Source organism: Streptomyces sp. CBMA123, assembly GCF_014596465.1.
In the GTDB taxonomy this organism is placed as follows: Bacteria; Actinomycetota; Actinomycetes; order Streptomycetales; family Streptomycetaceae; genus Kitasatospora.
Genome location: NZ_MECK01000434.1, coordinates 1 through 45,956, shown reverse-complemented (window position 1 = coordinate 45,956; position 45,956 = coordinate 1). Strand labels below are relative to the sequence as shown.

The window sequence follows — 45,956 nt, the reverse complement described above, 5'->3', positions numbered from 1 at the left end:
GTTGAGACGCCCGGCACGGACGGTGCGGCGGGCTGGGCTGCGACGCCGTCCTGGCCGCCGGACGTCGGCTGGTCACCGCCGCCCGGGGAGGCCCGGGTGATCAGGGCCGGGATGCCGGGACGGGTGACCAGGGCGCGCCCGCGGTCGCCGCCGGCGTTCGTGTCCTCGCCGAAGCGGAACTTCGTCGGCGTGCTCGGCGCGCCGGCGTCGATGCCCTCCTTGCTGATCCGGCCGGTCGGGTCGATGCCGGAGGAGGCACCGCCACCGCCCATGCCCGGGACCTGGGCCGGGCCCTGCGGCGCCGGGACGCCGGTGCTCATCTGCATGGCCAGCGAACCGGCGGTCTTCGCCGCGCCGGCCGCGACCGCCATGCCGGCCATGCCGGTGCGGTGCGTGTCGTCGTGGCCGCTGCCGTCCGTCGCCCAGTGGACGAACTTGTAGACGGCGTACGGGCACAACAGCACCATGACCATGATCACGACTCCGGCCATGGCGTCGGACAGGGCGGCCATGCCGTCCTTGGCGTCGGTCTTGCCGAGCGCGGAGACGCCGACGAGGAAGACCACGGTCATCAGCAGCTTGGAGACGATCAGGGTGGCGGTGGCCTCGATCCAGCCGCGCCGCCACCGCTGGGCGACCTCCCAGCCGCCGCCGGCCCCGGCGAACGCGGCGAGCGCCACCAGGATCAGCACGCCGACCTTGCGGGCGACCATCACACACCAGTAGAGGAACGCCCCGATCGCGCTGCCGACCGCGACCAGGGAGGGGATCGCCCAGCCGAGCGGGAACATGGCGCCGAACTGGGACACCTTGATCATGCGCCTGACCGCGTCGGCGACGCTGGTGTGCGCGGCTTGGAACAGCCCGGCCGACAAAGCGTCGACCACGGTCACCGCCACCGCCGTGAAGCTGATCGCGCCGAACGCGAACAGCACGCCGGTCATCGTGCCCCAGCCGGCCTTGGCCAGCGCCCGCTCGTCCCGCCGCCAGGCGGCCAGGACCAACTGCGCGCAGAACGTGCCCACGGTCAGGATCAGCCCGATTGGCAGGATCAGCTGGTAGTTGTCCCTGAACCACGGCGCCGACAGATCGATGGCCGTGGTCTCGTCGACCGCCTTCGCGCACAGGTCGACGGCGCTGGCCGCAAGCTCCCCCATGCTCTTGGCGATCCACGCGCCGATGCCATCGGTGATCGACTTGCCCGGGTCACTGACGAAGTTGATGCCGTCGACGACGTCGCAGACCTGGGCGACCATCGGGAGGTTGCAGATATCCACGAAGACCTCCCGGCTCAGGGCGCCACGGCCGGCAGCACACCGGCCAGGGCACACGGGCGGTCAGGACGGCACTGCACGGCCAGGGTGGCCGAACGGTCCTCGGCACCACCGGCCGGGGAGCCGTTCCAGGAGAGCGACTGCTTCCCGGAGACGGTCACCGCGTAGACGTACGCCTGCGTGATCGCCCCCGGATCGGCCTGCAGCGCCTTGGTGAACCGGTCCGGGAAGTGCGCCTCGTCCGCGGTCGCGGTGGCGAACTGCCCGGAGTCGGCCATCCGCCCCCACAGCACCGGCGAGGGCACCAGGCGATCGACCGAGTCGGCGTCGACGTACTGCCCCTCGCTGGTCAGCCACCGGTGGAGGGATGCCACCAGCTCCGGCTGCGAGGACGAGCGGGTGTCGTAGGACCACAGTGCCACCGCCGCCGCCTTCGCGAACGCGATCGGATCGTGCGTCGAGGGCGGACCCGCCAGCGCCTTCGGATGCCCGCCCGGCGTCGCCGAGGCCACCGGGCCGGAGGCCGCGGGCGAACTCGCAGCCGTGGAAGCCGGGTTGGCGGCATCGCGGCCGTCCCGGGTGAGGTAGGCGAGAAGGCCGGCGCAGGTAATGAGCAGCATCAGGACGATCGAGCCCAGCAGCGCCCGGCGGCGCACCACCGGGCCGCCGAAGTCGCCAGAACGGGCAGGGGGGTTGAGGGAACGTTTCTGCGTCACTTGATCTGGCCGCCGAGTCCGGAGAAGAAGCTGACGACGCCGTTTGCGGCGCCCAGCAGCAGGGCGGCGCCCGCGCTGACGAGGACGCCCTTCTTGCCGTTGGCCTCGGCCTGGTGGCCGCCGGAGTGGTGGCCCCAGGCCCACACCCCGGCGCTGACCGCGAGGGCTCCGACGACCGCGACGATCCCGAACAGATTCAGGCTGCCCATCACCTGCTTGAGGACCGAGAGGCCGGGCAGACCGCCCTCGGCGGGGGCGATGCCGGGGTCGTAGGCGAGCTGTACGACTGCGTCCGCGAGATACAAGGGAAGCTCCAGAGCAATTCAGGGCGCGCGAAGGCAGCCCGAAGAAAGGGGAGAAGAGGGGGAGGCGGGAGCGCGGGGGTCAGGCGACCCGGCGGACGGCGAGGATCTCCGGCCGCCACGAGGCCAGGGTCGAGATCTTGACCACGTCGCCGGTCTTCGGCGCGTGCACGATCAGCCCGCTGCCGATGAACATCCCGACGTGCTCCGGCACGGCGGCGGTGCCGCGCGTGAACAGCAGGTCGCCCGGCTTGAGCGCGTCCGCCGAGGCGGTACTGCCCTGCTTGACCTGCTCGTACGTGGTCCGCTCCAGCGAGACGCCGGCTGAGCGGTAGGCCATCTGCATCAGCGAGGAGCAGTCACACCTGCCCATCGGGTCCGCACCGTGCGAGTTCGCGCAGGTGCCGCCCCACTGGTAGGCGGTGCCGAGCTGGCCGAGCGCCCACCGGATCGCGGTCTGCACTGGCTGCGGTGCGTCGGCCGGGATCGTGTACCCGTTGGGCAACGAGCCCGCGGGGATCGTGCCGAAGTCGCTGCCGTCGCCGCCCGCCGTGGGCGTCCCGCAGCCGCCACCCGCGGTCGGGCTGGCGCTCGCGCTGGCCGTTGGCGTCGGTGCCGGTGTCGGCGCGGGCGAGGCACCGGCGGTGGGGGCGAGCAGCGGGGCGAGGGCCTTCTGGAGCGCCTCCGCCAAGGGCTGCCACTTGGCGTATGCGTCAGGGAATCCGGAGCGCTGTACCGCCTGGGCGGCCTGGGTGACGGTCATCGACTCCCAGCCGTTCACCTTCTGCAGCGCCTCGTAGAACTTCGTCGAGGCGTACACCGGCTGCATGATCTGCTCCGGCGTGCCCCAGCCCTGGCTCGGCCGCTGCTGGAACAGGCCCAGCGAGTCCCGGTCACCGCCGTTGACGTTGCGAAGTTCGCTCTCCTGCAGCGCCGTTGCCAGGGCGACGACCTGCCCGCGCACCGGGATGTGCATCGCGACGCCGGTGGCCTGGATCGTCTTCGCGTTGGGGATCTGCTCGGACGGCTTGCTCAGCCCGGCCACGGCCGGCGCCGACAGTGGACTGGAGCCCTTGAGGATCGCCTCGACCTGCGCCGCCACCGCCGAGGAATCCACACCCTGTGGATTCCCGCCGGGAGGGCAGGAACTGGACGCGGCGGCCGAGGCGTTGCCCGCGCCGACGATCGCCACGGGCAGGGCCAGCACCAGCGGACCGCAGGCGACGACGCCGACGAGCGCGCCGACCGTCTTCTTCACGACGGTCCCCGGTCACCGGGCAGTGGCCGACTGGCTGGGGTAAATGGATGAGGGCACAGGTGTGCCAGGGCATGCTGCATCGCAGCGACTCCTCGGGGATGCGTAGGAGAACGCGGTGCCGGCCTCTCGTGCGAAGAAGTCGCCGGCACCGCGCCGGTGGTGAAACCGCCCCCGTTCAGGGCGGGCCCGGCTCACGGGAGTTGGTAGCTCCAGGACGCCGGTCTCGGGTCACGCGCGGCAGCCAGCCGCGCTCGTAATCTCAGCCGGAACACGACGGCGCTCCTCGGGGCTCAGGGGAAAGGGATGCCGCCCGCACGTGGTCACGCCTGCACTGGGCAGCACGGACCAACACACGCCGGGTCAGGGCCGTTTGGCCTGCTGCCCGATCGGCATGGCGAGACAGTAGACGCGAAAGTCGGCCGCACCAAACGACCTGCGGCCGACCCCGAACCCTCGTCGCGCTCATTAGGTACGGCCGCCGATCGCGGCTACCTTCCCCGGCATCCCCGCTCCCGGCGGCTGCCGCTGGGCGCCGCCCGGAGCGGGTCCAAGCACCATGCGAAAGGAAGACCCGTGAGCTACCAGCTCCACCGAGGCGACGCCCTCACCGTGATGAAGACCCTCCCGGACGAATCCGTCGACGCCGTCATCACCGACCCGCCGTACAGCAGCGACGGGCCCACCAGCCGCGACGCCCCCGGTAAGTCGGCTACCAGCAGCGGCGTCCACGACCCCAAGACCTTCCCCGGGGAGAAGCGCGACCACCTCGTCTGGCTCACCGAACTACTCACTGAGGCATACCGGGCAAGCACCGAGCACTCGGTCGCGATGATCTTCTCCGACTGGCGTCAAAAGCCCGACATCAGCGAAGCGCTCAGGATGGCGGGTTGGACCTGGCAAGGCACCATCCCCTGGATCAAGGCTGCCAGCCAGCCCCGCAAGGGCGGCTTCGAGCAGTCCGCCGACTTCATCACCTGGGGGGTCAAGGGCACCCTCGACACGCGCCGCGACCTTTACCTGCCCGGCCACTTCACAGCCACGCACCCGGGCAAGGACCAGGACCACACCACTCAGGAGCCGCTGGAGGTCATGCAGCAGCTCGTCCAGATCTGCCCCGCGGGCGGTACGGTCCTCGATCCCTTCACCGGCACTGGCTCCACCGGCGTCGCTGCCCTGCGCGAAGGCCGGCGCTTCCTCGGCATCGAACTCAACCCGCACTACGCCGACATCGCCGAACAGCGACTGCGCGCCGAACTCACCCAGCACGACTTCGTCCTCGCCGGACCGGAGGCGTGACCGCGAGAGCCCTCATCGGGCCGATCGGCCGAAGACGCTAAAGGGCGGCTGGAGCGTAAGGCTCCAGCCGCCCTTGGCGTTCCTCGGTCCTCGACTTCTCTCCGTCTGCCAGCCGCCTATCACCCGATGGCGGCCATACCAAATCCCCGAATCTCCAGATCCTGGGCTCGCCCGAAAACGGGCCCGCACCGCTTGCTGAGGCGGCGTGAAACGAGGCGCCGTAACGTCGGCGGCCAGTGAGATCGGATCAGTGAGCTGATGACTAAGGAAGAGTGGCTCGCGCGCGAGTTGGAGAAGGCGCCGGATCTGACTGCCGATGACATCGAATGGGTGCGTCGGCGGTTCCGACTCGAAGGGCCCGGCGACGCACCAGTTCAGCAGTGATCACTTCCAGATGATCTCGATGAGTTCTGGTCGGAATTCATGGTTTCCGCCCTTCCCCTGCTTCTTGATCACGACGGCTTCGATAAAGCGCTGAATCACTGAGCGCTGCATGGACATGGTGTAGCTTCCCCATTCTCGCAGTATTCGCTCGGCAGCTGATCCGCCCGTCTGAGGGCCCATGGCATTCATGGTGGAGACGGTCGCTGACAGTTCATCCCGCAGGGTCTCCAGTCGGGTGATTTCTCGAACGAACTCGCTTAGCGAGAATTCGCCGGACTCTCGAAGCTGGCGAGCTTCGACCATATCGGTCTTGACCTGTTCCAGTTTCTTCCGAGCCTTGACTAGTTCTGGGTCGTCCTTTGTGTCCTTAGGCGTAGACCCCTTAGCAGCTTGCTGGAGCCGAGCCAGGAGAGCCGAATCCACCAGATCCTCGACCGGCGGCCCAACTCGGGCGACCTTTCCGCATCCGCCATCGGCCTTTTTGCAGTGGTAGAAGTATCCCCACTTCTCGAAGCTCTGGGTGCCAGCCGTGTACTGGCCAGAGGTCACCCCGTGTCCGCAGTCGCCGCACCGCCCTGTGCCCGTCAACTTCCGGACCGTCACGGTGGAGCCCTTCTTACGTCCCCGTCCCTTGGGCTTCCGCGATTTAGGACATCCACAACGGCCCTGACCTGGTCAGGCGAGCAGACCTTGTCCCAGTCGCCTACGACTGGACTTCCATCGGTGCGCTCAAGGATGTGGTCCCACGGGTCAATCCGGCCTTGCTTCTCGCGCACGGCCACCGGTATGTAAGCGCGGTATCCGCATAGCCGGGGGTTTGTGAGGATGTATCGCACGCTTGTGTACGAGAGGGATTTGCCTTCCGGAGTCTGCGGCCCCTGGATAGCCTTTTCTGCCCACTCGTTGTGCACTTCGGCTACAAGTTTTCCATTGAGGATGTCGAGTTGGGCCCTATTTATGAGCTCCGCTTCCCAATCCTCCAGAGTTCCATCCTGCTTCCAGCCGAAGGCGCGCTGGCCTTGGTGGGTCTTTCCCGAGGTGGCGTGAGACTTCTTCTGGCGCGCGACACGCCGGGCAGCATCGGCGGAGAACTTGTTTGCGATCATGACGTAGAGGCGAGCGTTGAATCGCCCGTCCTCTGTGGCCAGGTCGTAGTCGCCGGCAGTCGTCGCGAAGACCATGGGCCGCCGCGCTGTCTCGTAGATGTCGATGATGTGCTCAAGCTCACGCGGCTGGCGCGTGATCCTGTCGATGTTGTACGCCGCGATCCCGGAGATGGCCCCGACCTCTAGGTCGTGAATCAAATCCTGATAGTCGGGTCGAAAGACTCGGCGCTTGAACGCGCTCAGGTCGTTGTCGACGTACATCCGACCCAGAGTCAAACCTCGACCTTTGAGCAGCACATGGACGTCATCCTGCTGCCGGACGACTCCTTCCTTGCCGTCTCGGCCGTCGCCCAGTTCTCCAACATCGCTGATACGGGCGTACCCGCCAACCACTATGCCCATGGTCACTCTTTCGGTTGCGCTGGAGTCAGGGTACGCGAACTATGTTTTATTCGTTCGGGGTGAGACCCGCACCTACTCCTTCGAGGCGCTCACCAAGGCGATCCGCCTGATCAACCAGGGCTCCCGGTTCATCTGCACCAACCCGGACGAGACCGGCCCCTCCCCCGAGGGCGTGCTGCCGGCCACCGGCTCGGTCGCGGCGCTGATCACCAAGGCCACCGGCGTCGAGCCGTACTTCGTCGGCAAGCCCAACCCGCTGATGATGCGCGAGGCGCTGAACACCGCCGGCGCCCACTCCGAGACCGCCGTGATGATCGGCGACCGGATGGACACCGACATCGTCGCGGGCATGGAGGCCGGCATGGAGACCATCCTGGTCCTCACCGGCCTGACCTCCGCCGCCGACGTGGAGCGCTTCCCGTACCGGCCGACCCGGGTGGTCAAGTCCATCGCGGACCTGGTCGAGCTGGTCTAGCCTCTGCCGTGCAGTCGCGAGCCCCGTCCCGGCCGAGCGCCGGGGCGGGGCTCGTTCCGTACGCGTGGGGAGGGCCGGGCCGATGAGCACGACGGGGGAAGCGGCGAGTGGGGCCGCGGGGGAGGCGGAGAAGCGGGTCACCTGGGCGGAGCTCTACTTCGACCTGGTCTTCGTCTTCGCGATCACCCAGGTCTCCGGGCTGCTGCACCACCAGCACGACCTCACCGGCCTGTTCCGGGCGCTGGTGGTGTTCGTGCCGGTGTACTGGTGCTGGGTCGGCACCACCGTGCAGGCCAACATCCGCGACGTCGACAACCTGCGCGACCGCCTGGGCATCCTGCTGGTCGGGCTGACCGGCCTGTTCATGGCGCTCGCCATCCCGGCCGCGTACGGCAGCCGGGGCGTGCTGCTCGGCGCCGCCTACTGGTCGGCCCGGGTGGTGCTGCTGCTCCTGCTGGCGCGCGTCCCGGGCGTCTGGCGCGGACCGTACGGCGCGGGCGTCCTGGTCAGCGGGCCGCTGCTGCTGGTCGGCGGACTGCTGCCGGACGGACCGCGGCTGGCGCTCTGGGCGGCGGCCGCACTCTGCGACCTGTCCGCGCCACTGGTGTTCCGGCGGCGGCTCGCGAACGTGGCGTACCACCCCTCGCACATGCCGGAGCGGTTCGCGCTGTTCCTGCTGGTCGCGATCGGCGAGTCGATCGTCGGGATCGGCGGACCGGCCGCCGCGGCCCGGCTGGACGTGCCCGAACTCATCGCCGTGGCCGCCGCGTTCACCATCTCGGCCGGGCTGTGGTGGCAGTACTTCGTCTACGCGGCGGACGCCATGCGGCACGCCGTGGAGGTCGCCGACTCGCGGCGGGACGTGGTCCGGCGGATCTTCCAGTACGGGCACCTGGCGCTGGCCGCCGGGGTGATCGGGGTGGCGGTCGGCTTCGAGGAGACGGTCGCCGACCCGTGGCGGACGCTCGGCGCCGGATCGGTCGCGCTGCTGTACGGCGGGTGCGGGCTGTACCTGCTGACCTTCGGGTACACCCGCTGGATGATGTTCCGCCGGGTGTCGACGACCCGGATCGTGGCGGCGGTGGTCGTGCTGGGGCTGGTGCCCGCGATGGTGCGGCTGCCGGCGCTGGTGGTGCTGGTGACCCTGGCGCTGCTGCTGGTGGTGCTCAACGGGGTGGAGCAGTTGCGGGTGGCGCGGGCCGCTGCGGGAGCGTCGGGGGCCGGGGCCGCTCCCGTGGAGTGAGTTGTCGGTGGGGCTGTGTAGCGTTCGGGGTGTAAGAGGGCGGGCGGCGCAGCAGCCGCGGTGTGGGAGGTAGATGTCGTGACGGACACGGTCGAGGCGGGCGTGGTCGAGGCCGGCGCGGGCGGCGGGCTGGAGCTGCCCGAGTCCTGGCGCGCGGTGCTCGGCGCCGAGGTGGAGAAGCCGTACTTCGCGGAGCTGGCGGCCTTCGTGGCGGCCCAGCGCGCGGAGCACGAGGTGTTCCCGCCGAGCGGCCAGGAGTTCGCCGCGCTGGAGGCCACCCCGTACGAGAAGGTCCGGGTGCTCGTCCTCGGTCAGGACCCGTACCACGACAACGGCCAGGCCCACGGCATGAGCTTCTCGGTGCTGCCCGGGACGAAGACGCCGCCCTCGCTGCGCAACATCTTCAAGGAGATGGACGCCGACCTCGGCATCCCCGCCCCGGACAACGGCTATCTGATGCACTGGGCCGAGCAGGGCGTGCTGCTGCTCAACGCGGTGCTCACGGTCCGCGCGCACGAGGCCAACTCGCACAAGGCCAAGGGCTGGGAGAAGTTCACCGACGCGGTGATCAAGGCGGTGAGCGAGCGCGAGGAGCCGGTGGTCTTCGTGCTGTGGGGCAACTACGCGAAGAAGAAGTTGCCGCTGATCGACACCGAGAAGCACGTGGTGGTCCAGGGCGCGCACCCGTCGCCGCTGTCCGCCAAGCTGTTCTTCGGCAGCCGCCCGTTCTCGCAGATCAACGCGGCGCTGGACGGCTTCGGTGGCGAGCCGATCGACTGGCGGGTGCCGAACCTGAAGCAGGACTGACGCGGAGCAGGACTGACGCGGAGTAGGACTGACGCGGAGTAGGACTGACGAGCCGAGCCGGGCCGGTGCGGAGCCGGGTTCGGCGTGGTGGCCGTGGGCGGCGGGGGTTCGATGTCCCGTTCGCCCACGGCCACTTGCCGTTCACCACGGTCGACCGTCCGGTGGGGCCTGGTGTGCTTAGCTGGAGCCGACCGGTCGCCGGACCGGTCCGACGGGGGCGGGAGCCGGCTCGGAGGGGCGGTACGTGCGCGGGGTGGGACGGGCGGGAACGATGCGGTGGGCCGCGCTGATCGCGGGCCTGACGATGCTTGCGGTCTCCGGCTGCAGCGGTGCGGGCGGCGGTGGGGCGAGCGTCGCCCAAGGCGGCCCCGACGCTCCCGGAGCCTCCGCCGCGAGTCCGCCGGGTGGCGCCGCCGGCCTCAACCAGCCTGCCGGGCAGGCCTTCTACGTCTCCGACCAGACCAACGCGGCCCAGCAGGTCACCGCGCTGCGCGGCCAGGGCCGCTCGGCCGAGGCCGACACCCTGCTGCGGATCGCCGCCCAGCCCTCCTCCCAGTGGCTCGGCGAACAGGGCGCCCGGGAGATCGCCGACCAGGTGAGCCGGCGGGCCACCGAGGCCGGCCGGACGGCCGTCTTCGTCGCCTACGACATCCCGCACCGGGACTGCGGCCAGTACTCGGCCGGCGGCGCCCCCGACGCCGCCTCCTACCGCTCCTGGATCACCGGCATCGCCCAGGCCCTCGGCGACCGCAAGGCCTGGGTGGTGCTGGAGCCGGACGCCGTCGCCCACACCCTGGACACCTGCGGGATCAAGGGCGACCTCGCCGCCGAGCGGTACGGCCTGCTGGCCTTCGCCGTCCAGGAGTTGAAGAAGCACCCCAACGTCCGGGTCTACCTGGACGCGGGCAACCCCGGCTGGGCCCAGGACCCGGAGGAGATGGCCGCCGCGCTGCGCAAGTCGGGCATCGCCACGGCGGACGGCTTCGCGGTGAACGTCGCCAACTTCTACCCGACCGACCGGAACGTGGACTACGGCAACCGGCTCTCCGCCGCCCTGGGCGGCAAGCACTTCGTCATCGACACCAGCCGCAGCGGCAACGGCTCGGCGGGTGCCGAGTCCTGGTGCAACCCGCCCGGCCGGGCGCTCGGCGAGGCGCCGACCGACGCGACCGGGCGGCCCGGGGTCGACGCCTACCTGTGGATCAAGAACCCGGGCGAGTCGGATGGCGAGTGCGGCCGGGGCGAGCCCCGGGCGGGCCAGTTCTGGCTGCCGTACGCGCTCGGGCTGGCGCAGGCGGCACGCTGACCTGCCGTCCTGCCGTCCTGCCGTCCTGCCGTCCGGCTGGCCTGGTGTCCGGCCGGCCGGTGACCCGCAGTGCCCGGGTTTTCAGCCGGTGACCTGGACCCAGCGGGCGGCCGACGGGGTGCCGGCGGCGTCCGTCAGGAACAGCATGTACCAGCCGGGCGGCAGCAGGTTCGGGTTGCCCGGGAGGGTGAGCGAGACCCCGTCGGCGGTGCGGCCGGTGATGTCCAGGGCGACCGAGCGCTGCTCCACGTCGGTCGCGTGGGTCACCGAACTGGGCCGGATCAGCTTGGCGGTGGTCACCGCGTCCGGCCGGGCGGTGCCGACCTTGACCGTCCCGCCGAGCTTCGCCGCCGAAGGCGCCGCGGTCACCTCCGGGCGGTCACCGTGGTACAGGTACGGCGGGGTGTAGATCTCGATGCGCTGCTCGAAGCCGCCGGGCTGGGTCTCGGCCTTGTCGGCGAACAGCGGGTTGGAACCCAGCACGGCGACCCGGCCGTCCGGCAGCAGCAGCGCCTCGGAGTGGTAGTCACGGCCGACGGTGGGCTCGGCGGCGGTGCTGAAGCTGTTGGAACCCGGGTGGTACACCTGCGCCTTGAGCAGGTCGCTGTCACCCCGGCCGCGGTATCCGCTGGAGCCGCCGGTGGTGAACACGGTGTCGTCCGGGAGGATCACGCTGTTGAGGTAGCGGGTGCGGCCGGCGGGCAGGTCCGGGCCCGGGGTGAAGGCGGGCTTGGCGGCGGACAGGTCGACGATGTCGGTGCGGGCCGTGGACAGCGGGGACTCGCCCACCCCGCCGCCGCCCAGCACCATGACCTTCTGCGCCTGCGCGGGCGGCAGCAGCACCGAGGAGGAGGTCTCGGTCAGGCTGGGGTCGCGCAGGCCGGGCACGGGCTGGAAGCCGTCGTTCGAGAGGTCCCAGACGCCGGGCTCGCGGCCCTTGTCGGCGGGGCCGTAGCCCGCGTTGGAACCGGAGTAGAAGAGCTTGCCGCTCGCGGTCAGGAAGATCGACGGGTAGGTCGGGAAGTAGCGGTCGGGGGCCTTGGCCCAGGTCTTGGACTTCGGGTCGTAGACCTCGTTGTCGTTGCCGTCGAGGATCTGCCCGGTGTCGTCCAGGCCGGAGACGGTGACCACCCGGCCGTCGCCCAGCCCCGTCAGGGTCGGGTACCAGCGGGCGTGCGCCATGTCGGTGACCTGCTCGTACAGCTCGGTGTCCGGGTTGAACTCGAAGGCGGAGCGGATGCCCTGGTAGTCCTGCTTGTCCAGCGTCAGCTTCTCGCTCTGCCCGTACAGGTTGTGCGCCTCGACGCCGGTCAGGCCCTTGATCCGGTACTGGGTGGGGGAGCCGGTCACGTAGTCCGGGCCGGTGCCGAGCGCCTCCACGAACACGTGCTGCTCGCCGGCGGTGACCACGGTCTGCTTCCCGGAGCCGCTCTTGGTCGCGGCGGGCACGGTCACCTCGACGGTGCTGGCGTACTCGCGGCCGTTGGGGGCGAGGAACACGGTGCCCTTGGGGAAGGTGTGGTCGCGCTCCGGGCTCTCGTTGCGCACCCGCATCACGCCGGCCGCCTTCTTCACCGCGCCGTCCAGCTTCTCGTACCGCAGGGTGCCGCCGGCCACCAGCACCCGACCGTCCGGGAGGGAGGCGTGGCCGCCGCAGAACATGTCGACGGGGGTGGGTATCAGCTTGTAGGTGTTCTTCGCCGGGTCCCAGAGCAGGCTCTTGAAGGTGCCCGCGTTGAACTGCTTCTCGTCGTTGCCGGAACCGGCCACGATGAGCACCTTGCCGGTGCGCAGCAGGGTGGCGTGGACGGCGTTGACCCGGAACTCGGCGGGCAGCGTCAGGGTCTGCCAGTGGCCGTACTGCGCCTTGTACTCGGGGCGGTTGATCACGTACTGGTGGTACTGGCTGCTGGCGAAGCCGAGGACGGCGGGGGCGTTCATCCCGGCGACGGTCAGCGCGACGGTGCTGCCGAGGGCGAAGCGCTTGGTGCGGCCGGTCTTGTGGATCTTCACGGTGGTGATCCCCTCGGGAGGCGGGCGGGCTGGCTCAGTGGGTGGGCGTGCCGCTCCCGGCTCGGCCGGGCGGCTGCAGGCCGGGCGCGTGGTCGTCGGGTGCGCGGCCGCCGGGCATGCGGAGGTCGCGCGTGCGGTCGTCGAGGGTGGCCAGGCGGAGTTGCAGCGTCGGGCCGTCGAGCCCGTCCGGGCCCGGCCGCGACCCCTGCACCGGGACCCTGGCCGCCGGAGGCGCGGCGGCGGTACGGGCGTGGCGCGGGCGGCGCTTCTCCAGGACGACGCTCGGGGTGGCGGACGGCCCGCCGGTCACGGTGAGGGTGGCGGTGGGCGGGGTGCGTCGCCGGCGGACGGCGTCGCCGGCCGAGATCAGCAGCGGCAGCACGGTCAGCACCAGGGCGATGCAGGCCCAGGTGCGCATCGCGACGTGGTCGTAGCCGGTGTGGAAGGACGCGGCCACGGCACCGCCGAACACCACGGTCCAGAACAGGTGGTAGCGGAAGGTGCCGGGCCCGTCGGCGCTGGCCGCACTGCCCTTGGGCGTCACCACGAAGCGGTTCCGGCGACGCACCAGCGCCTGGAGCAGCGAGGCCGCGTACACCGGGCCGCAGAGCGCCGACATCACCATGCCCGCGATCCCGGAGGAGCCGGCCGGCTCGTGCGGACTCACGTTGTGCTTGCGGTTCCAGGTGTAGAGCAGGAGCTGGAGCGCGGCGGCGTCGCTGTAGAGCATCATCCAGAGCTCCGAGGAGACGTGCACGCCGGAGGCGCCGAAGCCCAGGTAGAGCACGCTGGAGACCCCGCCGAGCAGCCAGGTGAGCGCCGCCATCGGGTAGAAGCCCACCATCAGCGTGTAGTTGAGCGCCCGGCCGGGCGACAGCCGCCAGAGCACCCGCCAGTACTGGGTGAGCAGGGTCTCGTAGGTGCCGCGGCTCCAGCGCAGTTGCTGGGAGAAGAAGTCGGTCCAGGAGGACGGGCCCTCGCCCACCGCGAGCACGTCCGGGGTGTACACGGACTTCCAGTGTTCTCCGGACTCCGGGTTGCGGCTCCGGTGGAACTCCAGGCCGGTCGCCATGTCCTCCGTGATGGAGTCGTACAACCCGCCGATCGACTGGAGCGCGCGGATTCTGACGGCGTTGTTGGTCCCGACGAACATCGGTGCGCCGTAACGGTTTCCGGCGCGCTGGATGAGTGCGTGGAAGAGGTACTGCTGGCTCTCGGAGAATTTGGTGACGGCCGATCCCGAGCTGCGGTAGTTCCCGTACACCTGGGGGCCGACCACGAATGCCACGTCCGGGTCGCGGAAGTAGCCGAGCATGCGCTCGCAGAAGTCGGGCAGCGGTACGTGGTCGGTGTCGACGGACACCCAGAAGTCGTAGTCGTCGCCATGGGCCTGGAGCCAGGCGTTGTAGTTGCCGTGCTTGGTCCGGGTGCGGAACCGCCCCTTCGGCCGGTTCCAGTGCGGGCGGCCGGCCCGGCTGAAGTGCCGGACGCCCAGTTCGGCGCACAGGGCCTGCATTGCAGGATCGTTTCCCTCGTCCAATAGCCAGACGTCGTACGGACCTTCGTGCCGCACGGCACGGGCCGCCGTCAGCGTGGCCCGCACCATCTCCGGCGGCTCCTTGCCCGGCACACAGGTGGTGAGGAACGCGACCCGGGTGCCGGACTCCGGCGTCACCGGTATCGGATCGCGGGCCACCAGCGTGGCGTGGGTGTTGGAGACGACGTTGACCAGCCGGAACACCTCGACCACGGCGATGATCCCGATCATCACCTTGTCGCCGAGCAGCACCAGGGTGTCGGTCTCGTCGGGACGCTCCGGCCAGTGCTCCGGCAGCAGCAGCCAGACCAGCAGGATCGTCTCCACCAGCGGGGCGGCCAGCAACAGCAGCGCGGCCCGGATCCGGTGCGGCTCGTGGCGCAACAGACTGCGGTACTGGACCCGGTAGGGGGTGGCCGGCTCCGCCCCGGCGGACTCCCGGACGCCGGCGCCGCCCGGCTCCGGCCGGTAGACACCGCCGCCGAGCTCCCGGTCCTCGTCCGGATCGACCGCCGGGCCCGCCAGGCGGCTGAAGTGACCGTAGTCGTACGGCGCTTCGGGCACCGATACGGTGCGTAACGAGGCCTCGTCCAACGGCCCGGCGCCTCGTCGGCGGCCCTGGCGACCGGCTCGGTCGCGCTCGTCCTTTCGTCGCGAGGACGGCATGGTCATGGCGTGCTCCCCCCGGAGTATTGCGACGTGCTGTGCTTGGCGTTGCCCGCCAGCCCCGGAGCCGCCCGGGTGGAACGCGGCCCGGCGAACTGCGGTGCGCCCCACGGTTTCCGGGCTGTCCGATCCGCGCCCCGGCCCGCGCGCCGATGTGCGCTCCGACGTCGGGAATCCGGCGCAAGGAGCCCGACACCTGGAGTGTGTGCGACCGGTTCGACAGTGGGTCGGCGCGGCGGCTCCGAATGCGGGACCCCGATGCACTCCCCGGCTACCCCACTGGGCGTGAAGCGGGCGTGAACCGGGTGTGACAGGATCCCTGGCTTGCTCAACTCTCCTGGAGCGTAACGCCGATCGCAACCGCTCCACCAGACGATCGCCGCACAGGCGTGAAGAAACCACGGTTCCTGGCCACGGTGGCTTGCCGCGGTGCTAATGCAGCGGAATTCGGCACGGTGACGATTGGACGGTGCCACGGGGGCAAAGCGAACGGCCGGACTGCCGGGGGGAGTTGTCTGCCCGGAAGCGGTCCGGCCGGGTGTGGCTTTGTGGCTTTGCGGGGTTTGTGGCTTTGCGGGTTTGCGCCTTTCGGTGGCCGGTGGCGGGAAGCGTGAGCTCCGGGACGATCTGCCGGCCGGAGCGGTCTACCTGCTGCTCACCGACGGGGCCACCCCGCAGGCCGCCGGTTCGGACGCCACGCTCGCGCTGCTGGTCACAGTGGTCCTCGGCGGCTCCGGCAGTCGTTGGGGGCCGCCGCTCGGCGGCGTGCTCTACGCCTGGGCCGGCCACCGCCTCGGGGACCTCGCCGACTCGAGCGCCGTCGCGGACCTGCCCGCGGTGCTGTGCGTCCCGCTCTCCCAGCCCCCTCCTGCTGGGCCCCCTGTTCGTCGTCGTGGTCTACCTGCTTCCCGGCGGCCTGGCTAGACTGCCCGCCCGCATCCGCGCCGTTCGACCCGCCCACCCCACCGGAGGTACCCCGCGTGAGCCAGTCGCCCCTGAAGCCCGAGGAGTTGACCGTCCCCGTACCCGGCGGGGACCTGGCCGTCCTGCGCTGGCCCGCCGACCGGCCGGATGCCCCGACGGTCGTGGCGGTGCACGGCATCACCGCCAACGGCCTCGCCTGGTACGAGGTCGCCCGCCGCCTCGCCGGGCGGGTCACCCTGCTCGCGCCCGATCTCCGGGGCCGCGGCGCCAGCCGCTCGGTCGCCGGACCGTACGGGCTGGCCCGGCACGCCGACGACGTCGCCGCGCTGATCGCCGCCCTCGACGCGGGGCCCGTCACGGTCGTCGGCCACTCGATGGGGGCCTGGGTCACCGCGCTGACCGCCGTCCGGCACCCCCGACTCGTCCGCCGGGTCCTGCTGGTGGACGGTGCGCTGAGCTTCCCGCTGCCGGCGGGCGTCCGCGAGGAGGACGCCCTGGCCGCGGTGCTCGGCCCCGCGCTGGCCCGGCTGTCGATGACCTTCCCGGACCGCTCCGCCTACCGCGAGTTCTGGCAGCGCCACCCGGCGTTCGGCGACGACTGGTCCGACGGGATCGACGCCTACACCCAGCGCGACCTCGTCGGCGTCGAGCCCGAACTGCGCTCCTCCTGCGTGCTGGAGGCCGTCCAGACCGACGGCGCCCAGATCCTGCTGGACCAGGAGGCGGCCGGGGCCGTGCACCGACTGCCCTGCCCGGCCGAACTGCTGTGGGCGGAGCGCGGCTTGCTCGACGAGCCGCAGGGCCTCTACGACCACCAGCGGATCGGGCTGTCCGGACTGGACCGGGCGCGGGTACCGGCCTCGCCCGTGCCGGACACCAACCACTACTCGATCCTCTGGGGCGAGGCGGGGGCGGAACTCATCGTCCGCAGGCTGCTCGGGGACGTCCCGGCCGCCGAGTAGCGGCCCCGAGCCGGAACGACCTCGGCCGGCGGGGTGCGAACACCCCGCCGGCCGTACCGGTCCTGCCCGGCCTCGCCGCCACGGTCCGGGCGGGTCAGCCCGCCGCGCCGAGGAATCCCTCCCAGCCGCCCGCCGGCGCCTGGCCGACGTTGAGCGTGCGCAGCTTGCGCAGGGTCGACTGGTCCTGCACCTCCAGCCATTCGACCAGCTGCTTGAACGAGACCAGCCGGACGTCGGGCTTGCCCGCGATGGCCTTGAGGGCCTCCTCGACGGCGTCCATGTAGATGCCGCCGTTCCACTGCTCGAAGTGGTTGCCGATGAAGAACGGCGCGCGGTTGCTGTTGTAGGCGCGCTCGAAGCCGGCCAGGTAGGAGTTGGTGGCCTGGGTCCGCCAGTCGTTGTACTTGGACGGGTCGCCCTTGGTGCTGCCGCCGGACTGGTTGGCCAGGATGTTGTAGTCCATCGACAGCACCTGGAAGGTGTGCCCGGGAAAGGGGATGGACTGCAGCGGGAAGTCCCAGATCTTGCCGTCCTGCACCTTCTGCGGCCATATCTGCAGACCGCCGGAGGAGCTCGCGTCGTACTTCCAGCCCAGCTTGGCGATGGTCGGCAGCAGCGCCTTCTGGCCCTCCAGGCACGGGGTGCGGCCGCCGATGAGCTCCTTCCTGTAGTCGAAGGGCAGCGGGTCGACGTCGGTGAAGCCGGTGTTGGTCCGCCACTGGGTGACGAAGGAGATCGCCTGGTCGATCTCGCTCTGCCAGTCCTCCGGGGTCCACATGTTGACCCCGTTCTTGTCCGGACGGCTGGAGCAGAAGTGCCCGTTGAAGTGGGTGCCGATCTCGTGCCCGGCCAGCCAGGCCTGGCTGATGAGCTTGAGGGTGCTCTTGACCGCGCCGTCCGACAGGTACGGGATGTCCGAGGCGCCGACCGCGTGCTTCGGCGGTTGGTACATCTGGGACTTGCCCTTGGGCAGGGCGTAGATGCCGGACAGGAAGAAGGTCATCGTGGCCTTGTACTGCTCCGCCAGCTTGAGGAAGCGGGGGAACTGGCCGTCGTCGGTGCCGCCCGCGCCGTCCCAGGAGAACACCACGAACTGCGGCGGGCGCTCGCCGGGCTTGAGCTTCTCGGGCTTGGGCTGGTTCGGCTGCGGGCCGGTGTCCGCGTTGGAGCCGTCGCCGATCGGGGAGCCCTTGGGCACCACGGCCTGGGTCGGGTCGGTGGTGCCGGTCTGGCCGGAGCTCCCGTTGCCGCCGGAGGAAGGTGAGGTGGAGTTCTGCCCCGAACCGGATCCGCCGCTGGAACAGGCCGAGACCGCGCCGAGGGCTGCGGTCGCCGCGGTTGCGCTGAGCACCGTCCTGCGCGAGATGCTGGTCATGGTCTCCCCTGGGTGCCGATGACCGGTGGTGAGGGGCGGCTCTGGGCCGCACCGGTCAAATCGGGCAATTGATGAATATTCCGCCGTTAGCATGCCATGTCGCCCCAGTGGCTTCCAAGGTCGCCCGGCTCCGACGACAGTCAACACGCGGGGAACGCCCGGTCGGGCTGCAGGAATTCGCCGTCTGTTGCGGTCCTGTGACGCTTCGCGCCGCGCACCGTCAGGGGAGTACGGTACCGCCGCTCTGCCCGTTTGGTCAGAGTTCGTCAGCGCTCGGCCCAGGGCATCGCCCGGAAGGGAAAATTGTGCTCCTGATGGAGCCCCGTGGCCGGATCGGGCCGGCCGGTCCGGGACCGGTCAGACCATGGCCAGCCGCCGGTTGCGGCGCACTATTCGCGCGATCGCGGTGCTGACGGCGGTGGCCGCCGCGCAGGAGACGGCGAGACTCAGCCAGGCCGTGTTGAACCAGTGGCTGTTCAGCCAGCCCAGCGTCACGATGTAGGCGGCCCAGAGCAGCGCCGCCAGCGCCGACCAGTGCAGGAAGCGGTGCGGATGGGCGGGGGAGTGGCCGATGGCCAGGTCCAGGACGGTCCGCCCGGCGGGGACGAACCGTGCGACCACGACCATCGCGGCCGCCCCGCCGTGCGGGCGCTCGATCAGTGACTGCTGGACCCTGGTGACGCTGGCCGCCAGTTTCGGGCGTCGGGCCAGTCTGCGCTGCAGACCCGGGGCGCCGCGCCGTGCGAGGTGGAGCAGCAGCAGGTCGCCCAGGAAGGAGGCCACCGCCACGCCCAGGCCGAGCAGTATCGGAGCACCGTTGATCTGAGCCGTCTTGAGCACGGCCAGGATGACCAGCGTGCCGCTCGGGATGAAGGGGAGCAGTGCGTCGCCGAGTACGGCGAAGAGCGCGAGGGCGCAGATCCACGAGGATCCGATCGCCGCCAAGAAGTTCAAGGCCCTACTCCCTCCACGCCGCCCTGGTGGAGCAGGTGGCTCGGAGGTCAACGCTAACGCCTCGACTTTTCATCTCATGAAGCACCCCGGGGCACCGGGGTCACGGCAGGTGATCACGGCCCCCCGATCCGGTGGCGCCGCGCGGCCCACTCACGACTGGGCGGGGCTCCGGAGCCGGCGGCGACAGGTCGGGGAGTGCGGGTGGGGGCGGGGGCCGGAAACGGAACGAGCCCCCGGGGCGGGGTGCCGCGCCGAGGGCTCGCAGGGGTCGTCCGGCGCTGGTCCAGCCCGGCGACCTTGCTGATGGAACGCGGATCCGCTCGGTGACCCAGCTCCTGATCGCCAGCCTGCCCGATGCCGGCGGCCGATCGCGAGCGCCGTGGCTGGCGACTTCCGACCCTGGCGTGAAGTCGCCATCCGTGTCGGCTTGATGGCCCTGAGTCATCCGAACGGTCGGTCGGCCGGCCGGCGCGAATCGGCCGCAACGCACGGAAACTCACTCGAATCTCATCCGGGCGGTACTCGAACCGCGCCCGGAACTCGCCCGGAACTCGCCTGGAACTCACCTGGAACTCGCCGGGATCTCACCCGGATCGAGCGCCCGAAGCGGGAACAGCGGGCCCGCGGCGGTGGTTGACCCCCGTCGGTAGCAGCGACCGCCGAGCCCTCTGTGGCCCGCGCGGCCGTCCAGGACGGCCGGCTCGGAGGAGAGCCGGACCACGACAGCCAGGAGGGCGGACGGCATGACCACCGAGGACCAGCAGGAGCGCGGAACCGGACCGGGGGCCGGCGAGGCGATCCGGGGTACCGCCCGCGGCACGGCCCCCGCTCCGCTCTCGATCCTGGACCTGGCCACCGTCGGCGTCGGCTACACGCCCAGCGAGGCCCTGACCGCCACCACCGAGCTGGCCCGCCGGGCCGAGCAGTGGGGGTACCACCGCTTCTGGGTCGCCGAGCACCACGGCATGCCCGGAGTGGCCAGCTCCACCCCGGCGGTCCTGCTCGCCCACCTCGGGGCCCACACCACGACGCTGCGGCTCGGCTCCGGCGGCGTCATGCTCCCCAACCACGCCCCGCTGGCCATCGCCGAACAGTTCGGCCTGCTGGAGGCCCTGCACCCCGGCCGGATCGACCTCGGGCTCGGCCGCGCCCCCGGCACCGACCCCGCCACCGCCCGGGCACTGCGACGCGGCGTCAGCGACGGCGCGGACGACTTCCCGCTGCAACTCTCCGAGCTGACCCACTTCCTGGACGGCGACTTCCCCGCCGGCCACCCGTACGAGCGGCTGACCGCCGTGCCCAAGGGCAAGGGCCGCCCGCCGGTGTGGCTGCTCGGTTCCTCCGGCTTCAGCGCCCAGCTGGCCGGCCGCCTCGGCCTGCCGTTCGCCTTCGCCCACCACTTCAGCAGCGCCAACACCATCCCGGCCCTGGACCTGTACCGGGCGTCCTTCCGCCCCTCCGCCGTACTCGACGAGCCGTACGCGCTGATCGGCGTGAGCGCCGTCGCCGCCGACGACGAGAGCGCCGCCCGCCGGCTCGCCCGTTCCGCCGCCCTCGGCATGCTCCGGCTGCGGCGCGGCAACCCCGGCCCGATCCCCACCCCGGAGGAGGCCGAGGAGTACCCGTACAGCCCGGTCGAGGCGGACTTCATCGACAGCTGGCTCGACAACGTGGTGCTGGGCGCCCCGGGCCAGGTCGCGGACGGCCTGGAGTCCCTGCGCAAGCGGACCGGGGTGGACGAGCTGATGGTCACCTCGCACATCCACGGCCACGAGGCCCGGCTCCGTTCCTACGGCCTGATCGCCGAGGCGTACGGCCTGACGGCGACGGCCTGACAGCGACGGCCGGCGGCTGACGGCCACGGCCTGACGGCGACCCGCCGAGCGCCGGCCGCCGCGGCCCCCACCCCCCGCCCCGCCCGCCTAACGGCCGGTCGGGGCGGGGCGGCCCTCCCGGAGTATCGACGCGACCAGCTCGGCCTCGCCCGGCCGGGCGAAGTACCAGCCCTGGGCGGTGTCGCAGCCGGTGAGCCGGAGCCGCTCGGCCTGGGCGGCGCTCTCGATGCCCTCGGCGGTGACGGTCAAGCCGAGGGTGTGGGCCAGCTGCACCATCGCGCCGACGATCTGCTCGTCCGCGTCACTGCGGCGGGAGCGGAGGTCCGGGAGGGCCGACCGGTCAGGCCGGTCGGACCGGTCCGTAGCCGCCGTAGTCGCCGCCTCCGTGCTCGCGGCCGCGACCGGCGCCGGGTCCCGGAAGCCCTCGATGAACGTCCCGTCGAGCTTCAGGACGTGCACCGGTAGCCGGGAGAGGTAGGCCAGGTTGGAGTAGCCGGTGCCGAAGTCGTCGATCGCGATCCGCACGCCCATGTCGGCGAGGGCCTGGAGGGCCTGCAGCGGTCGGCCGCCGGGGCCGAGCAGAGCGCTCTCGGTGATCTCCAGCTGGAGCAGCCGGGCGGGCAGGCCGGTGCGTTCGAGGGCCCGGGCGACGTCGGCGACCACGTCGGAGTCCCAGATCTGGCGGGCCGCCAGGTTGACGCTCACGAAGGTCTCGGTGTCCGGGAACTCGGTGAGCCACTGCCGGGCCTGCCGGCAGGACTCCTCCAGCACCCACTTGCCGAGCGGCACGATGGCGCCGGACTCCTCGGCGAGCGGGATGAAGCGGTCGGGGGAGAGCGTCCCGTAGCGGGGGTGGCGCCAGCGGACCAGCGCCTCGGCGCCGTGCACCCGCCCGTCGGCCAGGCCGATCAGCGGCTGGTACTCGATGGTGAACTCGCCGCGTTCCAGGGCCGGGCGCAGCGCGGTGGCGAGGCGCTGGCGGGTGAGCTGGTGGGCGCCGCGGTCCGGGTCGTAGAGGGTCCAGCGGGCGCGGCCGTCGGCCTTGGACCAGTAGAGCGTGGCGTCGGCGTCCTTGACCAGGTCGGTCGGGGTGGTCTCGTGCACCGGCCGTTCGACGACGCCGACGCTGGCGGTGATCACCAGCCGGTGTCCGGCGACGTCGAAGGGACGTTCCAGCACCTCCAGGATCCGGCCGGCCAGCGCGGTCAGCTGCTCGCTGTCGGTGCTGTCGCTGACCAGGACGGCGAACTCGTCGCCGCCCATCCGGGCCACCAGGTGGGCGTCCGGTCCGGAGAGTCCGTTCCGCAGCCGGGCGGCGACGGCGATCAGCAGCTGGTCGCCGATGTGGTGACCGAGGGCCTCGTTGATCGCGGCGAAGCCGTCCAGGTCCAGGTAGCAGACGCCCACCCGCCGGCCGTCCGCCGCCGCCGAGGCCGTTGCCGTGCGTGGCTCCCCGCCGGCCGGCAGGCAGGCGGCGTCGAGTCGTTCGAAGAAGGACGTCCGGTTGGGCAGCCGGGTCAGCGGGTCGTGCAGGGCCTGGTACTCCAGGCGGTCGCCGAGCCGGCGCTGCTCGGTGATGTCCTCGACCAGGGCGAGGGTGTAGAGCGGCTGTCCGGCGGCGTCCCGGATCAGCGAGACGGTCACCTTGCTCCAGACCGTGTGGCCCTCGCGGTGCCGGAGCTGCTTCTCCACCCGGAACCTTTCCCGCTCACCGTGGACGAGCCCGGCGAAGAGCCGGTGCGGCATGCCCTCCGGGTCGATGATCTCGTGCAGGTGGGTGCGGGCCAGTTCGCCGACGCCGCGGCCGATCAGGGCGGCGAAGGCGGGGTTGACCTCGATGATCCGGTCCTCGGGGTCGATCAGGGCCATGCCGATGACGGCGTCGCAGAAGGCGGCCCGGAACCGGGACTCGCTCGCCCGGAGGGCCGCCAGCAGCCGGTCGGTGCCGGTGCCCGGCACGTCGGTGCCGCCACCGGGGGCGTCACCGGTGCCGGAGTGCGGGACGTCCGCCAGCGGGGCCGAGCAGGTGGGGCAGAGCAGCATCCCCGGGTCCTCCAGGGTGCCGTAGACCGTGGCGGTGGCTGCGGCACCGGCACCGGTAGGGGAAGCGGTACCGGTGGGGGAAGCCGCCGGTGCGACGAGGAGCGCCGGATCGAGGACCGGTGCTGCGAGGTGGCGGTGGTGTGACGATTCCTCGTGTCGCACGCCTGGGTGGTGTGCGTCGGCCCCCTCGTTCTGGCCCGGCACGGCATGCTCCCGTCCGCTGCTGACGCTTGACGATGGTCCGCCTGGCCGATCGGGATTCCGGTGGCCGGCTCCGCACTCTGTCGGGGTCTCGGGGCCGGTCCGCTGCGGGGCGTCCGCCGTGGGGCGCTGTCGCGCGGGGACCCGGGTGGAGAACAGGGCGCTTCGGCCGATCATAGGCCGGGACGGCAACGCGCGGTGACCGCCGGCAGGGTGATTCGCCCCGTTTGGGATCATGCATGGCGGAACGTTCGGACGCCCCCGGTCCACCTCATGTGAGGTGCGGCGGGGGCGCGTGCGCCGAAGCCGCGCCCCCGGGCGCTGGTTGCGCGCCGGGGGCGGGGCCGGGGTGCGCCCCGGTCAGGCCAGCTTGGCCGTGAGGGTGATGGTGGTGCCGGTCAGGGCCTGGCTGACCGGGCAGTTGGCCTTGGCGTCCTCGGCGGCGCTCACGAAGCCGGCCTCGTCCAGCCCGGGCACGTCACCGGTGACGGTCAGGTGGATGCCGGTGATGCCGGTGCCGGGCTGGAAGGTGACATCGGCCTGGGTGTCCAGCTTGGCGGGCGGATTGCCGGCCTTGGTCAGGCCGTTCGAGAGGGCCATCGAGAAGCAGGCGGAGTGGGCGGCCGCGATGAGTTCCTCGGGGCTGGTCTTGCCATTGGGCTCCTCGGCACGGGCCGGCCAGGAGACCGGGTAGTCGCCGATCCCGGAGGAGGCGAAGGTCACCTGCCCTTTGCCGTGCAGGAGATCGCCCTCCCAGGCGGTGCGGGCGGTGCGAGTCGTTGCCACGATCGGTTCCTCCAGTGCTGAGGGACTGCTGAGTCGTCACTTCCGGTCATGCGTGCACCACCCTACGGGCAGCCCGGCCGCGGAGCCGGACGGCGGACGGTCCGTCGGCTGTCCGGATGCCGGACGGTTCCGCCGAACGGTGCCGGTCCGGCGTGGCGGCCCTGTTAGATTTGCCCGGGCCCGAGCCCGGCCGCCGTACGGCCGGGCGCCCACCCCAGACACCGGGAGCCGCCCCGATGACGGACCAGCCCACGACCCCCCACGCCGGCGCGCCCGAGGGGATCGACGACGCGGTACGGGCGGAGCTGACCAGCCTGCGCGAGAGCATCGACAACATCGACGCCGCCGTGGTCCACATGCTGGCCGAGCGCTTCAAGGCGACCCAGCGGGTCGGTCGGCTCAAGGCCGAGCACAAGCTGCCGCCGGCCGACCCGGCCAGGGAGCGGGACCAGATCAAGCGGCTGAGGGAACTGGCCGCCGGGGCCAAGCTCGACCCGGTCTTCGCGGAGAAGTTCCTGAACTTCATCATCGCCGAGGTCATCCGCCACCACGAGGCCATCGCCCGCGCCTGAGCGCACCGCCGCTGAGTCCGACGCCGGAGGGCGCCTCGCCGTCGGCGGCAGCGTTCCCGGCGGGCTCCATCCGGCCGGCGTCCGCCGACGGTGACCAGGGCCGCCCTCCGGCGCCGGCCCGCCGTTCGGTGATGTCAGGGGCGGCTAAGTCCCGGATTTCGCACGGCACCCCGGTTGGCGTAGCGTGCAGGTTTCCCCAGCCGGAGAGGTGGAGCAGCGACGATGGCGGTGAACCTGCCCGAAACGCCGAGCGGAGCTCCCGGCGAATCCGCCGTGTCAGCCGTACCGGCTCAACCGGCCGTACCGGTCGCCGGGAACGCCCAGGACGCGCCCGGGGGCCGTGCCGAGGCCCGTCGCCGCGCCGGTGGCTCGCGCGGTCGCAAGGCCCGCCGGGCGGGGGGTCGGCCCCGGCCGTGGTGGATCGAGCTGCCGGTGATGGTGGTCGTCGGGCTGGTGGTCGCGCTGCTGATCAAGACCTGTCTGTTCCAGGTCTTCACCATCCCGTCCGGCTCGATGGAGAACACCCTGCGGGTCGGCGACCGGGTCGGGGTGAACAAGCTCGCGCCGCTGACCGGCTGGGAGCCGGAGCCGGGGCAGCCGGTGGTCTTCAAGGACCCGGGGAACTGGCTGCCGCCGCAGCCGGTCGACTCGAACCCGTTCACCAGTGCCGTGAGTTCGGTGCTGAGCTTCGTCGGACTGGTGCCGCCGAAGGACGACAACTACCTGGTCAAGCGGGTCATCGCGACCGGTGGCCAGAGCGTGCAGTGCACCGGCAGCACGCTGAGCGTCAACGGCAAGAAGGTCGACGAGCCGTACCTGCACCCCGGTGACGACTCCTGCGCGGGCATGGACTTCGGCCCGGTGACGGTGCCCTCGGGCTACATCTGGGTCGAGGGCGACCACCGGAGCGACTCGGCGGACTCCCGCTGGCACCGGCAGGGCCCGGGCGGCGGCGCCGTGCCGGTGGGCAACGTGGTCGGCCCGGTGTCGGCCGTGGTGTGGCCGGTCAGCCACTTCGACTGGTTCGGCTGGGCCGGACGCTGACCTCAAGGTCGGCGGCAGCCGCCCCGGCCGCCGCCGTGTCCAAGGCCGCCGTGTCCAAGGCCGTCGCGCCCAAGGCCGCCGCCGTGTCCAAGGCCGTCGCCGCTGCGGCGACGACCGGAACGGAACCGGCGACGGCGGCGGTGACCGCCCCGCCGTCCACCGTCTCCTCCACCTCCACCGCCGGCGGCTTGCTGGTCTGTGCGGCGATCGCGCCCGCCAGCACCAGCAGACCGCCCGTGACCTGCGGCAGTCCCAGGTGCTCGCCGAGCAGGACCCAGGCCAGCACGGTGGCGACGACCGCCTCCAGGTTGGCCACCACCCCGGCGACCGGTGGCGAGAGGTACCCGACGGAGATCACGCCGGTCAGGTAGGCGAGCACGGTCGCGATCAGCACCATCCAGGCGGCCGGGACCAGCGCGGGCAGGCTGTGCCCGTTCATCACCACGGACCCGCCGAGCAGGCTCCAGTCGGCCTGCCAGGGCCGGGTGAGGACGGTGAGCAGCACGGCGCCGATCAGCAGCCCGTACGCGCTGACGGCCAGCGGGTCGACCGGGCGCTCGCCCCGGCGGCCGGCGTCGGCGAGCAGGAAGTAGCCGACTTGGCAGAAGGCCGCGCCGAGGCCGAACAGCACGCCCACGGCGTCGAAGCTCAGGCCGTTCCAGACCTCCACCACGCAGGCGAGCCCGGCCACCGCGACGCCGGCGCCGATGGCCGCGCCCCGGGTGATCGGTCTGCGCTGCACGAACTTGACGTAGCCGATCAGCAGCGGCGGCCCGAGGTACTCGATGAGCAGGGCGACGCCGACCGGGATGCGGGAGATCGCGGCGAAGTAGAAGGCCTGGACGCCGGCCACGGCGAGCAGGCCGAAGCCGATCAGCAGACCGGGGCGGCGCAGGACGGCGTCCCGGTGCCGGTAGGCGATCGGCAGCAGGGCCACCGCCGCGCCGGTGACCCGGAGCCACACCACGTGCATGGGGGAGAGCCCGGCCTCGATCAGCGGCTTGGCCGCGGTGCCGGAGCCGCCGAACGCGAAGGCGGAGACCAGCGCGAGTCCGAGGCCGAGGGATCTGCCCGGAGGGAGGGTGGGCGAGGCCGTTGATCTGTGCACCGGCGCATTCTGACAGTCATACCGGCGCTTGGGTAAGGCGCCATTTCGTCATTCGGTCCTGGTTCCAACTGTCCGTCATGGCACCCTCACCCGGGTGCGCCGGTGCATCGATGAACCGACGTACGGACCCACACCGAAGCCCGCCGGATCACCGAAGCCCGCCGGATCAGCGACCGAGGTCGGTGATCCAGCGGGCTTCGGTGGCCCGGAGCCGGTCAGTTCCCGGTCCCGGCCCCCGCCCCGGAGAGCACGTCCGTCCCGCCGGTGGGCTGGGTGGTCGGCTGGGTGGTCGGGCCCGTGGTGGGCTGGGTGGTCGGCGTCGGCCGGGAGGTCGGCCGGCCGGTGGGCCGCGAGGTGGGCTGGGTGGTCGGCTGGGTGGTCGGGCCCGTGGTCGGCGCGGTGCCGTTCCCGCCGGTGTCGGCGCCCGAGCCGGAGCCACCCGAGGAGGTCGCGCCGGAGTTGTCGCCCTGCTGGTTGCCGGTGCCGGTGCCGGTGCTCGGCGTGGCGCTGCCGGTCGACGGGGTGCTGCTCGGCGTGCTCGGGGCGGTCGGCAGGTCGGTGGCACCGGAGTCGCCGCCGTCCGCCGGGGTCGGGAAGTCGCCGACCGGCTGGCCCTTGAGCGCGGCCTTCATGTAGCTGGTCCAGATCTGCGCCGGGTACTGGCCGCCCGCCGCGCCGTCGATCCCGCCGACGCCGCTCAGGCTGACCTGGGCGCCGGTGCCCGGGTCCTGGCCGAACAGGGCCACCGAGGTGACCAGCTCGGGGGTGTAGCCGACGAACCAGACGGACTTCTGGTCGTCGGTGGTGCCGGTCTTGCCCGCCACCGGACGGCCGAGCGCCTTCGCCCGCCAGCCGGTGCCGCCCGGGTCGCTCACCACGCCCTGGAGCATCGAGGTGACCTGGTTGGCGGTGTCCGCGCTGATCGCCTGGGTGGTCTTGTGCGCGGGCAGCTGCACGGCCTCGCCGGCCCGGTCCACCGACTGCACCAGCCACGGGGTGATCTGCTTGCCGCCGTTGTCCAGGGTGGCGTACACGCCGGCCATGTCGAGCACGCTCGGGGTGGCCGCGCCCAGCGGGATGGAGGGCACCGGGTCCAGGCCCGGGGTGCTGCCGGGCAGGCCCAGCGCGATGCCGGTGTCCTTGACCTTCTGCAGCCCGGTGTCCTGCGCGAGCTGGGCGAAGGCCGAGTTGACCGACCAGTCGGTGGCCTGCTGCAGGGTGATCTGGCCGTAGCTCTTGTCGCCCTCGTTCGGCGGCGCGTACGGGGTGCCCTTGCCGCCGCGGACCTTGCGGCCGCTGGTGCCGTCGTAGACGGTGCGCGGGGTGATGGTACGGCCGTCCTGGGTCTTGGCGTTGTTCTCGAGGGCGGCGGCCAGCGCGATCGCCTTGAAGGTCGAGCCGGCCTGGTAGTCGCGGCGGGTCGCGTTGTCGACGTAGTGCTTCACGTAGTCGACGCCGCCGTACAGGGCGACGACCGCGCCGGTCTTCGGGTCCACGGAGGCGGCGCCGGCCTGGGCGGCCGCGTCCTTCTTCCGCTTGTCCGGGTTCAGGGTGTCGCGCAGCTGCGCCTGGACGGAGTCCTGCAGGGCCTGCTGGCGGGTCGGGTCGATGCTCAGCTTGATCGTGTAGCCGCCCTTGGCCAGCTCGGTCTCGCTGATGATGCTGTTCGAGGTGAGGTACTGGGTGGCGGCGTCCACCAGGTAGCCGGACTGGCCGGACAGGCCCGGGTTGGGCTGCGGGTCCTTGACGTCCGGGAAGGTGGTCCTGCCCCGCTCGTCGGCGGAGAGCCAGCCCTGCTTGACCATGCCGTCCATGACGTAGTTCCAGCGGTTGACGGCGTTCTGCTTGCCCGCCGGGGTCGCGGTGGCCACGTCGTAGGCGCTCGGGGCGTTCAGCAGGGTGGCCAGGTAGGCGCCCTGGGCCGGGCTGAGCGCCGAGGCGTCGATGCCGAAGTACGCCTGGGCGGCGGCCTGGATGCCGTAGGCGCCGCGGCCGTAGTAGGAGGTGTTCAGGTAGCCGGAGAGGACTTCGTCCTTGCTCTCGGTGGCGTCCACCTTGATCGCGATGAAGAGTTCCTTCACCTTGCGGGTGATCGACTGCTTCTGGTCCAGGTACGTGTTCTTCACGTACTGCTGGGTGATGGTGGAGCCGCCCTGGGTGCCCTCGCCCTTGGCGGTGTTGAGGGCGGCCCGGACCAGGCCCTGCACGTTGACGGCGCCCTCGTTGTAGAAGTTGCGGTCCTCGGCGGCCAGCGCCGCGTGCTGGGCGGCGGGCGAGACCTTGTCCAGGCCGACGTTCTGCCGGTTGGTCTGGCCGGTGCGGGTGATCACCGAGCCGTCGGAGTAGAGCCAGGTGTTGCTCTGCGCGGTCGCGGCGGCGTGCGCGTCCGGGACCTTCACCAGCGCGACCCCCAGCACGAACAGGCCGACGCCGAGCAGCAGCGCCGAGGCGAGGCCGAGTAGCGTCATCCGCCAGCTGGGTATCAGCCGGCGCCAGCCGGTGCGCTTGGGCCGGCGGGGCTTCTTGCCGCCCGGCGTGGTGGTGGAGCGCTTGAGCCGTTTGACCGGCCGGAGGCCGATCGGTGGCCGGCTGCTCTGGGCGTTACGGAACAAGGCGCGGCCTTTCCTGCGGGCGGACCGGGCCAGCCTGCACAGACGGGGACATCGGTGGTTAGGGACCTTTGTCCCGATTCCGGTTTACTGCCCTGGACGAGCCGGGCGGGCCCCATGGCTCCACCGGAACGGCAATCGAGACCGACATCACACATAAAACGGACATCGAGGGCAAAAAATCAGGGAGCCCCTCGCTGCTGCGAGAGACTCCCCAACTGTCTGTGCGCCGCCAGGGACTCGAACCCCGGACCCGCTGATTAAGAGTCAGCTGCTCTAACCAACTGAGCTAGCGGCGCTTGCCGACCTGGAAAACAATACACGGTTCCGGGGAGTGCCTCGAACCGTGCCCGCCCCGCCGGTGCTCCGGGCGCCCGTTTCCTCCCGGTTGGGGTGGAGTTCTTGCCCGGTTAGGGTGGAATCGTGCCCAGCCCCCAGCCCGGACACCCCAGCCCCCACCCCCGACGTCCCGACCCCCGACGCTCCCGCACCCGGAAGCGGCCGGACCGCGCACGGACGACGGTCGCCGCCCTGCTGCTGCTCAGTGCCGTGGCGTACACCGCGTGGGTGCTGGAGGTCGTGCTGAGCACCGGACTCGACCCGGTGCAGGCGTACATCAGCGAACTCGCCGCCGAGGACCAGCCGCTGGGCGGCCTCTTCCGCGCCACCGACCTGGCCGCCGGACTCTGCGTCCTCGCCGCCGCCGGCACCGCCCTCGGCACCGGACAGGCCCGGCGCCCCGGTGCCCCCGGCCGCGACCGCTGGGCCCTGGCCGGCTGGTCCGCCCTGGCCCTGTTCGGCGCCGCGACCGCCGCCGACTCCCGGCTGCCGCTCAGCTGCGCCCCCACCAGCGACGAGATGTGCGCCGCCCGGGAGACCGCCGGGCTGGTCCCGGCCACCCACACCGCGCACGCCGTCACCAGCAGCCTCGCCATGCTCGGCGTGCTCGCCGGGCTGGCCGCGCTCACCGTCGCCGCCCGCCGGCACCACCGCTGGCCGGCCGTGCGCCGGCTCGGGCCCTGGCTGCTCGGCGCGGAACTGCTGGCCACCGGCTGGAGCCTCGGGGCGATCGCCGCCTTCCAGGCGGGCCGCGGCACCTGGGCGCTCGGCGCCGGGCAGCGGCTCCAGGTGCTGCTGGTCGCGCTCTGGCTGGGCGTCCTGGCCGTGGCCGTCGCCCGCTCGGCCCGCTCGGCGGCCCCGGACGGCTCGGACTCGGGCAGCTCCGACTCGGATGCCCCACCCCGCTCGGCGGCCCCGGACGGCTCAGACTCGGACGCCCCACCCTGCTCGGACGGCCGGCACGGCCCGTACGAGGAGGACACCCCCGGCGGTTCGGTCCTCGGCCGGAGGCCGGCATGACCACCCCCGCCGCCCCCGTCACCCGGGCGCGCTTCCTGCGCATCGACGGCGTCCCGCTGCACGTGCGCACCGAGGGCAGCGGCCCGGTCTGCCTGCTCACCGGCGGCCTCGGCAGCAGCTGGTTCGACTGGGACCTCGTCGTCCCCTTCCTCACCCCCTACCGCACCGTCGTCCGCTTCGACCGGCCCGGCTACGGACTCAGCGCCGCCGAGCCCGCCACCGGGCAGCGGCCCGCCCCGACGCTGGTCGGCGAGGCCGGGCGGATCCGGGCGGTGCTGGACGGCCTCGGACTGGACGGGCCCTGCACGCTGGTCGGCCACTCGCTGGCCGGCTTCCACGTGGAGGCCTTCGCCCGGCTGCACCCCGAGCGGGCCGCCGGGCTGGTCCTGGTCGACGGCAGCGTGGAACCGGGGGCCCGCCCGTACCCGGCACCGGCCGTACGGGATCTCGCGGCCCGGGCGGTGGCCGGCGCCGCGTCCGCCCTCGCCGTGCCGTACCTGCTCGGCCCGACCGCCCGCCGGGTGACCGCCCGGCTGTCCACCGTCCGGCACGAGGACCTGGCCCCGGCGCCGCTGGTCCGGCACTGCTACCGGACCAGCCGGGCCCTGCGCGCGCTGCTCCGGGAGAACGGGCGCTACCTCGACATGGCCGCCGAACTGGACGGGCTGCGCCGCACCCGTCCGCTGTCCGAGGAGCTGCCGATCACCGTGCTGGCCGCCGACGACGGTTGCCGGACCAGCGGCACCGAGTCCTGGCTGGCCGGGCAGCGGGAGCTGGCGGCGCTGCTCGGGGCCGACTTCCGGACCACGGCGCCGGCCGGGCACCTGGTGATGTTCGACCGCCCGGACGCGGTGGCCTCCGCCGTTCTCGACACCCGCTGAGGCGCTCGACGGTCCGGGCGCCCGGTTGCCCGGGATCCCCTCGACGGCCCCCGGAAACGCCTCAGGCCGCCCACCGGAGTGGACGGCCTGAGACCTTGCCATGTGCGCCGCCAGGGACTCGAACCCCGGACCCGCTGATTAAGAGTCAGCTGCTCTAACCAACTGAGCTAGCGGCGCTTGCTGACGTGGAAGACAGTACACGGCGCCGGGCCGATCCGCCGAATCGTATTCGGCCGATCACCCGGCGTCACCGCGCGACGTCCCCCGTCACCCCGGATGGTGGCAGGCGGCCTGGTGGTCCGCCGCCGCCCCGGTCCCTGCCCCGGTCCCTGCCCCGGTCCCTGCCCCGGTCCCTGCCCCGTCCCCGGCGAGCGTCGGCCGCTCCTGCTCGCAGCGCGCCCGGGCCGTGGCGTCCCCTAGCCCCGCGTAGAGCGGGCAGCGGGTGCGGAACGGGCAGCCGGTGCGGCGCTCGGTGGGGGAGGGCGGGTCCCCGGCGAGCAGGATGCGGTCGCGGGCGCGTTCGGCGGCGGGGTCGGGCAGCGGGACGGCGGAGAGCAGGGCCCGGGTGTACGGATGGCGGGGGCGGTCGAAGACGGCGGAGACCTCGCCCTGCTCGACCGTCCGTCCGAGGTACATCACGCTGACCCGGTCGGCGAGGTGCCGGATCACCGAGAGGTCGTGCGACACGAACAGGTAGGACAGTCCGAGCTCGGCCTTGAGCGACTGCAGCAGGTTGAGCACCCCGGCCTGGATCGAGACGTCCAGGGCGGAGACCGGTTCGTCCAGTACCAGCAGCCTCGGCCGGACGGCGAGCGCCCGGGCGATGGAGACGCGCTGGCGCTGCCCGCCGGAGAACTGGTGCGGGTAGCGGACGGCGTGGTCCGGGTCGAGGCCGACCTGGCGCAGCAGCTCGGGCACCCGGCGGGCGATCTCCTCGCGCGGGGCGTGCTGGGCGCGCAGCGGCTCGGCGACGATGTCGCCGATCGGCATCCGGGGGTCGAGGCTGGCCATCGGGTCCTGGAAGACGATCTGCAGCTCGGCCCGGAGCCGCTGGGCCTCGGCCCGGGTGAGTCGGGCGGTGTCGTGGCCGAGCAGTTCGATCCGGCCGGTCTCCGGGGCGCCCAGTCTCAGCAGTTCGAACAGGGTGGTGGACTTGCCCGAGCCGGACTCCCCGACCAGGCCGAGGGTCTCGCCCTCCCGCAGGTCCAGGTCGACGCCGTCCACCGCGTAGACCTCGCCGACCTTGCGCTTGAACACCGTGCCCTTGAGTAGCGGAAACGTCTTTCCGAGCCCGCTCACCGACAGCACCGGTGCCCGCCCGGAGCGGTCCCCGGCCACGGGCCCGGCCGGCAGTTCCGGTACCGGGTACACCTCGCTCGGTGCGGGCCGCCGCTCGGCCAGCTCCGCCGAGCGCACGCAGGCGGCCAGGTGCCCGTCCGCACCCTCCAGTTCGGGCTCCGCCGTCGAGCAGCGGTCCTCGGCCAGCGGGCAGCGGGTGGCGAACGGGCAGCCGGGCGGCAGTTCGGCCATCGGCGCGGGGGCGCCGGGGATCGGCACCAGCGGGCCGCCGTGCCCGTCCAGCCGGGGCAGCGCGCCGATCAGCCCGAGGGTGTAGGGGTGGCGCGGGGCCGCGAACAGCTCGTCCACGCCCGCGGTTTCGACCACCCGCCCCGCGTACATCACGGCGACCCGGTCGGCGGCACCGGCGATCACCCCGAGGTCGTGGCTGACCAGGACGAGGGCCGCGCCGGTCTCCCGCCGGGCGGTGCGCAGCACGTCGAGCACCTGGGCCTGGATGGTGACGTCCAGTGCGGTGGTGGGCTCGTCGGCGAGCAGGATGTCGGGCTCGTTGGCGATGGCCATGGCGATCATCGCGCGCTGGCGCATGCCGCCGGAGAACTCGTGCGGGAAGCTGTCCAGGGCCCGGTCGGGCGCCGGGATGCCGACCAGGTCGAGGAGTTCGGCGGCCCGGCGGCGGGCGGTGGCCCGGTCGACCGGCTGGTGCACCCGGACGGCCTCGGCGATCTGGTCGCCGATCCGGTAGACCGGGGTGAAGGCGGACAACGGGTCCTGGAACACCATGGCGACCTTGCGGCCGCGGATCGCGGCGAGTTCCCTCCCGGGCAGGCCGACCAGCTCCCGGCCGTCGAGCCGCACCGAGCCGGCGACCCGGGCGGTGCCCGGCAGCAGCCCGAGCACGGACAGCGCGGTGACGGACTTCCCGGAGCCGGACTCGCCGACGATGCCGAGGGTCTCGCCGCGCCGCAGGGTGAGGTCCACCCCGCGGACGGCGGGCACCGGGCCGTGCGGGCCGGCGAACTCCACCCGCAGGTCCCGGACGGCGAGCAGCGGGGTCTCGACGGCGGTGGTCACTTCGGCGTCCTCCGGGAACGGTCGGCGCGGCGGGCCCGACGGGAACGACGGGGCGCGCCCTCGGCGGTGGGGTCGAGGGCGTCGCGCAGCCCGTCCCCGACCAGGTTGACGGCGAGCACGAACAGCACCAGCAGCCCGGCCGCGAAGTAGAACATCCAGGGGAACACCGGGGCTTCGGTCGTCCCGGCGGCGAGCAGGGTGCCGAGCGAGACGTCCGGCGGCCGGACGCCGAAGCCGAAGTAGGAGAGCGCGGTCTCGCTCATCACCGCGCCGCCGACCGCGATGGTGGCGTCGACGATGAGGAAGGAGGCGACGTTCGGCAGGATGTGCCGGCTGATGATCCGCAGTGGCCGGACGCCCATGAACCGTGCGGCGCGGACGAATTCGCGCTCGCGCAGGGAGACGGTCATCGAGCGGACCACCCGGGCGGTGATCATCCAGTTGAACAGGGCGAGCAGCAGCACGAAGGCGATCCAGCCGCTGCTGCGCAGCCGGGGCGAGACCACGGTGATGATCAGGAAGCTGGGGAAGACCAGCATCAGGTCGACCAGGAACATCAGCGCCCGGTCGGTCCAGCCGCCGAAGTAGCCGGCGCAGGCGCCGACCAGCGAGGCCAGCACGGTGGAGAACAGGGCCACCAGCAGGCCGATGATCAGTGACTTCTGCAGCCCCCGGACGGTCTGGGCGAACACGTCCTGGCCGACCCCGTTGGTGCCGAACCAGTGTTCGGCGGAGGGGGGTTGGTGCAGTGCGGTGAAGTCGGGGGCGGCGTAGTCCCAGGGCGTCAGGTACGGGCCGCCGAAGGCGAGCACGAACAGCAGCAGGATCAGCACGGCTCCGGCGACGGCGCCCCGGGCGGCGCGCAGCCGGGCCAGGACGAGGCGGCCCCGGCCGGTGGCCCGCGGCCGTCCGGTGGTGCCGGCCGGGGAGCCGGTGGGGGAGTCGGGGCCGGCGGACTCGGCGACGACGGTCATCTCAGCTCACCTCCGGTCAGACCCGCACGCGCGGGTCGAGGGCGGCGTGCAGGGTGTCGGCCAGGAAGCCGGAGGCGAGCACGACGACGGCGGTGAACAGGTTGATCGCCACGACCGAGTTGACGTCCTGTTCGTTGATCGACTGGATCAGCCACTCGCCCATGCCGTGCCAGCCGAAGATCGTCTCGGTGAAGATCGCGCCGGTGAAGATGGCCAGGAAGCTGTAGGCGAACATGGTCGACATCGGGATCACGGCGGTGCGCAGCCCGTGCTTGAGCAGGGCTCGGCGGCGGGTGAGGCCCTTGGCCTCGGCGGTGCGCAGGTAGTCGGAGCCGAGCACGTCGAGCATGGTGCCGCGCTGGTAGCGGCTGTAGGTGGCGAGACCGCCGAGGGCGAGCGAGACGGTGGGCAGCAGCAGGTGCAGGGCCCAGTCGGCGAGGTGGGCGCCGACGCCGCCGGTCAGCCCGGGGGTCTCGTAGCCGGTGAACGGGACGACCTCGTGGCCGGCCGCGTCCTTGGCGGCGATCGCGCCGTTCTTGAGGAACAGCGCGACCAGGAAGACCGGGGTGGAGAGCAGCACGAAGGACACCACGGTGAGCACCCGGTCGGAGATCCGGTACTGGCGCACCGCGCTCCACGCGCCGGCGGCGACGCCGAGGACGGTGCCGAGCAGGCTGCCGATCAGCAGCAGCCGCAGCGACACCCAGACCCGGCGGCCGAAGTCGTCGGTGACCGGGGTGTCGTGGATGGTCCGGCCGAGGTCGCCGTGGAGGAGGTCGCCGGCCCAGTGGCCGAAGCGTTCGACGACCGGGGTGTGGTCGTTCAGGTTGAGCGCGGTGAGCTGGCGCTCGACCGATTCGGCGGACGGGCGTGGCACCTTGGCGTCGAAGTAGGTGCGCGGCTGGAGGGCGCTCGCGGAGATCGCGTACGCCAGGAACACGGCGGCGAGCAGCAGCGCCGCGTAGTAGGCCAGCCGCTTCGCCAGGTAGCGGAGCATCAGCGGCTGCCCGGGGTGGGGGCGGGGTCGACGCGTCTGGGGGGCATCGGCTGGTGGCCTTCGGTCGGGGCCCGGTCGGGGCGTCAGGCGGCAGGGTGGGACGGGTGGTTGGGAACACGCAGGTCAGAGTGAAGCACCGCGGTGCGGCCGCGGTGTTGCGACGGGATTGCCCCGTGTGACGTCTGGATCAGGTGTGCGTTCCTCCCCCTGGTGGCGGATCTGATCCGCTGTTACGTTCCTCTGGCTCGGTGCCGGATTGAGTGCCCACGCTCAAGCCCGGTCATGCCTCCGGCGACCCAACTCCTGCCATCGATCCCAGGGGGACCCTCATGGACGCTTCCCGTACGGCCCGCCGCCTCGGCCGGACGGCCGCCCTCGCCGTCGCCGTCGCGCTGGCGGTCACCGCGTGCACCTCGGGCGGCGGCGGCTCGTCCGGTGACGTGGCCAAGAGCGAGCCCCCGAGACAGGATTCCCAGGACATCAACGCCAAGCCGCTGGACCAGGTCAAGGACGGCGGCGAGGTGCGCTTCCAGCTGGACCAGTGGATCACCCAGTGGAACCCGCTCCAGGTCGACGGCGGCTCCTACACCGACACGGTGGGCCTCATCCGGACGCTGGAGCCGACGCTGTTCGGCACCGACTCCTCCGGCACCTTCCAGGCGAACCCGAACTACCTGGTGGACGCCAAGGTCACCTCGACCTCGCCGCAGGTCGTCACGTACAAGCTGAACCCCAAGGCCAAGTGGTCGGACGGCAAGCCGCTCAGCTACCTGGACTTCAAGGCGGACTGGCAGACCAGCAACGGCAAGGACCCGGCGTACAACATCGCCGACCCGTCCGGCTACGAGCTGATCTCCGCGGTCGAGCAGGGCGCCGACCCGACCGAGGTGAAGGTCACCTTCGCCCAGCCGTACGCGGACTGGCAGAACCTGTTCCGCCCGCTGATCCCGGCGGCGGGCATCTCCACCCCGGACGACTTCAACAAGGGCTGGGTGGAGCGGATCCCGATCACGGCCGGCCCGTTCAAGATCGGTACGGCGGACAAGACCGCGCAGACCCTCAGCCTGGTTCCGGACCCGGCCTGGTGGGGGACCAGGGCCAAGCTCGACAAGATCACCTTCCGGGTGATGGACAAGTCGGCGAGCATCCAGGCCTACCTCAACAACGAGATCGACCTCGCCTCGGCCGGCACCGCCGCCGCGTACGGCCAGCTCAAGGACGCCAAGGACACCGTGATCCGGGCCGCCAGCCCGTGGGACGAGGTGCACATCTCCTTCGGCGGGAACGGCGTGATGGCCGACCGGAAGGTCCGTCAGGCGCTCGGCAAGGCGCTCGACCGCTCGGCGCTGATCAAGATCGCCAACAATGGCGTGCCGGTGGTCTTCAAGCCGCTCGGCAACCACATCATCATGCCCAACCAGGCCGGCTACCAGGACAACTCCGGCGACTGGGCCACCTTCGACCTCGCCGCCGCCAAGAAGCTGCTGGACGACGCCGGTTGGAAGGACTCCGGCAGCGGTCAGCCGCGGACCAAGGACGGGCAGCAGCTGGAGCTGCACTGGGTGCTCAGCGACGGCACCCCCCAGGCCCAGCTCGACCTCGCCACCGCGGCGACGGCGATGTGGCAGGCGGCCGGGGTCAAGGTCGACCTGGACAAGGTGGCCGCCAACGACTTCTTCGCCAAGTACGTCACCCCGGGCAAGTTCGACCTCGCGAGCTGGCGCAACACGGACTCGTTCCCGAACTCCAAGAGCCTGGCCAACTTCCGGCTGCCGGTGGGCGACAACTCCTTCCAGAACCCCTCGCGCCTCGGCAGCCAGGAGATCGACGACCTGCTGAAGAAGGCGGCCGGGACGGTCGACCCGGCGGAGGCCGCGAAGCTCTACAACCAGGCGGACGCGAAGATCTGGGAGCTCGGCCACACCGTCGAGCTCTACCAGCGGCCGGTCGTGGCGGCGGTCCGCAAGGGACTCGCCAACTACGGTGCCTTCGGCCTCGGGAGCGAGGACTACAGCAAGGTCGGCTGGGAGAAGTAGCCCGGGCCGCCGAGGCGGCGAGGGCGACCGCACGGCAGGCGCTGGCGAGCAGCGCGGTGATCACGAGGCCGGTGGTGCGGACACGGGTGGGTCGGCTCCGCCGCCCCCGCTGTCCTGCCACCGGCCTTGACCTTCCGCGTTGCCCGCAGGCCGCCCGTGTCGTGGGGCCCCGCAGGGGGCCCGCGCTCGCTTCCAACCGGGGACGAATCTAGCGGGGCCGCCGGGCCGGGCGCGGTGCAGCGCGCGGGGCGCGCCCGGAAACCCGCCGCGCTGTCACCCACTTCGCGCACCGAGGCGTCAACTCTCGCTGACGGCAAGGAGAAAAGGGGCATAAAGGGGCATCGTGCCCGGGTTCGAACGGAGTTGTCGCACGGGTGCGGATCGGTGCGCGGATCGGTGGGCGAACCGGTGCGCGGATCGGTGCGCGAACCGGTGGTGCGCGCACCCCTCCGAGCCCGGCGCCGCGCGCGCCGCGCCGGTGCGTGCGCAGGGCCCGGGCCGCTGCCAGGATGCGCGGGACGGCGGCCCTCCCGGGCCCCGTCCGCCCCTCCCGACCCCCGGAGCAGCACCGATGTCCAGTGAACCCGCCGCCGCGGCACCCCGAGCGCACCACGTCGACCCGCCCCCGGTGCGCCGGATGGTCCCGCGCGCCCGCGACGAGTCGCACCGGGTCGCCACCCCGCTGGAACTCTTCTTCGACCTCTGCTTCGTGGTCGCGGTCGGCCAGGCCGGCCGCGAACTCGCCCACTCCCTGGCGGCCGGGCACTACGGCGAGGGCCTGCGCGGCTACGCCCTCGCCTTCTTCGCCATCTGGTGGGCCTGGATGAACTTCACCTGGTTCGCCTCCGCGTACGACTGCGACGACGTGCCGTACCGGATCACCACGCTGGTGCAGATCGCCGGCGTGCTGATCCTGGCCGCCGGGGTGCCGAGGCTGTTCGCCACCCAGGACCTGCGGCTGGCGATCACCGGCTACGTGGTGATGCGGCTGGCGATGGTCACCCAGTGGCTGCGCGCGGCGGCCAGCGAGCAGGGCGAGGCGCGCAGGGTCGCGCTGCGGTACGCGGTGGGGATCACGATCTGCCAGGTCGGCTGGACGGTGCTGCTCTTCCTGCCGGACGCCGCCCGGCCGGTGGTCATCCCGGTCGGGGTGCTGTGCGAGCTGGCCGTGCCGGTGGTCGCCGAGCTGCGGATGCAGACCTCCTGGCACCCGCACCACATCGCCGAGCGGTACGGGCTGTTCACCCTGATCGTGCTCGGCGAGACGGTGGCCGCCGCGACGGTGGCGGTGCAGTCGGCGGTGGATGAGCACGAGGAGCTGGGCCGGCTGGTGCCGGTGGCGGCCGGCGGGCTGCTGATCTGCTTCGCGGCCTGGTGGATCTACTTCGCCCGGCCCGTCCACGACCACCTGCGCTCCAACCGGCAGGCCTTCGCCTGGGGTTACGGGCACTACCTGGTGTTCGGCTCGGCGGCGGCGATCGGCGCCGGGCTGGAGGTGGCGGTGGAGTCGGCGGTGCACAAGGCGGAGATCTCCGAGGTGGCCGCCGCCGCGACGGTCACCGTGCCGACCGCGGTCTACCTGGTCACCGTCTGGTACCTGCACTCCCGGCACACCAAGCGCGGCCTGGTCGCCCAGTCGGTGGCGCCGGTCGGGGCGGCGCTGGTGCTGGCCTGCACCGCGCTGGGCGGGTCCGGGGTGCCGGCGGCGGGCCTGGTCTGCGCGCTGATGATCGCGGTGGGCGTGCTGATCCACAGCCGGGAGGGCCGCCGGGGGTGAACCCGGCCGGGCGGTTGCCGGCCGTGACCCTCGCTCGGCGGGCGGCGGGTGTGAGCCCGGCCGGGCGGCCGTCGGATGTGGGCCCCGCTCAGAGGCGCCCCAGCAGCACCGGTTCGTGCCGCGCCAGCCAGGCCAGGTAGGCCGGGTTGACCTTGGCCAGGTCCAGGTAGGCGGCGCGCAGTTCGCCGTAGAGCGCGTCCAGGGCGGGCGGGCTGAGCACCCGGGGGCGCCAGGTGAACAGCAGCCGGACGGCCAACGGGTCCCCGTGCACCGGGCGGACCACCGTGCCGGGCCCGGGCAGCGAGGTCGGCTGGCAGGGGCGGACGGCCTCGCCGGAGGCGACCAGTTCGGCGGCGGTGGTGTTGTCCCGCACCTGCACCACCCGGGGGTTGAGCCCGGCCTCGCTGAAGACCCGGCGCATCGCGGCGTACTCGTGGTCGGCGGTCGGGTCGACCATCCAGGTGTCCTCGGCGAGGTCGGCCAGGTGGACGACCGGGCGGGCGGCGGCCGGGTGCCCGGCGGCGAGCGCGACGAACTGCGGCTCGCGGGCCATCAGCACCCGGTGCTCGGCGTCCGGCGGCACCCGCAGCGGGAAGCCCTCGCTCTCGTAGACGAAGGCCACGTCCAGTTGGTCGGCGGCGACCATCCGCAGCAGGGCGCTGGCGGAGATGTCGACGTGGATGGTGGTGTCGGTGTCCGGCAGCCGCTCGTGCACCCGGCGCAGCCAGGCGGCGACGGCCCGGCTGCCGACGCTGCCGATCCGCAGCCGTCGTTGCCGGTCGGGCCCGGTGGTGTCCCGGGCTTCCTGGCGGGCGGCGGCGACCAGGGCGGCCATCTCGCTGATCACCGGCCGGGCCCGGGACAGCACCGAGTGGCCGAGCGCGGTGGGCCGGCTTCCGGTCTGCTCGCGGGTGAACAGGGTCCCGCCGATGGCCCGTTCTATCCGGTGCAGCTGGGTGGTGAGGGAGGGCTGGGTCATGCCGAGTTGGAGCGCGGCCTTGCGGAGGCTGCCGGTGTCGGCGATCGCGCACAGCACCCGGAGGTGTCTCACGTCGAGCTCCACGACGGGAGCATAGACGTCATCGAGCCGTATCGCCAAGGACATGACAGAGAGTCAAGGCAGGCCGACGGCACGCACGGCGGATACCCACCGGTAGGCGGCCGGGCTATCGCGGGTTGACATCATCCGCGACGGGCCCGGACGGGTCGAAGCTCGGGGACACCACACCGCCCCGGCCCCGGCCGGGACGGCCCCCACCGCGCGCCGCAGCCGCCCCCACCGGCCCCCACCGGCCCCGGCGGACCGGCGCACCGTGAACTCGGAGCCCCCACATGAAGCGATCCGTGCTGTCCGCGACCCTCGGTCTGGGCCTCGCCGCCACGCTCGTGGCCCTGCCCACCGCCGCCGTCGCCGCACCCACCGCCCCGGCCGCACCCGGCCACACCGCCTCGACGTACGCCGGCTCGGCCGAGGAGACGGCGAACAACCAGGCGTTCTTCCGGGCCGTGATGGCCTCCGCCGAGGCCAGGCGGGCCGCCGACCCGTGGCTGCAGTCCGTCACCGTCACCTACGACACCACCAACGCCCCCTCCTTCGCCGGCGACATCGCCAACGCCGCGCAGATCTGGAACAGTTCGGTGCACAACGTCCAGCTCCAGGAGACCAGCGGCACCGGCGACTTCTCGTACACCGAGGGCGACGGCAGCGGATCGTACGCCAGCACCGACGGACACGGGCACGGCTACATCTTCATCGACCACCAGCAGGCCCAGGAGTACTACTCGCTGCGGATCGTGGCCCACGAGACCGGGCACGTACTGGGCCTGCCCGACGACTACTCGGGGCCGTGCAGTGAACTGATGTCGGGCCACGGCCCCGGCCCGTCCTGCACCAACGCGCACCCCGACGCCAACGAGAGCGCACAGGTCGACGCACTCTGGGCGAACGGCGTGGCAACGGCCAACTGACGTGCCCGGCAGGTGAATCGGGCGCGGTGGCCCGCCCGGCCGGAAACGGGCGGGCCACCGCACGGGTACTTCCCCGTCCGGGAGCCTAGCCGCCCCCGGAACGGAATGCCAGGGGCATGGCTGGGTCAAGACGAGTAAAAGGCGACCGAAATCCGGCGGGGCACAGGGGTATTGGACCGGGCTATCGCGGGTTGACATCATCCGCCCGGCCGCAGGGCTGCCCGAAGCTCTGGGGACACCCGGTCGCCAGGCGTCCCCCAAGCCGGCCCCCAACCCGGCACGGCGCCAAGGACCGGAGCCCCCCTGCCTCCAGGACCCCTTCAGGAGCCCCCACATGAAGCGATCCGTGCTGTCCGCGACCCTCGGCCTCGCCCTCGCGGCGGGCCTCGCCGTGCTGCCCACCACCGCGGCCGCCGCGGCCCCCGCCGCCCCGGCGGTGCAGGGCTACACCGCCTCGACGTACGCCGGTTCGGCCGAGGAGACGGCGAACAACCAGGCGTTCTTCCAGGCCGTGATGGCCTCCGCCAAGGCCAAGCAGGCCGCCAACCCGGCCCTGGCCACCGTCGTGGTCACCTACGACGCCAGCTCCGCCCCGACCTTCCGCAACCAGATCGCCAGTGCCGCGCAGATCTGGAACGGCTCGGTCAGCAACGTCAGGCTGCAGGCCGGCTCGGCCGCCGACTTCCGCTACTACGAGGGCAACGACAGCCGCGGCTCGTACGCCAGCACCGACGGGCACGGGCGCGGCTACGTCTTCCTCGACTACCAGCAGAACCGGCAGTACAACTCGGTCCGGGTGACGGCCCACGAGACCGGGCACGTGCTCGGCCTGCCGGACCACTACTCCGGCCCGTGCAGCGAGCTGATGTCGGGCGGCGGCCCCGGCACCTCCTGCACCAACCCGTACCCCAACAGCACCGAGCGCAGCCGGGTCAACTCGCTCTGGGCGCGCGGCTGATCCGCCCGGGCACCCGCTGAGCGCCCCGGCCCGGCCGCGTCCGCCGTCGGCCGGGCCGGGCCGGGCCGGGGCGTCGCCGCCGAGCCGACGGCGGGGGCGGCGGGGCCGGCGGGGCAGCGGTCCGTGCGGACGGAACTGTCGGTGGCGCGTGCGAGCATGCGGGCGAGACCCGTTCGCCCCCGATCCGAAAGGCGCCGCCGCCATGCCCCGTTCCGTCCCCGAGCAGCTCGCCGACCTCCCGTACGCCGACCTGCTGCGCCCGCACACCGGCCCGCTGCGCAGCGACGAGCGCTACGACACCGCGCACTTCGACGGCGGCGAGCACACCGACGAGTCCGGCGCCGGGGCGGCCTTCCTGGAGTGCGCCTTCACCGGGGTCGCGTTCAGCGGGGTCAAGCTGCGCCAGGCCCGGTTCAACGAGGTCTGGGTGCAGGCCGGCCGCTGGGTGGCCTGCGACCTGAGCGACACCGAGTGGCAGGACAGCGCCTTCGTCGGCGGGGTGCTGGCCGGGGTCGCCGGGTACGGCGCCGCGCTGCGCCGGGTGGTGTTCCGCGGCTGCAAGCTGGAGGCGGTCAACCTGCGGTCGGCCGTGCTGCGGGACGTCGTGTTCGAGGACTGCCTGCTGCGCGACGTGGACTTCGGCGAGGCGAAGCTGACCGGGGTGTCCTTCCCCGGCTCGACGCTGGAGGAGGTCCGGTTGCGCGGGGCCGTCCTGAGCAAGACCGATCTGCGCGGGGCCGTCCGGCTCGGGCTGGCGGACGGTCACCAGGGGCTGCGCGGGGCGGTCATCAGCACCAGCCAACTGCTGGAGCTGGCGCCGCAGTTCGCCCAGGCGCTGGGCATCGAGGTCAAGGACCGCTGACCGGTTCACCTCCTCCTTGTCGCATCAGCCGGGCGTTCAGCCCGGCGTCGTTCGGTGACACCCGGGCGAACAGTCCGACAACCCTGCTGCGCGCATCTGGTGGCCGCTGCGGCCGCGGTGGAGACTGCTCCGCGATCGATGGCCCCGAGTTGTGTACACAACATCGCCAGTGAAGGGACGGACCGGTCTGATGGCCGAGTTGAGTCGTAGGAAGTTCGTCACGCTGTCCGGCGCCACCGCGGCCGGCCTCGCGGTGGCCGGCGCCGACGTCGTGGGCGCCGCCGCCCCGAGCGCCGCCGCCGCGACCGCCGCCAGCACCACGCTCAGCACCACGGGCACCATCACCGACGTGCAGCACGTGGTGATCCTGATGCAGGAGAACCGGAGCTTCGACCACTACTTCGGCACCCTCAAGGGCGTCCGGGGCTTCGCCGACAAGGCCGCCATCCAGATCTCCGGCGGCTACAGCGTCTTCAACCAGCCGAACGGCCTGTTCGCCCGCCAGTACCCGTGGGCCTTCAACCCCTCGGGCAACAGCGGCTCCGCGGAGACCCAGGCGCAGTGCAACGGCGACCTCTCGCACGCCTGGTCCGACCAGCACCGGGCCTGGAACGGCGGCAAGATGGACTCCTGGGTGTCCGCCAAGGGCACCGTCCGCACCCTCGGCTACCTGCAGCGCGCCGACATCCCGTTCCACTACGCGCTGGCCGACAACTGGACCATCTGCGACGCCTACCACTGCTCGGTGCTCAGCGCGACCGGCCCCAACCGCACCTACCACTGGAGCGGGACGATCGACCCGGCCGGCACCGCGGGCGGCCCGGCCTACGACGGCGGCTCCGAGTCCAACCTGCGCTGGCAGACCTACGCCGAGGCGCTGGAGAACGCCGGCGTCAGCTGGAAGGTCTACCAGAACGCCGCCGACAACTTCGGCGACAACGCCCTCGCCTACTTCAGCCAGTTCACCGGCGCCGCGGCCGGCAGCCCGCTGGCCGTCAAGGGCATGGGCTCGGTGCCCAAGGTCACCGGCCGGACCCCGGACGACATCGCCGCCGCGATCCGGGCCGACGTGCAGAACGGCACCCTGCCGCAGGTCTCCTGGATCGTCGCCGACCAGCAGTCCTCCGAGCACCCCTACGCCACCCCCGAGGACGGCGCGCACTTCGTCCACCTGGTGATGGACGCCCTGAACGCGGACCCCAACGTGTTCAACTCCACCGTCCTGCTGATCAACTACGACGAGAACGACGGCTTCTTCGACCACGTCCCGCCGCCGGCCGCCCCCGCCGGCACCGCCGGCGAGTTCTGCAACTCCACCAACATCGGCCTCGGCTTCCGCGTCCCGCTGATCGCCGTCTCCCCGTGGACCCGCGGCGGCTGGGTCAACTCCGAGACCTTCGACCACACCTCGGTGCTGCGCTTCCTGGAGGTGTGGACGGCCGCCCTCGGGCAGCCCGCCACCAGCCCCAACATCAGCGCCTGGCGCCGCCAGGTCTGCGGCGACCTCACCTCGGTCTTCGACTTCGCCAACCCGGTGTACGGCATGCCCACGCTGCCCGACACCTCGCAGACCATCGGCCTGTCCACCTGCGGCCCGCTGCCCAACCCCGCGCCGAGCAACAACGCGCTGCCCGCGCAGGAGCCCGGCACCCGCCCGGCCCGTGCCCTGCCGTACCAGCCGAACGCCAACCTGGACCACCTGGAGTTCGGCTCGGGCGGAGTGATGAAGGTCTGGATCAGGATGGACAACAGCGGCACCGTGGCCACCCGGGCCGCGCACTTCGCCGCCTACGCCAACGCCTACCGCGGCGGCGGCCCCTGGCAGTACACCGTCGACCCGGGCGCCGGCACCAGCGACTTCTTCAACTGCGGCACCAACTTCGGCGGCGGCCCCTACGACCTCACCGTGGTCGGCCCCAACCGCTTCCTGCGCCGCTTCAAGGGCGACGCCACCAAGGCCGGCAAGAACGCGGCCGTCACCGCCTCGTACGCGGTCGAGCCGGGCACCGGCAAGCCGGCGGTCTACTTCAAGCTGGCCAACACCGGCAGCGCCTCGATGACCTTCACCATCACGTCCGGCAACTACCGCACGGACGGCCCCTGGACGTACCAGGTGCCGGCCGGCGGCAGCGTCAGCGACTTCTTCAACGCGGTCGCCTACAACAACGGCTGGTACGACTTCACCGTCACGGTGGACGCCGACGCCACCTGGTCGCAGCGCTTCACCGGCCACCTGGAGACGGGCGCGCCCAGCGTCAGCGGCTGACCTCGCCTACCCGTACGGGCCCCGGGGGAACCACGGATCGTGGACCTCCCGGGGCCCGTACGGCGTCAGCAGGGTGAAGGTGTGCACCCCCGCCGCGTACTCGGCGAGCTGGACGGCGCCGTAGCGGGTCTCCAGCTCGGCCTGCACCGGCACCGGCAGCCTGCTCAGCGCCCGGCGCAGCTGCAGCGCGTCCCGCCGGCTGACCGGGTGCGGGGCGCGCAGCACCAGCCGCAGCGGGCTCAGCGGCCCGGCCACCGGGACGCCGGTGCCCAGCTCGTAGCCGACCGCGCCGATCGGGCCCCAGGGG

Annotated in this window: 36 protein-coding genes, 2 tRNA genes and 2 pseudogenes; 19 read left to right on the top strand and 21 right to left on the bottom strand. The window is 72.2% G+C overall.

What is annotated here, in order from left to right:
* The 4 genes from BG452_RS32935 to BG452_RS32920 form a co-directional block, all read right to left on the bottom strand.
* On the bottom strand, positions 1-1,277 hold a 1,277-nt coding region (locus BG452_RS32935; protein WP_317621343.1), incomplete at its 3' end, for an ATP-binding protein.
* A gap of 14 nt (positions 1,278-1,291) precedes the next feature.
* Entirely contained in the window at positions 1,292-1,894 is a 603-nt protein-coding gene (locus BG452_RS32930; protein ID WP_223243082.1) for a hypothetical protein, read from the bottom strand.
* A 92-nt stretch (positions 1,895-1,986) separates the two neighbouring features.
* A complete protein-coding gene (locus BG452_RS32925; protein ID WP_188308008.1) occupies positions 1,987-2,295 on the bottom strand; it encodes a DUF6112 family protein in 309 nt (102 codons plus the stop codon).
* 79 nt (positions 2,296-2,374) lie between these two features.
* Positions 2,375-3,550 (bottom strand): C40 family peptidase, encoded by a 1,176-nt coding sequence (locus tag BG452_RS32920; protein ID WP_188308007.1) that lies wholly within the window; start codon positions 3,548-3,550, stop codon positions 2,375-2,377.
* Positions 3,551-4,123: 573 nt separating this feature from the next.
* Here BG452_RS32920 and BG452_RS32915 point away from each other — a divergent pair.
* On the top strand, positions 4,124-4,846 hold the full coding sequence (locus BG452_RS32915) for a DNA-methyltransferase (protein WP_188308006.1): 723 nt from the start codon (positions 4,124-4,126) through the stop codon (positions 4,844-4,846).
* Positions 4,847-5,104: 258 nt separating this feature from the next.
* Positions 5,105-5,230 (top strand): hypothetical protein, encoded by a 126-nt coding sequence (locus BG452_RS47325; RefSeq protein ID WP_262986080.1) that lies wholly within the window; start codon positions 5,105-5,107, stop codon positions 5,228-5,230.
* Here the strand turns inward: BG452_RS47325 and BG452_RS46235 are convergent, their stop codons facing one another.
* The gene (locus BG452_RS46235) at positions 5,231-5,779 is read right to left on the bottom strand and encodes a hypothetical protein (RefSeq protein WP_223243073.1); all 549 of its coding nucleotides are present in this window, start codon (positions 5,777-5,779) and stop codon (positions 5,231-5,233) included. It abuts the gene before it with no gap.
* Positions 5,780-5,829: 50 nt separating this feature from the next.
* Entirely contained in the window at positions 5,830-6,738 is a 909-nt protein-coding gene (locus BG452_RS46230) for a recombinase family protein (RefSeq protein ID WP_223243072.1), read from the bottom strand.
* A 52-nt stretch (positions 6,739-6,790) separates the two neighbouring features.
* Between BG452_RS46230 and BG452_RS32905 the strand changes: the two are divergent.
* From BG452_RS32905 to BG452_RS32890, 4 genes and pseudogenes are all read left to right on the top strand, one after another.
* Positions 6,791-7,213, top strand: a pseudogene (locus BG452_RS32905) (HAD hydrolase-like protein); the annotation flags it as partial.
* A gap of 82 nt (positions 7,214-7,295) precedes the next feature.
* The gene (locus BG452_RS32900) at positions 7,296-8,456 is read left to right on the top strand and encodes a low temperature requirement protein A (protein WP_188308005.1); all 1,161 of its coding nucleotides are present in this window, start codon (positions 7,296-7,298) and stop codon (positions 8,454-8,456) included.
* Between the two features lie 78 nt (positions 8,457-8,534).
* Positions 8,535-9,263 carry a uracil-DNA glycosylase gene (locus BG452_RS32895; RefSeq protein WP_317621342.1) on the top strand — a complete coding sequence of 243 codons (729 nt, stop codon included), beginning with the start codon at positions 8,535-8,537 and terminating at the stop codon, positions 9,261-9,263.
* 271 nt (positions 9,264-9,534) lie between these two features.
* Positions 9,535-10,569 (top strand): glycoside hydrolase family 6 protein, encoded by a 1,035-nt coding sequence (locus BG452_RS32890; protein ID WP_188308004.1) that lies wholly within the window; start codon positions 9,535-9,537, stop codon positions 10,567-10,569.
* 81 nt (positions 10,570-10,650) lie between these two features.
* Here BG452_RS32890 and BG452_RS32885 read toward each other — a convergent pair whose 3' ends face one another.
* Both BG452_RS32885 and BG452_RS32880 read right to left on the bottom strand, forming a co-directional pair.
* The gene (locus tag BG452_RS32885; RefSeq protein ID WP_411293059.1) at positions 10,651-12,582 is read right to left on the bottom strand and encodes a galactose oxidase-like domain-containing protein; all 1,932 of its coding nucleotides are present in this window, start codon (positions 12,580-12,582) and stop codon (positions 10,651-10,653) included.
* 34 nt (positions 12,583-12,616) lie between these two features.
* A complete protein-coding gene (locus tag BG452_RS32880) occupies positions 12,617-14,791 on the bottom strand; it encodes a glycosyltransferase family 2 protein (protein WP_411293058.1) in 2,175 nt (724 codons plus the stop codon).
* A 630-nt stretch (positions 14,792-15,421) separates the two neighbouring features.
* On the opposite strand from BG452_RS32880, the pseudogene BG452_RS32875 reads away from it, so the two are divergent.
* Both BG452_RS32875 and BG452_RS32870 read left to right on the top strand, forming a co-directional pair.
* A pseudogene (locus tag BG452_RS32875) lies at positions 15,422-15,737 on the top strand (branched-chain amino acid ABC transporter permease); the annotation flags it as partial.
* 28 nt (positions 15,738-15,765) lie between these two features.
* Complete coding sequence (locus tag BG452_RS32870) at positions 15,766-16,671, top strand: alpha/beta fold hydrolase (RefSeq protein ID WP_188308003.1); 906 nt, start codon at positions 15,766-15,768, stop codon at positions 16,669-16,671.
* Between the two features lie 94 nt (positions 16,672-16,765).
* On the opposite strand, the gene BG452_RS32865 is transcribed toward BG452_RS32870, so the two are convergent.
* Together BG452_RS32865 and BG452_RS32860 are read right to left on the bottom strand one after the other, a co-directional pair.
* Complete coding sequence (locus BG452_RS32865; RefSeq protein WP_188308002.1) at positions 16,766-18,046, bottom strand: hypothetical protein; 1,281 nt, start codon at positions 18,044-18,046, stop codon at positions 16,766-16,768.
* A gap of 357 nt (positions 18,047-18,403) precedes the next feature.
* The gene (locus tag BG452_RS32860) at positions 18,404-19,000 is read right to left on the bottom strand and encodes a DedA family protein (RefSeq protein WP_188308001.1); all 597 of its coding nucleotides are present in this window, start codon (positions 18,998-19,000) and stop codon (positions 18,404-18,406) included.
* Positions 19,001-19,743: 743 nt separating this feature from the next.
* On the opposite strand from BG452_RS32860, the gene BG452_RS32855 reads away from it, so the two are divergent.
* Positions 19,744-20,835 (top strand): LLM class flavin-dependent oxidoreductase, encoded by a 1,092-nt coding sequence (locus BG452_RS32855; protein ID WP_188308000.1) that lies wholly within the window; start codon positions 19,744-19,746, stop codon positions 20,833-20,835.
* An 87-nt stretch (positions 20,836-20,922) separates the two neighbouring features.
* Here BG452_RS32855 and BG452_RS32850 read toward each other — a convergent pair whose 3' ends face one another.
* Together BG452_RS32850 and BG452_RS32845 are read right to left on the bottom strand one after the other, a co-directional pair.
* Entirely contained in the window at positions 20,923-22,878 is a 1,956-nt protein-coding gene (locus tag BG452_RS32850; RefSeq protein ID WP_188307999.1) for a putative bifunctional diguanylate cyclase/phosphodiesterase, read from the bottom strand.
* A 561-nt stretch (positions 22,879-23,439) separates the two neighbouring features.
* Positions 23,440-23,865: an OsmC family protein gene (locus BG452_RS32845; protein ID WP_188307998.1), complete on the bottom strand. Its 426-nt coding sequence runs from the start codon at positions 23,863-23,865 to the stop codon at positions 23,440-23,442.
* A 236-nt stretch (positions 23,866-24,101) separates the two neighbouring features.
* Between BG452_RS32845 and BG452_RS32840 the strand changes: the two genes are divergently transcribed.
* Together BG452_RS32840 and lepB are read left to right on the top strand one after the other, a co-directional pair.
* A complete protein-coding gene (locus tag BG452_RS32840; RefSeq protein ID WP_188307997.1) occupies positions 24,102-24,437 on the top strand; it encodes a chorismate mutase in 336 nt (111 codons plus the stop codon).
* 432 nt (positions 24,438-24,869) lie between these two features.
* Entirely contained in the window at positions 24,870-25,481 is a 612-nt protein-coding gene (gene lepB, locus BG452_RS32835; protein ID WP_188307996.1) for a signal peptidase I, read from the top strand.
* Here lepB and BG452_RS32830 read toward each other — a convergent pair.
* The 3 genes from BG452_RS32830 to BG452_RS32820 all read right to left on the bottom strand — a co-directional run bounded on the left by BG452_RS32830 (position 25,444) and on the right by BG452_RS32820 (position 29,497).
* Positions 25,444-26,589 carry an EamA family transporter gene (locus tag BG452_RS32830; RefSeq protein WP_188307995.1) on the bottom strand — a complete coding sequence of 382 codons (1,146 nt, stop codon included), beginning with the start codon at positions 26,587-26,589 and terminating at the stop codon, positions 25,444-25,446. The two genes, lepB and BG452_RS32830, sit on opposite strands and share 38 nt — an antisense overlap.
* Before the next feature lie 215 nt (positions 26,590-26,804).
* Entirely contained in the window at positions 26,805-29,201 is a 2,397-nt protein-coding gene (locus tag BG452_RS32825) for a transglycosylase domain-containing protein (protein ID WP_188307994.1), read from the bottom strand.
* 222 nt (positions 29,202-29,423) lie between these two features.
* Positions 29,424-29,497, bottom strand: a tRNA-Lys gene (locus BG452_RS32820).
* Positions 29,498-29,621: 124 nt separating this feature from the next.
* On the opposite strand from BG452_RS32820, the gene BG452_RS32815 reads away from it, so the two are divergent.
* Positions 29,622-30,557, top strand: a complete 936-nt coding sequence (locus tag BG452_RS32815; protein ID WP_411293057.1) for a DUF998 domain-containing protein — start codon at positions 29,622-29,624, stop codon at positions 30,555-30,557.
* Entirely contained in the window at positions 30,554-31,438 is an 885-nt protein-coding gene (locus BG452_RS32810) for an alpha/beta fold hydrolase (protein WP_188307993.1), read from the top strand. Before BG452_RS32815 ends, BG452_RS32810 begins: the two co-directional genes overlap by 4 nt.
* Positions 31,439-31,541: 103 nt before the next feature.
* On the opposite strand, the gene BG452_RS32805 is transcribed toward BG452_RS32810, so the two are convergent.
* The 4 genes from BG452_RS32805 to BG452_RS32790 all read right to left on the bottom strand — a co-directional run bounded on the left by BG452_RS32805 (position 31,542) and on the right by BG452_RS32790 (position 35,782).
* A tRNA-Lys gene (locus tag BG452_RS32805) sits at positions 31,542-31,615 on the bottom strand.
* A gap of 90 nt (positions 31,616-31,705) precedes the next feature.
* Positions 31,706-33,811: a dipeptide ABC transporter ATP-binding protein gene (locus BG452_RS32800; RefSeq protein ID WP_188307992.1), complete on the bottom strand. Its 2,106-nt coding sequence runs from the start codon at positions 33,809-33,811 to the stop codon at positions 31,706-31,708.
* Positions 33,808-34,785: an ABC transporter permease gene (locus BG452_RS32795; protein ID WP_188307991.1), complete on the bottom strand. Its 978-nt coding sequence runs from the start codon at positions 34,783-34,785 to the stop codon at positions 33,808-33,810. The genes BG452_RS32800 and BG452_RS32795 overlap by 4 nt, the downstream gene beginning before the upstream one ends.
* A gap of 16 nt (positions 34,786-34,801) precedes the next feature.
* The gene (locus tag BG452_RS32790) at positions 34,802-35,782 is read right to left on the bottom strand and encodes an ABC transporter permease (RefSeq protein ID WP_188307990.1); all 981 of its coding nucleotides are present in this window, start codon (positions 35,780-35,782) and stop codon (positions 34,802-34,804) included.
* Positions 35,783-36,111: 329 nt separating this feature from the next.
* On the opposite strand from BG452_RS32790, the gene BG452_RS32785 reads away from it, so the two are divergent.
* Both BG452_RS32785 and BG452_RS32780 read left to right on the top strand, forming a co-directional pair.
* A complete protein-coding gene (locus BG452_RS32785) occupies positions 36,112-37,818 on the top strand; it encodes an ABC transporter family substrate-binding protein (protein WP_188307989.1) in 1,707 nt (568 codons plus the stop codon).
* Between the two features lie 571 nt (positions 37,819-38,389).
* Positions 38,390-39,595: a low temperature requirement protein A gene (locus BG452_RS32780; RefSeq protein ID WP_223243070.1), complete on the top strand. Its 1,206-nt coding sequence runs from the start codon at positions 38,390-38,392 to the stop codon at positions 39,593-39,595.
* 88 nt (positions 39,596-39,683) lie between these two features.
* Here BG452_RS32780 and BG452_RS32775 read toward each other — a convergent pair whose 3' ends face one another.
* Entirely contained in the window at positions 39,684-40,658 is a 975-nt protein-coding gene (locus BG452_RS32775; RefSeq protein WP_317621340.1) for a LysR family transcriptional regulator, read from the bottom strand.
* Positions 40,659-40,927: 269 nt separating this feature from the next.
* On the opposite strand from BG452_RS32775, the gene snpA (BG452_RS32770) reads away from it, so the two are divergent.
* The 4 genes from snpA (BG452_RS32770) (at position 40,928) to BG452_RS32755 (ending at position 45,649) form a co-directional block, all read left to right on the top strand.
* Positions 40,928-41,563, top strand: a complete 636-nt coding sequence (snpA, locus tag BG452_RS32770) for a snapalysin (RefSeq protein ID WP_188307987.1) — start codon at positions 40,928-40,930, stop codon at positions 41,561-41,563.
* 334 nt (positions 41,564-41,897) lie between these two features.
* On the top strand, positions 41,898-42,521 hold the full coding sequence (gene snpA / locus BG452_RS32765) for a snapalysin (protein ID WP_188307986.1): 624 nt from the start codon (positions 41,898-41,900) through the stop codon (positions 42,519-42,521).
* Positions 42,522-42,723: 202 nt separating this feature from the next.
* Positions 42,724-43,383 carry a pentapeptide repeat-containing protein gene (locus BG452_RS32760; RefSeq protein ID WP_188307985.1) on the top strand — a complete coding sequence of 220 codons (660 nt, stop codon included), beginning with the start codon at positions 42,724-42,726 and terminating at the stop codon, positions 43,381-43,383.
* A 190-nt stretch (positions 43,384-43,573) separates the two neighbouring features.
* On the top strand, positions 43,574-45,649 hold the full coding sequence (locus tag BG452_RS32755; protein WP_188308009.1) for a phosphocholine-specific phospholipase C: 2,076 nt from the start codon (positions 43,574-43,576) through the stop codon (positions 45,647-45,649).
* 6 nt (positions 45,650-45,655) lie between these two features.
* Here BG452_RS32755 and BG452_RS32750 read toward each other — a convergent pair.
* Positions 45,656-45,956: phosphoribosyl-dephospho-CoA transferase MdcG domain-containing protein (locus BG452_RS32750; protein ID WP_223243069.1), on the bottom strand; the 301-nt coding region annotated here is incomplete at its 5' end.

Bases quoted from the DNA above. Each gene is read 5' to 3' on its own strand.
- BG452_RS32930 (WP_223243082.1), bottom strand. From the start codon at position 1,894: ATGCTGCTCATTACCTGCGCCGGCCTTCTCGCCTACCTCACCCGGGAC.
- BG452_RS47325 (WP_262986080.1), top strand. From the start codon at position 5,105: ATGACTAAGGAAGAGTGGCTCGCGCGCGAGTTGGAGAAGGCGCCGGAT.
- BG452_RS46230 (WP_223243072.1), bottom strand. From the start codon at position 6,738: ATGGGCATAGTGGTTGGCGGGTACGCCCGTATCAGCGATGTTGGAGAA.
- BG452_RS32900 (WP_188308005.1), top strand. From the start codon at position 7,296: ATGAGCACGACGGGGGAAGCGGCGAGTGGGGCCGCGGGGGAGGCGGAG.
- BG452_RS32890 (WP_188308004.1), top strand. From the start codon at position 9,535: ATGCGGTGGGCCGCGCTGATCGCGGGCCTGACGATGCTTGCGGTCTCC.
- BG452_RS32880 (WP_411293058.1), bottom strand. From the start codon at position 14,791: ATGACCATGCCGTCCTCGCGACGAAAGGACGAGCGCGACCGAGCCGGT.
- BG452_RS32865 (WP_188308002.1), bottom strand. From the start codon at position 18,046: ATGACCAGCATCTCGCGCAGGACGGTGCTCAGCGCAACCGCGGCGACC.
- BG452_RS32855 (WP_188308000.1), top strand. From the start codon at position 19,744: ATGACCACCGAGGACCAGCAGGAGCGCGGAACCGGACCGGGGGCCGGC.
- BG452_RS32850 (WP_188307999.1), bottom strand. From the start codon at position 22,878: ATGCTGCTCTGCCCCACCTGCTCGGCCCCGCTGGCGGACGTCCCGCAC.
- BG452_RS32840 (WP_188307997.1), top strand. From the start codon at position 24,102: ATGACGGACCAGCCCACGACCCCCCACGCCGGCGCGCCCGAGGGGATC.
- BG452_RS32810 (WP_188307993.1), top strand. From the start codon at position 30,554: ATGACCACCCCCGCCGCCCCCGTCACCCGGGCGCGCTTCCTGCGCATC.
- BG452_RS32795 (WP_188307991.1), bottom strand. From the start codon at position 34,785: ATGACCGTCGTCGCCGAGTCCGCCGGCCCCGACTCCCCCACCGGCTCC.
- BG452_RS32790 (WP_188307990.1), bottom strand. From the start codon at position 35,782: ATGCTCCGCTACCTGGCGAAGCGGCTGGCCTACTACGCGGCGCTGCTG.
- BG452_RS32785 (WP_188307989.1), top strand. From the start codon at position 36,112: ATGGACGCTTCCCGTACGGCCCGCCGCCTCGGCCGGACGGCCGCCCTC.
- BG452_RS32780 (WP_223243070.1), top strand. From the start codon at position 38,390: ATGTCCAGTGAACCCGCCGCCGCGGCACCCCGAGCGCACCACGTCGAC.
- snpA (WP_188307987.1), top strand. From the start codon at position 40,928: ATGAAGCGATCCGTGCTGTCCGCGACCCTCGGTCTGGGCCTCGCCGCC.
- snpA (WP_188307986.1), top strand. From the start codon at position 41,898: ATGAAGCGATCCGTGCTGTCCGCGACCCTCGGCCTCGCCCTCGCGGCG.
- BG452_RS32760 (WP_188307985.1), top strand. From the start codon at position 42,724: ATGCCCCGTTCCGTCCCCGAGCAGCTCGCCGACCTCCCGTACGCCGAC.
- BG452_RS32755 (WP_188308009.1), top strand. From the start codon at position 43,574: ATGGCCGAGTTGAGTCGTAGGAAGTTCGTCACGCTGTCCGGCGCCACC.